Annotated in this window: 52 protein-coding genes (1 of these 52 running past the window's edge); 28 read left to right on the plus strand and 24 right to left on the minus strand. The window is 61.5% G+C overall.

The features are described 5' to 3' along the window. Nucleotides 1–298: 298 nt before the first annotated feature. The 4 genes from HK439_RS23185 to rpsF all read right to left on the minus strand — a co-directional run bounded on the left by HK439_RS23185 (nt 299) and on the right by rpsF (nt 3598). Nucleotides 299–1780: a replicative DNA helicase gene (locus HK439_RS23185; protein ID WP_190293872.1), complete on the minus strand. Its 1482-nt coding sequence runs from the start codon at nt 1778–1780 to the stop codon at nt 299–301. Between the two features lie 369 nt (nt 1781–2149). Continuing rightward, nucleotides 2150–2755: a 50S ribosomal protein L9 gene (gene rplI / locus HK439_RS23190; protein ID WP_190293873.1), complete on the minus strand. Its 606-nt coding sequence runs from the start codon at nt 2753–2755 to the stop codon at nt 2150–2152. 126 nt (nt 2756–2881) lie between these two features. After that, nucleotides 2882–3130, minus strand: a complete 249-nt coding sequence (gene rpsR / locus HK439_RS23195; RefSeq protein ID WP_145340733.1) for a 30S ribosomal protein S18 — start codon at nt 3128–3130, stop codon at nt 2882–2884. A 6-nt stretch (nt 3131–3136) separates the two neighbouring features. Beyond that, nucleotides 3137–3598, minus strand: a complete 462-nt coding sequence (gene rpsF / locus HK439_RS23200) for a 30S ribosomal protein S6 (protein WP_190293874.1) — start codon at nt 3596–3598, stop codon at nt 3137–3139. A gap of 473 nt (nt 3599–4071) precedes the next feature. Between rpsF and fabD the strand changes: the two genes are divergently transcribed. The 7 genes from fabD (at nt 4072) to gmk (ending at nt 10598) form a co-directional block, all read left to right on the plus strand. Further along, nucleotides 4072–5016, plus strand: a complete 945-nt coding sequence (gene fabD, locus HK439_RS23205) for an ACP S-malonyltransferase (protein WP_190293875.1) — start codon at nt 4072–4074, stop codon at nt 5014–5016. Nucleotides 5017–5071: 55 nt separating this feature from the next. After that, a complete protein-coding gene (fabG, locus tag HK439_RS23210) occupies nt 5072–5809 on the plus strand; it encodes a 3-oxoacyl-[acyl-carrier-protein] reductase (RefSeq protein WP_190293876.1) in 738 nt (245 codons plus the stop codon). 246 nt (nt 5810–6055) lie between these two features. Next, nucleotides 6056–6292, plus strand: coding sequence for an acyl carrier protein (locus HK439_RS23215; protein ID WP_013653143.1), 237 nt, complete (start codon nt 6056–6058; stop codon nt 6290–6292). Between the two features lie 75 nt (nt 6293–6367). Continuing rightward, a complete protein-coding gene (gene fabF / locus HK439_RS23220; RefSeq protein ID WP_190293877.1) occupies nt 6368–7633 on the plus strand; it encodes a beta-ketoacyl-ACP synthase II in 1266 nt (421 codons plus the stop codon). Between the two features lie 140 nt (nt 7634–7773). After that, nucleotides 7774–8934 carry an endolytic transglycosylase MltG gene (mltG, locus tag HK439_RS23225; protein ID WP_190293878.1) on the plus strand — a complete coding sequence of 387 codons (1161 nt, stop codon included), beginning with the start codon at nt 7774–7776 and terminating at the stop codon, nt 8932–8934. Nucleotides 8935–9004: 70 nt separating this feature from the next. Then, complete coding sequence (locus tag HK439_RS23230; RefSeq protein WP_190293879.1) at nt 9005–9898, plus strand: YicC/YloC family endoribonuclease; 894 nt, start codon at nt 9005–9007, stop codon at nt 9896–9898. A 4-nt stretch (nt 9899–9902) separates the two neighbouring features. Beyond that, nucleotides 9903–10598 carry a guanylate kinase gene (gene gmk, locus HK439_RS23235; protein WP_190293880.1) on the plus strand — a complete coding sequence of 232 codons (696 nt, stop codon included), beginning with the start codon at nt 9903–9905 and terminating at the stop codon, nt 10596–10598. Nucleotides 10599–10601: 3 nt separating this feature from the next. Here gmk and rsmA read toward each other — a convergent pair whose 3' ends face one another. The 6 genes from rsmA to lptF form a co-directional block, all read right to left on the minus strand. Beyond that, entirely contained in the window at nt 10602–11465 is an 864-nt protein-coding gene (gene rsmA / locus HK439_RS23240) for a 16S rRNA (adenine(1518)-N(6)/adenine(1519)-N(6))-dimethyltransferase RsmA (protein ID WP_190293881.1), read from the minus strand. After that, nucleotides 11465–12484, minus strand: a complete 1020-nt coding sequence (pdxA, locus tag HK439_RS23245) for a 4-hydroxythreonine-4-phosphate dehydrogenase PdxA (protein ID WP_190293882.1) — start codon at nt 12482–12484, stop codon at nt 11465–11467. Before pdxA ends, rsmA begins: the two co-directional genes overlap by 1 nt. A 7-nt stretch (nt 12485–12491) precedes the next feature. Further along, nucleotides 12492–13412, minus strand: a complete 921-nt coding sequence (locus HK439_RS23250; RefSeq protein ID WP_209012025.1) for a SurA N-terminal domain-containing protein — start codon at nt 13410–13412, stop codon at nt 12492–12494. A 212-nt stretch (nt 13413–13624) separates the two neighbouring features. Then, complete coding sequence (locus tag HK439_RS23255) at nt 13625–16009, minus strand: LPS-assembly protein LptD (RefSeq protein WP_209012026.1); 2385 nt, start codon at nt 16007–16009, stop codon at nt 13625–13627. A 7-nt stretch (nt 16010–16016) separates the two neighbouring features. Beyond that, nucleotides 16017–17111, minus strand: coding sequence for an LPS export ABC transporter permease LptG (lptG, locus tag HK439_RS23260; protein WP_190293883.1), 1095 nt, complete (start codon nt 17109–17111; stop codon nt 16017–16019). Between the two features lie 3 nt (nt 17112–17114). Continuing rightward, nucleotides 17115–18299: an LPS export ABC transporter permease LptF gene (gene lptF, locus HK439_RS23265; protein WP_190293884.1), complete on the minus strand. Its 1185-nt coding sequence runs from the start codon at nt 18297–18299 to the stop codon at nt 17115–17117. Between the two features lie 248 nt (nt 18300–18547). Between lptF and HK439_RS23270 the strand changes: the two genes are divergently transcribed. The 4 genes from HK439_RS23270 to HK439_RS23285 all read left to right on the plus strand — a co-directional run bounded on the left by HK439_RS23270 (nt 18548) and on the right by HK439_RS23285 (nt 22088). Continuing rightward, nucleotides 18548–20050: a leucyl aminopeptidase gene (locus HK439_RS23270; RefSeq protein WP_190293885.1), complete on the plus strand. Its 1503-nt coding sequence runs from the start codon at nt 18548–18550 to the stop codon at nt 20048–20050. Between the two features lie 443 nt (nt 20051–20493). Next, a complete protein-coding gene (locus HK439_RS23275; protein ID WP_190293886.1) occupies nt 20494–20946 on the plus strand; it encodes a DNA polymerase III subunit chi in 453 nt (150 codons plus the stop codon). Beyond that, nucleotides 20943–21653 (plus strand): class I SAM-dependent methyltransferase, encoded by a 711-nt coding sequence (locus tag HK439_RS23280; protein ID WP_209012027.1) that lies wholly within the window; start codon nt 20943–20945, stop codon nt 21651–21653. Before HK439_RS23275 ends, HK439_RS23280 begins: the two co-directional genes overlap by 4 nt. 42 nt (nt 21654–21695) lie before the next feature. Further along, nucleotides 21696–22088, plus strand: a complete 393-nt coding sequence (locus HK439_RS23285) for a rhodanese-like domain-containing protein (RefSeq protein WP_190293888.1) — start codon at nt 21696–21698, stop codon at nt 22086–22088. On the opposite strand, the gene HK439_RS23290 is transcribed toward HK439_RS23285, so the two are convergent. The 3 genes from HK439_RS23290 to HK439_RS23300 are packed head-to-tail and all read right to left on the minus strand — an operon-like array spanning nt 22085 to nt 25531. Then, entirely contained in the window at nt 22085–22909 is an 825-nt protein-coding gene (locus tag HK439_RS23290) for a crotonase/enoyl-CoA hydratase family protein (RefSeq protein WP_190293889.1), read from the minus strand. The genes HK439_RS23285 and HK439_RS23290 overlap by 4 nt on opposite strands. Before the next feature lie 24 nt (nt 22910–22933). After that, a complete protein-coding gene (locus HK439_RS23295) occupies nt 22934–23641 on the minus strand; it encodes an HAD family hydrolase (RefSeq protein WP_190293890.1) in 708 nt (235 codons plus the stop codon). 12 nt (nt 23642–23653) lie between these two features. Beyond that, the gene (locus tag HK439_RS23300) at nt 23654–25531 is read right to left on the minus strand and encodes an ABC-F family ATP-binding cassette domain-containing protein (RefSeq protein ID WP_190293891.1); all 1878 of its coding nucleotides are present in this window, start codon (nt 25529–25531) and stop codon (nt 23654–23656) included. A 201-nt stretch (nt 25532–25732) separates the two neighbouring features. On the opposite strand from HK439_RS23300, the gene HK439_RS23305 reads away from it, so the two are divergent. The 4 genes from HK439_RS23305 to HK439_RS23320 all read left to right on the plus strand — a co-directional run bounded on the left by HK439_RS23305 (nt 25733) and on the right by HK439_RS23320 (nt 28929). Then, the gene (locus HK439_RS23305; RefSeq protein WP_190293892.1) at nt 25733–26221 is read left to right on the plus strand and encodes a luciferase family protein; all 489 of its coding nucleotides are present in this window, start codon (nt 25733–25735) and stop codon (nt 26219–26221) included. 67 nt (nt 26222–26288) lie between these two features. Further along, entirely contained in the window at nt 26289–27224 is a 936-nt protein-coding gene (locus tag HK439_RS23310; protein ID WP_190293893.1) for a LysR family transcriptional regulator, read from the plus strand. A gap of 132 nt (nt 27225–27356) precedes the next feature. Further along, complete coding sequence (locus HK439_RS23315; protein WP_190293894.1) at nt 27357–28031, plus strand: glutathione S-transferase family protein; 675 nt, start codon at nt 27357–27359, stop codon at nt 28029–28031. A gap of 49 nt (nt 28032–28080) precedes the next feature. After that, nucleotides 28081–28929: a c-type cytochrome gene (locus tag HK439_RS23320; protein WP_190293895.1), complete on the plus strand. Its 849-nt coding sequence runs from the start codon at nt 28081–28083 to the stop codon at nt 28927–28929. 117 nt (nt 28930–29046) lie between these two features. On the opposite strand, the gene HK439_RS23325 is transcribed toward HK439_RS23320, so the two are convergent. Next, nucleotides 29047–29961 (minus strand): DUF4344 domain-containing metallopeptidase, encoded by a 915-nt coding sequence (locus tag HK439_RS23325; RefSeq protein ID WP_190293896.1) that lies wholly within the window; start codon nt 29959–29961, stop codon nt 29047–29049. 113 nt (nt 29962–30074) lie between these two features. Beyond that, entirely contained in the window at nt 30075–30587 is a 513-nt protein-coding gene (locus tag HK439_RS23330) for a DinB family protein (protein ID WP_190293897.1), read from the minus strand. 387 nt (nt 30588–30974) lie between these two features. Between HK439_RS23330 and ndk the strand changes: the two genes are divergently transcribed. The 3 genes from ndk to HK439_RS23345 all read left to right on the plus strand — a co-directional run bounded on the left by ndk (nt 30975) and on the right by HK439_RS23345 (nt 34827). After that, nucleotides 30975–31397, plus strand: a complete 423-nt coding sequence (gene ndk / locus HK439_RS23335) for a nucleoside-diphosphate kinase (RefSeq protein WP_190293898.1) — start codon at nt 30975–30977, stop codon at nt 31395–31397. Between the two features lie 157 nt (nt 31398–31554). Further along, on the plus strand, nt 31555–32604 hold the full coding sequence (locus tag HK439_RS23340) for a YHYH protein (RefSeq protein WP_190293899.1): 1050 nt from the start codon (nt 31555–31557) through the stop codon (nt 32602–32604). A 126-nt stretch (nt 32605–32730) separates the two neighbouring features. Next, nucleotides 32731–34827 carry a molybdopterin-containing oxidoreductase family protein gene (locus tag HK439_RS23345; RefSeq protein ID WP_190293900.1) on the plus strand — a complete coding sequence of 699 codons (2097 nt, stop codon included), beginning with the start codon at nt 32731–32733 and terminating at the stop codon, nt 34825–34827. 20 nt (nt 34828–34847) lie between these two features. On the opposite strand, the gene purN is transcribed toward HK439_RS23345, so the two are convergent. Both purN and purM read right to left on the minus strand, forming a co-directional pair. Next, nucleotides 34848–35504 (minus strand): phosphoribosylglycinamide formyltransferase, encoded by a 657-nt coding sequence (gene purN / locus HK439_RS23350; RefSeq protein WP_190293901.1) that lies wholly within the window; start codon nt 35502–35504, stop codon nt 34848–34850. Continuing rightward, a complete protein-coding gene (purM, locus tag HK439_RS23355) occupies nt 35501–36586 on the minus strand; it encodes a phosphoribosylformylglycinamidine cyclo-ligase (protein WP_190293902.1) in 1086 nt (361 codons plus the stop codon). The genes purN and purM overlap by 4 nt, the downstream gene beginning before the upstream one ends. 196 nt (nt 36587–36782) lie before the next feature. On the opposite strand from purM, the gene HK439_RS23360 reads away from it, so the two are divergent. From HK439_RS23360 to HK439_RS23375, 4 genes are all read left to right on the plus strand, one after another. Then, nucleotides 36783–37868 (plus strand): AI-2E family transporter, encoded by a 1086-nt coding sequence (locus HK439_RS23360; protein ID WP_190293903.1) that lies wholly within the window; start codon nt 36783–36785, stop codon nt 37866–37868. Nucleotides 37869–37879: 11 nt separating this feature from the next. Further along, the gene (locus tag HK439_RS23365) at nt 37880–38554 is read left to right on the plus strand and encodes an HdaA/DnaA family protein (RefSeq protein WP_190293904.1); all 675 of its coding nucleotides are present in this window, start codon (nt 37880–37882) and stop codon (nt 38552–38554) included. Nucleotides 38555–38692: 138 nt separating this feature from the next. After that, a complete protein-coding gene (locus HK439_RS23370; RefSeq protein ID WP_190293905.1) occupies nt 38693–40906 on the plus strand; it encodes an RNA degradosome polyphosphate kinase in 2214 nt (737 codons plus the stop codon). 1 nt (nt 40907) lies between these two features. Continuing rightward, complete coding sequence (locus HK439_RS23375) at nt 40908–42425, plus strand: Ppx/GppA phosphatase family protein (protein WP_190293906.1); 1518 nt, start codon at nt 40908–40910, stop codon at nt 42423–42425. Nucleotides 42426–42439: 14 nt separating this feature from the next. Here the strand turns inward: HK439_RS23375 and rnd are convergent, their stop codons facing one another. Beyond that, entirely contained in the window at nt 42440–43627 is a 1188-nt protein-coding gene (gene rnd / locus HK439_RS23380; RefSeq protein ID WP_328804228.1) for a ribonuclease D, read from the minus strand. Between the two features lie 167 nt (nt 43628–43794). Here rnd and HK439_RS23385 point away from each other — a divergent pair, with 167 nt between their 5' ends. The 3 genes from HK439_RS23385 (at nt 43795) to HK439_RS23395 (ending at nt 48271) form a co-directional block, all read left to right on the plus strand. After that, complete coding sequence (locus tag HK439_RS23385; protein ID WP_190293908.1) at nt 43795–44418, plus strand: AAA family ATPase; 624 nt, start codon at nt 43795–43797, stop codon at nt 44416–44418. Nucleotides 44419–44589: 171 nt separating this feature from the next. Then, nucleotides 44590–46371 (plus strand): aspartate--tRNA ligase, encoded by a 1782-nt coding sequence (gene aspS / locus HK439_RS23390; protein ID WP_190293909.1) that lies wholly within the window; start codon nt 44590–44592, stop codon nt 46369–46371. A 67-nt stretch (nt 46372–46438) separates the two neighbouring features. Then, nucleotides 46439–48271: an ABC transporter ATP-binding protein gene (locus HK439_RS23395; protein ID WP_190293910.1), complete on the plus strand. Its 1833-nt coding sequence runs from the start codon at nt 46439–46441 to the stop codon at nt 48269–48271. Nucleotides 48272–48346: 75 nt separating this feature from the next. Here the strand turns inward: HK439_RS23395 and HK439_RS23400 are convergent, their stop codons facing one another. From HK439_RS23400 to HK439_RS23410, 3 genes are all read right to left on the minus strand, one after another. Then, entirely contained in the window at nt 48347–50401 is a 2055-nt protein-coding gene (locus HK439_RS23400) for a hypothetical protein (RefSeq protein ID WP_190293911.1), read from the minus strand. A gap of 131 nt (nt 50402–50532) precedes the next feature. After that, a complete protein-coding gene (locus tag HK439_RS23405; protein ID WP_190293912.1) occupies nt 50533–51720 on the minus strand; it encodes a hypothetical protein in 1188 nt (395 codons plus the stop codon). Between the two features lie 88 nt (nt 51721–51808). Beyond that, on the minus strand, nt 51809–52732 hold the full coding sequence (locus HK439_RS23410; RefSeq protein WP_190293913.1) for a sugar kinase: 924 nt from the start codon (nt 52730–52732) through the stop codon (nt 51809–51811). Between the two features lie 211 nt (nt 52733–52943). Between HK439_RS23410 and HK439_RS23415 the strand changes: the two genes are divergently transcribed. Further along, the gene (locus HK439_RS23415) at nt 52944–54539 is read left to right on the plus strand and encodes an EAL domain-containing protein (RefSeq protein WP_190293914.1); all 1596 of its coding nucleotides are present in this window, start codon (nt 52944–52946) and stop codon (nt 54537–54539) included. Nucleotides 54540–54630: 91 nt separating this feature from the next. On the opposite strand, the gene HK439_RS23420 is transcribed toward HK439_RS23415, so the two are convergent. Beyond that, nucleotides 54631–55125: an ureidoglycolate lyase gene (locus tag HK439_RS23420; RefSeq protein ID WP_190293915.1), complete on the minus strand. Its 495-nt coding sequence runs from the start codon at nt 55123–55125 to the stop codon at nt 54631–54633. 7 nt (nt 55126–55132) lie between these two features. Continuing rightward, nucleotides 55133–55966, minus strand: coding sequence for a bifunctional allantoicase/(S)-ureidoglycine aminohydrolase (locus HK439_RS23425; RefSeq protein ID WP_190293916.1), 834 nt, complete (start codon nt 55964–55966; stop codon nt 55133–55135). Nucleotides 55967–56118: 152 nt separating this feature from the next. Here HK439_RS23425 and HK439_RS23430 point away from each other — a divergent pair, with 152 nt between their 5' ends. Together HK439_RS23430 and HK439_RS23435 are read left to right on the plus strand one after the other, a co-directional pair. Beyond that, nucleotides 56119–56439, plus strand: coding sequence for an antibiotic biosynthesis monooxygenase family protein (locus HK439_RS23430; RefSeq protein ID WP_190293917.1), 321 nt, complete (start codon nt 56119–56121; stop codon nt 56437–56439). Nucleotides 56440–56534: 95 nt separating this feature from the next. Further along, nucleotides 56535–57416, plus strand: a complete 882-nt coding sequence (locus tag HK439_RS23435; RefSeq protein ID WP_190293918.1) for an AraC family transcriptional regulator — start codon at nt 56535–56537, stop codon at nt 57414–57416. Nucleotides 57417–57436: 20 nt separating this feature from the next. Here the strand turns inward: HK439_RS23435 and HK439_RS23440 are convergent, their stop codons facing one another. Further along, nucleotides 57437–57671, minus strand: the final stretch of a protein-coding gene (locus HK439_RS23440; protein WP_190293919.1) for an AEC family transporter. Its footprint extends 722 nt past the window's final position; 235 of the gene's 957 nt are visible here — the last part of the coding sequence; the start codon falls outside the window, past its right edge; it ends in the stop codon at nt 57437–57439.

Consider the following 57671-nt stretch of genomic DNA (forward strand, 5'->3'; position numbering starts at 1 on the left):
GTGGGGAACTGGGAGGGGGATGTCCTGCTGCGGCAAGAAGACGACCTGGGTCTTTGTTCAAAAAGGGCGAATCGCACGCGTTGGCGTGCGATCCGGTCAATATAGTACACAAGCGCCGGAAAGCGTTCTAATAGTGTCTCGGTTCTGACATTTGCAACCCCTTTGCTGCAGGCGCTGGAGCAAATGTCAGAATCATAAGAGCCACTAAATAAATATATGATTCTAGTGGAGCTTTTGAATTTGACATTTGAAGCATGAGCTTGGCCGCAAGCAGGGTTCAAATGTCAAATTCGCGCCACTAGTGGCGTTCCGGCAGGTACTCGTCCTCGGCCAGATCCGAGAAGCGGGTGAACTCGCCCTGGAAGTGCAGGTTCGCGGTCCCGGTCGGACCATGGCGCTGCTTGGCGATGATGACTTCCGCCTTGCCCTTCACCCGCTCCAGCTTGTCCCGCCAGACCTCGTGTTCCGGCGAGCCTTCCTCCGGCTCGGTCTTCGACAGGTAGTATTCGTCGCGGTAAACGAACATGACCACGTCCGCGTCCTGCTCGATGGAGCCGGATTCGCGAAGGTCGGAGAGCTGCGGCCGCTTGTCGTCGCGCGATTCCACCTGACGGGAAAGCTGTGACAGGGCGATGATCGGCACGTTCAGCTCCTTGGCGAGCGCCTTAAGGCCCGTGGTGATCTCGGTGATTTCCTGAACGCGGTTGCCGGCGCTCTTCTGGGAACCGGTGAGCAGCTGGATATAGTCGACCACGATCATGTCGAGGCCGCGCTGCCGTTTCAGCCGGCGGGCGCGGGCGACGAGCGAGGCGATCGAAATGCCACCGGTCTGGTCGACATGAAGCGGGACCGTCTGCATGTGCTGGGCAGCGGCCGCGAGTTTCTCGAAATCGGCTTCGGAGATGTCGCCGCGCCGGATTTTCGAGGAGGAAATTTCCGTCTGCTCGGAAATGATACGGGTGGCGAGCTGTTCGGCCGACATTTCCAGCGAGAAAAAACCGACGACCCCGCCGTTGACCGTCTTCAGTGAGCCGTCGGGCTGTTCCTCCGCCTGATAGGCCTGTGCGATATTATAGGCGATGTTCGTGGCAAGCGACGTCTTACCCATGGCAGGCCGACCGGCCAGAACGATCAGGTCCGAGGGCTGCAATCCGCCCATCAGCCGGTCCAGATCGATCAGGCCGGTCGAAATGCCGGAAAGCGCGCCTTCCCGGTTATAGGCCGCGTGGGCCATTTCGATGGTTTCGGTCAGCGCGTCGGAAAAGCTGACGAAGCCGCCTTCATTGCGCCCGGTTTCCGCAAGTTCGAACAGGCGCCGTTCCGCATCGTCGATCTGCTGGGACGGGGGCACGTCGATCGGTGCGTCGAAGGCGATGTTGACCATGTCCTCGCCGATCCGGATCAGGTTCCGGCGCAGGGCCAGGTCGTAGATCGTGCGGCCGTAGTCTTCCGCATTGATGATGGAGGCCGCATCGGCGGCAAGGCGCAGCAGAAACTGGGTCGCCGACAGGTCCGCGATCTTGGCTTCGGCGGGAAAAAAGGTCTTGAGCGTGATCGGCGAGGCGGTCTTGCCCGCGCGGATCAACTGGCCGATCTTCTCATAGATGTCCTGATGCGGCGGGACGAAGAAGTGATACGGCTCCAGGAAATCCGAAACCCGGTAGTAGGTTTCGTTATTGACCAGGATGGCACCCAGCAATTGTCGCTCGGCCTCCGCATTATGCGGTGCCATGCGTTGTGCAGCGGCTTCCGTTTCGACCGATTGCAATGTGCCTTTCATGATGTCCCCCGATGACCTTGCACACTGGGTCTACAGGTAATTGCGGCACGGCTTCAAGGATTCAAAACGGGCATTTCCCATTATGTGATCAGGCTCAAAATCAACGGGGATATCCGCCCTTGGACCTTGACGGAACGGCTTAAAAAAGACTCTTGCAGCCGCGCAAAGTGAGCACTTTGTTTTTATTGTAAAAATTATCAGGTTAAACGAAAACCGCATGCGCATGAGTGCGTTCATACCGGTAATTCGCAACATGCTGCGCCGCAAATATCCTGTTGCAAGGCAACGGATCGGCCATTCGGCCAAAAAGAAAGCGGCGCTTTTTCAAGCGCCGCTTCCTCAATCTTCAAAGCTGTCGAAAAAGGCCGCTCAGGCTTCTTCTTCGGCCGCTGCTTCTTCGGTGGCTGCGGCTTCGCCGCCCTCGGCGATTTCGCCTTCGCCTTCACCTTCTTCTTCGTCTTCCTCGAATTCGAAGATGTCCTGTTCAGGCGCGGTCAGGTCTTCACCAGCGGCCTGGCGGACGGCTTCGTCCTCGGAGCGGGCAACGTTCACGGTGACGCCGACTTCGACTTCCGGGTGCAGCTGGATCAGGACGTTGTGCAGGCCGATCGTCTTGATCGGAGTGCGCAGTTCGACCTGGCCGCGGGCAACGGTGAAGCCTGCCGCGGTCAGACCGTCGGCAATGTCGCGGGTGGAAACGGAGCCGTAGAGCTGACCGGTTTCGCCGGCGGACCGGATCATGATCATGGATTCGCCGTCGAGCTTTGCGGCAACCGCTTCAGCTTCCTGGCGACGCTCCAGGTTACGGGCTTCGAGCTGGGCGCGTTCGTTTTCGAAGCGCTGCATGTTGGCCTTGTTGGCGCGCAGAGCCTTGCCCTGAGGCAGAAGGAAGTTACGGGCATAGCCGTCGCGCACGCGGACGGTGTCGCCCATCTGGCCGAGCTTGGCGATACGCTCAAGAAGAATGACTTGCATGGAATTGCTCCTGACTGTCCCGCCGGCGCGTTCCGGCTGGCGGTTAGAGGCCGATCACATTTGCGTCCCGCGGCCCCAGTTCGGGCGGCCCGGACGGATCCGGGCCGAAGAGCTCGTCAAGCGAGCTTAGCTGATCACAAACGGCAGCAGGCCGAGAAGGCGTGCGCGCTTGATGGCACGGGCCAGTTCACGCTGCTTCTTCGCAGAAACGGCGGTGATACGGCTCGGAACGATCTTGCCGCGTTCGGAAATGTACCGCTGCAGCAGACGGATGTCCTTGTAGTCGATCTTCGGAGCGTTGGCACCGGAGAACGGGCAGGTCTTCCGGCGACGGAAGAACGGACGGCGGCTCGGAAGCTGTGCAATATCAACCATGATCTCTTACTCCGCTTCACGGCGAGGAGCGCGTTCGCCCCGATCGCCACCACGATCACCACCACGTCCACCGCGATCGCCACCGCCGAAACGGTCGCCACGGCCACCGCGATCACCACGATCGCCGCCACGGCGGTCGTCACGGTCGCGCTTCTGCATCATTGCAGACGGCTCGTCGTCCAGCTCATCGACCTTGAAGGTCATGAAGCGCAGAACGTCTTCGTTCAGGCCCATCTGACGTTCCATTTCGGCAACCGCGGCATGCGGAGCGTCGATGTTCATCAGCGTGTAATGCGCCTTGCGGTTTTTCTTGATGCGGTATGCGAGGGAACGCAGGCCCCAGTTTTCGATCTTGCCGACGGAACCGCCGCCGGTTTCGATCAGACCCTTGAACTGCTCGACAAGTTGTTCGACCTGCTGGGCCGAAACGTCCTGGCGTGCCAGGAACACATGCTCATAAAGAGGCATTTGAAGTCGCCTTTCCAGTTTACACAGCGGGAACTGGCGCGAAGCCTCCTCGTGACCCCGGAAAGGTACGAGAATTCTAAAACGAGAGCGGAGACACGGGAAGACGGGTTGTTTTAAGAACCCTGGCGACATGCGCCCTTCCGTTCAGCCCCCGGCCAAGTTCCCGGATGAAGGGCGCTGTATAGCCGTTTTTTGTCCAAAAGCAAGCAGGAACTCTGCTTCCTTGCGAGAAATGTCCCGCGACGGCCTGTTATAATGCATAAATGACCTTCGTCCGGAGGAGGGGCCGTTTTAATCCGGCAGCGCATGGCAGGTTTGAACCGGATTCCGACCGGTTTCGCCTTCCAGGTCTTGACACCGGCGGCAAGTCCGTACCATAGGCTCCCGCCAACGCGCGCGGCTCGGGAGGGCCGATACCTGTATGGACGGCGTTGAGCAATAATCAGGAAGAAGACGGCAAAAGGCGTTCCGAAATGAGCATCGCATTCACTTTTCCAGGTCAGGGCAGCCAGGCAGTCGGTATGGGCAAGGAGCTTGCCGATACCTTTCCGGAAGCGCGGGCCGTATTCGAAGAGGTGGATGACGCGCTCGGGCAGAAGCTGTCCGCGATCATGTGGGAAGGCCCTGAAGACGAACTGACGCTGACCGCCAATGCCCAGCCCGCCCTGATGGCGGTGAGCCTTGCCACGATGAGGGTGCTTGAGGCCAAGGGACTTAATCTTCAAAAGAGCGTCAGCTATGTTGCCGGCCATTCGCTCGGCGAATATTCCGCCCTTGCCGCAGCAGGCAGCCTGGATATCGGAACGGCGGCACGGCTGCTGCGTGCGCGTGGAAATGCCATGCAGACCGCGGTTCCCGTTGGCGTTGGGGCCATGGCCGCTCTGCTCGGCCTCGATTTCGCCGTGGCTCACGAAGTGGCCGAAGAGGCTGCCCAGGGGCAGGTGTGCCAGGCTGCGAATGACAACGCGCCTGGCCAGGTCGTGGTTTCCGGCCACCTGGCCGCTGTTGAACGGGCGATCGAGATTGCCAAGACCAAGGGCGCCCGCCGCTCCGTCCTGCTGCCGGTCAGCGCACCGTTCCATTGCGCCTTGATGGCGCCGGCCGGCATCGCCATGGCTGCGGCGCTCGCGGATGCCGATGTCCGCACCCCGGCCGTTCCGCTGGTCGCCAATGTGCTGGCCAGCGCAATTTCCGATCCGGCCGAAATCCGCCAGCGTCTCGTCGAACAGGTGACGGGTACCGTACGTTGGCGCGAGTCCATCAGCTGGCTCGTGGAACAAGGCGCGGAAACTTTCGTCGAAGTCGGGACCGGCAAGGTGCTTACGGGTATGGTCAGGCGGATTGCACGCGACGCCAACGGCATCGCGGTGAACACGCCGGCGGACATCGATGCGCTGATCGAAACGCTCAACGGCTGACAGCCGGATCCGGCATTGGCCGCTGAATGAACAGAGACTGAGGAAGGAAGCCATCATGTTCACCCTTGAGGGGAAAACGGCTCTGGTTACCGGCGCGACCGGCGGGATTGGCGAGGCGATCGCCCGGGCGCTTCATTCCCAGGGAGCGACCGTGGCCCTGTCCGGCACCCGTGCGGAAAAGCTGGAAGCGCTTGCCGCGGACCTGGGCGAGCGGGCCCATGTCACGCCTGCGAACCTGTCCGACCGTGCCGCCGTGGCGGCCCTCCTGCCGGCAGCCGAAGAGGCCATGGGTTCCGTTGACATTCTCGTCAACAACGCAGGCATCACGCGCGACAACATCTTCATGCGCATGAAGGATGAGGAATGGGATCAAGTGCTGGAAGTGAACCTGACTTCCGGTTTCCACCTGTGCCGGGCCGCCATCAAGGGCATGATGAAGCGGCGCTACGGCCGTATCATCGGTATCACCTCCGTGGTCGGTGTAACCGGCAACCCGGGTCAGACCAACTATGCGGCCGCGAAAGCCGGCATGATCGGCATGTACAAATCGCTTGCGCGGGAAGTCGCCAGCCGCAATATCACGGTGAATGCGATTGCTCCGGGCTTCATTGAAACGGCCATGACGGATGTTCTCAATGACAAGCAGAAAGATTCGATTTTAACGAGTGTACCGGCCGGGCGTCTGGGCACTGCGGACGAAATCGCGGCCGCCGCCGTTTACCTTGCCAGCACCGAAGCCGCCTATGTCACGGGGCAGACCCTGCATGTGAATGGCGGCATGGCCATGATTTAAAAGGTGAATTCGCGAAAGCGGACAAAATGAAATGGGACCGCTTCCGGGCGGTCTCGACTGGCTGGTCAAGGTCAATAAAGTGTGTTACCTAGCCGCCGATTGTTCCCAAGCTTGAGAATTGGTGTATTCCGCCAGACCTTGGGCAGGACGTATTCAGCACCGCGATGTCGCGCCGGAAAGATCTTGAGTTTCAAGTTTTCGGCAGGCCGCGAAGAATAAACAGACTGAAAATCAAGGAAGTGAGAAATGAGCGATATCGCGGATCGGGTTAAAAAGATCGTTGTCGAACACCTCGGCGTTGACGCCGACAAGGTTGTGGAAGGCGCAAGCTTCATCGACGATCTGGGGGCCGATAGCCTCGACACCGTTGAACTCGTCATGGCTTTTGAAGAAGAGTTCGGTGTTGAAATTCCGGACGATGCAGCCGAAACGATCCTGACGGTCGGCGACGCAGTGAAGTTCCTGGAAAAGAACGCCGGCTAAGGCGCTCCGAACCTAAAGAAATGAACGGGCAGACATGGCCGCGGCCGATGTCTGCCCGAAAAAAGCGCGGGTTGCATGAGGCGAGTTGTCGTTACAGGTCTGGGCATGGTGTCTCCGCTTGGCGGAGGTGTCGATGTGTCCTGGAAAAAAATCATCGAGGGCAAAAGCGGTGCCAGGAAGGTGACCAATTTTGCGGTCGACGATCTGGCTTGCCAGATCGCTTGCCAGATCCCGCGTGATCCTTCGGAAGAAGGGGCGTTCAATCCGGACGACTGGATGGACGTCAAGGAACAGCGCAAGGTCGATGACTTCATCGTCTATGCGATGGCCGCGGCCGACCAGGCCATGGCCGACAGCGGCTGGAAGGCCGAAACCTACGAAGACCAGATTCGTGCCGGCGTCCTGATCGGATCCGGTATCGGCGGTCTGCAGGGGATCGAACAGGCAGCGCACACCCTTGCCGACAAGGGGCCGCGCCGGATCAGCCCGTTCTTCATTCCCGGCCGCCTGATCAATCTTGCCGGCGGGTACGTCTCCATCCGCCATGGCCTCAAAGGCCCGAATTCGGCAGTCGTGACGGCATGTTCCACAGGCGCACACGCCATTGGCGATGCGTCCCGCCTGATCGCCTTCGGCGATGCGGACGTCATGGTCGCCGGCGGCACGGAATCGCCGATCTGCCGGCTGGCGCTGGCCGGTTTCGCCGCCTGCCGCGCCCTTTCGACCGGCTTCAACGATGCCCCGGAAAAGGCTTCCCGTCCCTATGACCGCGACCGGGACGGTTTCGTCATGGGCGAAGGCGCCGGTGTGGTTGTCCTGGAAGAGTATGAACACGCGGTGCGCCGCGGTGCCCGGATCTACGCCGAGGTCATCGGTTACGGCATGTCCGGCGATGCCTATCACATCACCGCGCCGTCATCTGACGGCGACGGAGCCTACCGCTGCATGGATGCGGCCCTGCGCCGTGCGGGCATTTCGGCCTCCGACGTCGACTATGTGAATGCGCACGGGACGTCGACGCCCATGGGCGACGAGATCGAACTGGGGGCGATCACCCGGCTTGCGGGCAACGCAGCCAACCGCCTGACCATGTCCTCGACGAAGTCCTCTACTGGCCACCTGCTCGGTGCTGCGGGCGCGATCGAGGCGATCTTCTCCGTTCTGGCGATTCACGACGGCATTGCACCGCCGACCATCAATCTTGAAAATCCGTCGGTCGAAACCGAAATCGACCTTGTGGCGAACACCGCCAAGAAGATGGATATCAACGTTGCATTGTCCAACTCCTTCGGGTTCGGTGGCACCAATGCTTCGCTCGTCTTCCGGAAACTTGCTGCGTAAGCGGGCCGACTATTGCCTCATTGTCGCGGGACAATCGCCCCGCGGCAACGAGACTGCTCCGGCCGTTCCGTAAAATGTGCGTTGCCGGAGGCTGCTGCGGCTTGTAGCTGCGACTGCTTGTATCAGGAGGTTCGATCCATATGGGCATAAAACCGAGAAGCCCGCGCGAAGCAATCCAGCCGGAGCCGGCGCCGGCACCCCCGCCGCGCTCGCGCCATGTGCGCAATCCCATCGTAATTCTGATCAATATGATCATTTTCTTCGCCTTCATGGGCGTCGTGGCTTTCGGTGCAGCCCTGTATTTCGGCAAGCAGGCCTTTGAGGCAGCCGGTCCCTTGAAAACGGACGAGACGGTGATCATCGCCTCCGGAGCAGGCCTTTCCGGTATCATCGACCGCCTGGCTGCGAAGAACGTCATCAACGACGACTGGATCGATCAGCTCGTTTTCAATCTCGGTGTACGCTTTTACAAGAACGCGACCAATCTGAAGGCGGGCGAATATGCCTTTACCGCCGGCGTCAGCATGCATGACGTCATGACCGATCTGGTCGAAGGCAACGCGGTCACCCATGCCGTGACCATTCCCGAAGGCTGGTCGACGGCGCAGGTTCTCGAACGCCTGAAGGAAAACAAGGTTCTCACCGGCGAAATCACCGACGTGCCGGAAGAAGGCGCGCTGCTGCCGGAGACCTATACGTTTACCCGCGGCACGACCCGCCCGGAACTCCTGAACCAGATGAAGAAGGCGCAGACGAAGCTGCTTGCCGAAATCTGGGACCGCCGGGCCGACGGGCTGCCGGTCAAGACGCCGGAAGAACTGGTGATCCTGGCCTCCATCGTGGAAAAGGAAACCGCGAAGGCCGATGAACGGCCCCGGGTGGCCGGTGTGTTCGTCAACCGCCTGAACCGGAACATGCGGCTGGAATCCGACCCGACCATCCTTTACGGCCTTTATGGCGGTGAGGCCTGGCTGAAGGACCGTTCCGCCATCAAGCAGTCGGAGAAAACGGCCGACAACAAATACAACACCTATCAGATCGCCGGCTTGCCGCCGGGGCCGATCGGCAATCCGGGCCGCGCCTCCATGGAGGCCGTCGCCAATCCGTCCCGCACCAACGAACTCTTTTTCGTTGCCGACGGCAATGGCGGGCACGTGTTCTCCGAAACCTATGAGCAACATCAGGCGAATGTCGCCAAATGGCGCAAGGTGGAACGCGAGAAGCGGAAGCGGGAGCAGGAAGCCGCCGAGCAACCGGCTGCCGAGCAACCGGCAGCCGAACAGCCGACGCAGGCGAACTGACGGGAATTGAGTTGGGGGCAGGGCCGGTTTCCGATACTGGTCAGGCCGGTACAGGCGATCGGAGACCGCAATGACACTTGCCAGCATGACGGGCTTTGCCCGCATCCAGGGCGAATCCGGCAATGTCCGCTGGACATGGGAACTCAGGTCGGTCAACGGCAAGAACCTGGATGTCCGGATCCGCATGCCGGCCGGCCTGGAAATTCTGGAGCCGAAGGTCAGGGAGCGGTGCGGCAAGCTGCTTCGCCGCGGCAATGTCACTGCCGGCCTGTCCATGCAGCGCGATCAGGGCGAAGCGGTTCTCTCGATCAATCAGAATGCGCTCGATGCGGTTCTGGCGGCAATCGACCTTCTGAAGGCCCGTTTGCCCGATGTGCCGCCGCCGAGCCTGGACGGCATTCTGGGGCAGAAGGGCGTCTTCGAGCTCAAGGAGCCTGAGGACGACGAGGAAACCCGTGAAGCGCTTCACAGCAGCCTGCTGACCACTCTGGACGCCGCTCTCCTGGATCTTGTCGACATGCGTCATACGGAAGGCAAGGAGATCTGCCAGGTCGTGACCGGTCACATCGACAGGATCGCGGACCTGACCGGCCGGGCCGAGGCCCATCCTGCCCGTCAGCCCGAGGCGATCCGCCAGCGTCTTGAAGCGCAGGTGGCGGAACTGCTGGATGCCTCGAACGGACTGCTCGACCCGCAACGTCTTCACCAGGAGGCGGCAATCCTGGCGACCAAGGCGGACATCCGCGAGGAACTGGACCGTCTGCAGGCGCACGTGAAGGCCGTCCGGGAGCTGCTGGCAACGGGAGGCGCGATCGGCCGCCGCCTCGACTTCCTTGCACAGGAATTTAACCGAGAGACGAATACATTGTGCTCCAAGTCCAATGATGTCGAACTCACATCTATCGGGCTCGATCTGAAGTCGGTGATCGACCAGATGCGCGAGCAGATCCAGAATCTGGAGTAGGCGGATGTCTGAAACCAATCCCGGTACGATCGTGAGTGCCGACAAGGCGGACCAGGAGCGCCGCGGTCTGATGCTGGTGCTGTCGTCACCCTCCGGCGCCGGCAAGTCGACCATCGCCCGGCTGCTTCTGGAGCAGGAAGACAATCTGGAACTGTCGATCTCGGTGACCACGAGGCCGCGCCGCAGCAGCGAGGTCCATGGCGTTCATTACAATTTTCTCGAGCCGAAACAGTTCGAGAAGATGAAGGAGCACGACGAGTTGCTGGAATGGGCCGAGGTGCACGGCAACTATTATGCAACGCCGCGCGGTCCGGTCGAAGAGGCGATTCAAAACGGACGGGATATCCTGTTCGACATCGATATCCAGGGCACCTTCCAGCTTTACGAGAAGATGCGCGAGGACGTGGTGTCGGTGTTCATCCTGCCGCCATCCATCGCCGAAATGAAATCCCGCCTGCACCGCCGGGCCGAGGATACCGAAGACGTCATCCTGAAGCGGCTGGAAACGGCCGTGGGCGAGATGAAGCACTGGTCGGAATACGATTACGTCGTCGTCAATGACGATCTGGAGCGGGCCTTGGGCAACGTTCGGGCGATCCTGCGGGCGGAACGGCTGAAACAGAAACGCTCGCCGGCGATCGGTCCGCTGATCGACGGAATGGTGCAGGACCTCGAAGACGCACTGAAGGGCGGCGCCTGAGGGCTACTTTGAAGCGCCGCGCTTCAGCTGTGCCTCAAACACATTCGCAAGGCGGACGAAGCCCGAAACGTCGATTTCCTCGGCCCGGGCCGTCGGCTTGAGCCCGGCCGCCTCGATCAGTGCATCGGCCGGCGAGGCGAGGGACTTCAGGCTGGCGCGCAGCATTTTCCGGCGCTGGCCGAAGGCGGCCGCCGTGACTTTCTCCAGCATGCCTAAGGAACACGGCTCGGGAGCCTCGCGCGGCACCAGCTGAACGACCGCCGAAGTCACCTTGGGCGGCGGCGTGAAGGCTTTCGGACTGATGTCGAACAGCATCCGCGCGGAGGTGCGCCATCCAGCAAGCACGCCCAGCCGTCCATAGGCTTTCGAACCCGGTTCGGCGACGATACGCGCGCCGACTTCCTTCTGGAACATCAAGGTCAGCGACGTCCAGAACGGCGGCCAGTCGGGCGTCGTGATCCAGTTGAGCAGAAGCTGGGTGCCGACGTTATAGGGAAGGTTGGCGACGATCTTGACCGGCCCGCCGCCGGTGATCTCAACCGGGTCGAGCGCAAGCGCATCGCCTTCGATGACCTGAAGACGGCCGGGATAGTGGTCGGAGATTTCCGCAAGGGCCGGCAGGCAGCGCCGGTCCTTCTCGACGGCGACAACCCGTTTTGCGCCGCTGGCGAGCAGGGCGCGGGTCAGCCCGCCCGGGCCCGGGCCGATTTCAAGCACGGTGACATCGTCCAGCGGCGCGGCCGCACGGGCAATGCGGGACGTGAGATTGAGGTCCAGGAGAAAGTTCTGGCCGAGCGACTTGCGGGCATCGAGCCCGTGCGTGGAGATGACCTCACGCAAGGGGGGCAGGTCGTCGATCTGACCCATCAGACGCTTCCGGGATTGGCCAGCACCGCAGCCATTCTGACGGCGGCCGCTAAACTGTCGGCACGCGCCGTTCCCGTGCCGGCGAGGGGATAGGCGGTCCCGTGGTCGGGTGACGTCCTGACAAACGGCAGGCCGAGCGTCACGTTGACGGAGTCGTCGAAGCCGATGGTCTTGGCGGGAACGAGAACCTGGTCGTGATACATGCCAAGCACGCAGTCGTAGGCCTTGCGGGCCTCCGGGTGAAACAGCGTATCGGCGGGATGCGGACCGGTTGCGTCGATACCCTCGGCCCGGAGCGCGGCAATGGCAGGCTCGATGACGGTCTGTTCCTCGGTGCCCATGGCGCCGCCTTCGCCCGCATGCGGATTGAGCCCGCAAAGGGCAAGCCGGGGCTTTTCGAAACCGAACCGCCCGACCAGGTCCCTGGCCGTGATCCGGGCCGTCTCGACGATGAGCTCTTCCGTCAATGCGGCGGGAACTTCTTTCAGGGCGATGTGGATGGTCACCGGCACCACCATGAGTTCCGGCCCGGCGATCATCATCACCGGCTTGCAGGGGCCTTCAGACCACATCTCTTCTGCCAGGTGGCCGAGATATTCGGTATGTCCGGGAAAACGGAAACCGGCACCGTAGAGGGCGGACTTGTTGATGGGATTGGTGACAATGCCTGCAGCCCGGCCGTTTTTGATATCCGCGACGCTCTCGCGGATGGAGGCGATCACGTTTTCCGCCGTTTCCCGCTTTTCCATGCCCGGGCAATCGTCGAGCGCCTGTCCGGTCGGCACGACGGGCAGGCACTTGCCGAAATAGCCGGAAGCCTCTTCCGGCTCGACCGCCTGAACCGGGACATCCAGACCGAGCCTTTTGGCGCGGCGGGCCAGGAAGCCCGGATCGGCCCGGACATAGAAGGCCGGCAGACCGAGCTCCTTGCGGGCGCACCAGGCCAGGAGGGTGATGTCGGGACCGATACCGGCGGGCTCGCCGCAAGTGACCGCCAGAGGCGCCTTATGCGAAACCATGCCCTGTTTACCGCTGGACGATCGTTGCGCGAAGTTTCAGTTCCTGCAGATACCTGCGCATGAGCTGTGCGCCTTCTTTCTCGCGCAGCTGGTTTTCCACTTCGGTCCGCGCTGCAAGGTCGGAATTCATCTCGCGCTTGCCGCAAACCGCGACCATCTCAAAGCCGCGGTCGGTCTGTTTCGGCTTCGTGAGGCGCCCGACTTCCGTGCTGGTGATGTCGTCTTTCAGGTCTGCCGGCAATTCGGTTTCAAGGCGGCGCCCGACAGGCTTCAGAACGACTTCATTGAACTGGCCGAGGAGAGTGCCTGCCGTATCGCACCCGGTGAACTCCTTTCGGATCTGCGCGCTTTCCCGCTGCCGCTTTGCCTTGAGCGAAGACGAAGCCTTTTTCGGTACGACCACGATGATCTGTTTCAGGTCGTATTCGACCGAGGTGTTCTTGTCCTTGATGTCCGATTTCTTCAAGGCGGCGACCACTTCGGATTCATCGATCTTTATCTGACTGCGAAACCGGGAGCCGACCACTTTCTGCCAGGCGATCTGCGCCTTGAGCCTGTCCTTGAGCGTGTCCGGATTGACGCCGTTCTTGCGCAGTGCTGCGGACAGTTGCGCCCCGGACATCTTCATGTTCCCGGCGATGGAGGAGTAGGCGCCGTCGACTTCCCTGCTGCTCGGAACGATACCGACACGTTTTGCCTCACCCAGTTTGAGGACATCTTCGATCAGTTCCTGTTCCGCCATGCTGCGGGCGACCGAAACGGGCTTGCGCTGCGTGAGCTGGACCAGCCGTGCGCGTTGATTGATGTCATACGTGGTGATGGGCTGGTCGTTCACGATGACCTTGATCTCGTTCTGAGCCATCGCAGGCCCCTGACCCATGATCAGGCCGATCATCAGCAAGCAGAGTGAGAAAGCGGGAATGCGCATTGAAATCCTGTCCAGGCCGAGGGCTTTGTCTTGTTTATCCGTTTGCGAGCTGCCGAGAGGCCATTCTCCCTTGCGCCCAGAGTTTGCATAAACCGCCCGGTTTTTAAAGGTGTTTGCTAAGTAAACCCGTTAGTTGTGGCCTTAAAGTGGCCCGTGATGATCTCACGCACCATATAAAGCGCCGTTATCGGCAGGTTTTATAGGGCCATCACCTAGTCAGCCAGACCGCTCGAGATCTGGGTGTTGCCGATCGTTCTCAGGCCGATGCGCATATAGAACGTCCGGTTCACCTTGTCGCCATCGTTGCGGCTGCGGTCTTCCGCATAGGAAAGCGACAGGGAGAAACCTTCGTCATCGTAGCCGGCCCCGACGCCATCCTGGACGACATCGGAATTTTCAAGATCGTAGCGCAACAGGCCGAACACCCGCCAGTTGTCCTCCAGGCGAAGGCTTGCCGAACTCAGGACTTCTTCGCGCGGATCCGGAATGCCGAGGTTCGGCTGTGCGGTGAGATAGGCATAGGCCAGCGAGGACGAAAGCGGGCCGTAGCGCGCCGTCGCCTGGGCCTGGAGGCGGCGGAACGCGAAATTGTTTTCGTCCAGGCGCGCCTGCGCACCGACACGCACACCGTGGTTGGTATGCAGATACAGGCTGCTGACGTAGTCCGACTGGCTGGAGGCCAGGCCGGAATCGAGCGTGGCGCCCAGAATATCCGGCATCGCATAGGAGTTCTTGCCGCCGAGCTGGTAGGAGCGGCCGAACAAGGCGCTCATGTAGTAGCCGCTGTCCAGCTGCAGCTTGTAGTTCAGGCCAAGATTCAGGCGCGAGCCACCCTCGGTGCGGTCAAATCCGGAAAACTTGTCCCACTCGAACAGGGTCGTGGCGTCGAACACGATGCTCTGCGCATCCTCGTTCGGCAGCTCGCCGATGCGCTGTTCGTCCGGGCGCACGATCACCTGAGCCACCGGCTCGAGGATCTGGTTGCCGCCCTGGAACGTGGCGATGAACGGATAGCGGTATTCCAGACCGGCCGCGGGCATGGCCCGGCCGACCACGGCATCGCCGGTGAGCGCGTTCACGTTCGGGTCGGCGGAAGCGTTGAAGAACAGGTCGCCCCGCACATAGGCGAATGGCGTGAACGACTGGCCGATCGGATCGATGAAGGTCCTGCGCCAGTTGGTCTGCATGCTCATCCGCGAGAACGTTCCGTCAACGCCGCGGAACCGGTCGACGCCGCTTGCCCGGAACGCATCCGTCTTGGCCCGGGTCAGGGACGTGAAGTTGCTGTTGAAGGACAGTTCGCCGCCGCCGATCGGATCGTCGAAGACATAGTTGTAGTCGACGACCGGAGCCACGAACGGCTGTTTGTCCTGCAGCGATTGCCCGACCGGAGAGAAGCCGGGCGCATCATAGGTCGGGTTGGTATAGTCTTCCTGATAGATCGAGAACGCGTATCCCTTGACGCTGAACCCGTTCCTGAGCGTGTTGCCGCTCAGATAGACCTCGGACGTTTCATCGTCGTCATTGAAGCTGACGAAGGAATAGTCTTTCAGGAAGGCGCGGTCGCTCTTGTAGATCAGGTCCCAGCCGGCCTTCCAGTTTTCGCTCAGGTTGAAATGTCCGGTGGTGTTGATCGCGCCGCGCCAGCGCCGGTCGCCGCTGGAGCCGGAAAACTCGCCCGGCCGGCCCTGGAACAGACCGGCTGCCGAAAACGTATAGGCGCCGTTGGCCAGCTGGTGGCGGAATTTGACGTCACTCACGACCCCCTGCTTGGTCAGCGGCGTCAATGTCGTTGTCAGGTCGTAGTGCGGATTGAGGGCCCAGTAGTAGGGGACCGAGGCGCCGAAGCCGATACGGTCGTTCGCCACCCCCGTGGGGATCAGGAAACCGCTTTTGCGCTTGACCGTCGGATCGGGCATCGACAGGTAGGGCATATACGCCACCGGCGCGCCGAAGAATTCCAGCGAGGCGTTTTCATAGTAGATGACGCGCTCTTTCTGGTCGTGGATGATCTTCGCGGCCCGGATCCGCCAAAGCGGCGGTTTGTTGGGCGGATTGGTCGGCCGGGTATAGACCGTATAGAGACCGTTTTCGAACGTCGTGACATTGCCGTCCGATCGCGTGGCCTTGTCCGCGATGAACCGCGTCCGTTGCGGCGTGTCGAGCTGCAGGGCGTTCGCGAAGCCGTTGGCGAAGTCTTCCGACAGGGTGAGTTCGTTCGTTCTCACCACATTTCCGGTCGGTTCGGTCATGACGACGTCGCCGCGGGCTTTCAGCTGGGAATTGCGCCGGTCGAAAATGATCTGGTGGGCTTCGACGGTGTAGCCGTCGTAAAAGATCTGGACGCCACCGGAGGCGACAATCACGTCGCGGTCGAAGTCGTAGGTGATCTGGTCCGATTCCAGGAGCATTTCCGCATTGGGATTGACCTGCGACTGCAGCGCCGATTCCAGGCTTTGCTGCGCGAGGGCCGGCAGGGTCAGGCTGGCGCAAGATACAGCTGCAAAAACAGTGAACAGCACGCCGCGCGCAGCGGAATTCATTCCGCGCACGATGCCCCGCTCGTCTGTTTTCAGGAAGGATGAAGAACCGGTCACGCGCGCTTCATCCGTCTTCCTGATGCAACAGGATCGTCAGTCCCATGAGTACTCCAAATATACCGGGTGCCCACGCAGCAACGATCGGCGGCACGATTCCCGCTCCGCCGAAGTCCTTCGAAAGCTCCGATAGAACGTAAAGCACGAAGCCGGCAATGATTCCACCCAGAATCAGCCCGCCCAGTCCGCCAAATCGCGAAACACGTAAAGAAACCGCCGCAGCAATGAGAATCATGGCCGCCAAAAGTAGGGGACGGGCGAGAAGAGTTTGATATTGCAGGGCATATCGATAGGCAGGCAAACCGGCGTTTCGCGCCAGGTCGATGAACTGAGGCAGGTGCCAGAAGGAGATCGATTCGGGAGAGCCGATGCTCTCGCGCACCTGGGTGGCGCTCAGGAAGGTGCTGATCTGGAAGGTGGCATATTGCTGGGGGTCGCGCTCGGTTGTGTAGACGGTCGCGTTCTTCAGGTGCCAGATCTGCTTGCCGAGGTCCGCTTCATCGGCTTCGATGCGTTCCTGGAAGGTTCCCTGATGGTCGAAGGCGAAGATGGTCACCCCCAACAGCCGGGTGCCGCCATTGAGAAGCTGTTTGGCCAGAATCACGGATTCGCCGTCCAGTCCGTCCTGCCGGATCCAGACCTGATTGGTGGTCTGCATCAGGAAATTCTGCTCCGTGCCGAACAGGCCGGTCGCAACCTCATCCGATTTCTGCTGCAGCCACACGGCCGCCGGGTTGTAGACGGTGATGGAAAACACACCGATGCCGATGCCGACGACGAGTGCCGGCATGGAAAACTGCCAGACGGATATGCCCGATGCCCGGGTCACGACCAGTTCGAGCGCCCGGCTCAGGCTGACAAAGGCGGCGATCGAACCGAACAGGACCGCAAAGGGGATGACCTGTTCCAGGAGCAGGGGCACGCGCAACAGGGAAATCAGGCTCACCCGCAGGACGGAAAACCCTTCCCGGTCGGCGCCCCGGCGGACCAGTTCCAGAACGTCGAACAGGAAGATGAGCACCGCCGCCAGCAGGAACAGGCCGAGAATGGCTTTCAGGAAGCGCCCGGAAAAATAAAGGGCGAGTGTGCGGCCGAGAAGCATGGGTCAGGAAACTCCCCCCATGCGGCCGCTGAGCCGTTCCGCGACGCGCTCGATGAAGGCTGACAGCTGTTCCGTGCGTTGCGCCAGCCATTTCGGTGCAGGCCCGGCCTGTTCCCTGAAAATCGACCAGAGCGAAATGGCGATCCCTCCCAAGGGGACAATGAAAAGCAGGAGCAGAATACTTGCGTTGCCTTCGGCGGCAGAGGTCACGCCGAACCCGGCCGTTCGCAGGCCGACGCAGGCGCAAATCGCGCCGAGGACGGAAACGCTGCGGCTCTGCCGGGTCGTCCGAGCCTTGCCGAGGAAGGCGAACACGATCACGCCGAAGGCCAGGCTGTAGAGAGGCTGGCTGAACCGGTCATAGAGTTCCGTGCGCAGCTTTTCCGGGTTCTGCAGCGCATAGGCATCGTTGCGCGCCGGCGACAGCAGGTTCGCGGTGGAGCGTTCGCTTGCCTTGTAGACCGGCTGAGACGCCTCCGGAATGAGATTGGACAGATCGAACGCGTAGGATTCGAAGCGCACGATCGAAATGTCGCCCTTGTTCTTCGGACGGCGCTGGATCGTGCCGTTGCGCATGACGAGCAGCGTCCGGTCGGCGGCTTCGATGATCTCGCCCGTGTCGGCCTGATAGGTAAAGGCCGTATCCGGATCGCGCGTGTCATGTAACAGCAATCCGTCAAGGGTGCCGTTGCCCGACCGGTTCCGGATATGGAAGGTAAGACCGTCTTCCACGGTGATGAAGCGCCCGGGCTTGACGATATTGGCAACGAGGTCGGCGCGCACCCGGGTGATTTCGCTGCGCAGCTTCGCAAGCCCCATCGGGGACAGGTAGAGCGAGTTGAACGCGACCAGTGCCATGATGGCCGCGGCGAAAATCAGCACGGGCTTCAGCACGAGAAAACGCGAACCGCCGGTGGCGTCAATGACGATCAGTTCGCTGTCACCAGAAAGGGCGTTCAGAACCATGATCAGCGCAATCATCAGGGCGAACGGCGCCACGATCACGATCAGGAACGGCATCGCCAGCATCGTGATCGAAATGAACTGGACGATGGTCTGCCCCTTCGACGTCACCAGGTCCAGCTGTCTGAGGGCCTGGGTGGCCCAGACGACGCCGGTCATGGCGATAAGGGTCATGGCAAAGGCATAGAAGGCACGCCGTATGATATATTTTTCAAGAATTTTCATACGCTTACGGTGTGTGTCCTTCCATGTGACGGCAGGCGCGGCGGAGGAGGCGCGACCTTAACCATCATCGACCTATCGAATAACACGATTTTTGGTGAACAGCCCACAAACAAGAATGGTTAACGAAGAATAATTTTTCACACCGCTTGTCGAGCGGGAAGCCGCGCGCCATCATTCGCGCAATTCGTGCGGACCGGGGAAATTTGCTCCGGACAAGCGGAACTCAGGATCCTGACCGGAATAGGCATATGACCAAACAAACAAAAATATCCTTTATCAAACCGGCCGCGCCCAAGAGCGGTGTCGCTGTTGCTTTCGCCGCCGAGGGTCTCGGCCTGGGAGCGATGACGGCAGAATTCCTCAAAAATATGACCGGCGGATTGGAGCGCGCGGCCGCCGTCGCCAAATTCACCGGCAAGAAATCCTCCACGCTCGACCTGATCGCCCCTGCTGGCCTCGCTGTAGACCGTCTGATTGTGGTCGGTCTCGGCAAGCCGGAAGAGCTCGGCGAGCAGGACTGGCTGAAACTCGGCGGAACGGTCATGGGCGCCCTGGACAGTGCGAAGGCGGCCGACGCCACGGTTCTGGCGGAGATCGCCGGCGAGGGGGATCTCTCCGCCGAGGCGCTTGCTGCCTTCGCCATGGGGGCGAAGCTGCGCGCCTACAAGTTCGACACCTACAAGACCAAGAAGGCGGACGACGACAGCGGACCGTCTTCGCTGAAGCTGCAGATCGCCGTTCCCGACCCCCGGCCGGTGAAAAAGGCATGGGCGGCCGCCGACGGCATTGCCGACGGGGTCTATCTTGCCCGCGACCTCGTCAATGAACCGCCGAACGCGCTTGGACCGGTGGAGTTCGCCGACAAGGCTGCAGCGCTGAAGAAGCTCGGCGTCGAGATCGAGATCCTCGGCGAGAAGGAAATGAAGAAGCTGAAGATGGCCGCCCTCCTGGGCGTGTCCCAGGGAGCGACCCGGCCGCCGCGCCTGGTCATCATGCGCTGGAACGGCGGCAAGAAGAATGACGCGCCGCTTGCCTTCGTCGGCAAGGGCGTCGTTTTCGATACCGGCGGCATTTCCATCAAGCCTGCGGCCGGCATGGAAGAGATGAAGGGCGACATGGGCGGCGCGGCTGCCGTCACCGGCCTGATGCATGCGCTGGCCGCCAGGAAGGCCAAGGCGAACGTGGTCGGCGTGATCGGTCTGGTGGAAAACATGCCGGACGGCAATGCGCAGCGCCCGGGCGACATCGTCAAGGCCATGTCGGGAACCACCATCGAGATCCTCAACACCGACGCGGAAGGCCGGCTCGTTCTGGCCGATGCCATGTGGTACACGCAGGACCGGTTCAAACCGGCTTTCATGATCGATCTGGCGACGCTCACCGGAGCCGTCATCGTCGCGCTCGGCAACCACAACGCCGGCCTTTATTCCAACAATGATGACCTTGCGGACAAGCTGAAGTCGGCGGCGGGAGAGACCGGGGAAGCGGTCTGGCGCATGCCCCTGAGCCCCGACTACGACAAGCTGATCGATACGCCCAACGCGGATGTGAAAAACACCGGCGGCCGGTGGGCCGGATCGATCACGGCGGCCCAGTTCCTGCAGCGTTTTGCCAATGACAAGCCCTGGGCCCACCTGGACATCGCCGGCACGGCTTTCGGTTCACCGAAAAACGAGATCAACCAGGGCTGGGCGTCCGGCTACGGCGTGCGCCTGCTTGATCGGCTGGTGTCGTCCTTCTACGAGAAATAAGCGACCTGGAAACGCAAAAACCCGCCGGATCGGCGGGTTTTTGTTCCATCGCCCTCGCGGGCCGAATGTCGAAACCGTCCGTTTCAGCAGGTCTTGTAGGCCTGACAGGCGGTTGCTTGTTCAGTCACGATAAGTCCCATACCGGCCGTCGCGCCGGCAATGGCGAAAACGAGCGCGAAAAATACAACGACGCGTCCTAGCATCAAATCCCCCGTTGCGTCAGATCCGGCCCCCGTGCCGGTCTGTCCCTACCCCAAATCATGTGGAGCCAAGGCTTCCCGGCAACATTTGTAGCCAATCGACATTTTCGAAGCGTTAATGATACGAGTCGAAACGGAAGTCCATGACCGTTTCGGGATGCCCCCACACTTAAGGCGAGGTGTTGCCGGGGTGCATCATCCCGTACAGGCAAGAGGCGCTAAAGCGGTGCGAGTGCTGTTCAAATGAGTGTTGAAGTTCTTTTCTATCATCTGACCGAGCAGCCACTCGAGGCGGCCCTGCCGAAGCTTTTGCAGAAATGCCTGGACAGGGACTGGAAGGTGGTGGTGCAGACAGGGTCCCTGGAGCGCTGCCGTGCGCTCGATGCGCACTTGTGGACATTCGCCGACGACAGCTTTCTGCCCCATGGCACCGCCGATGACGGCTATGCGGAACATCAGCCGATCTTCCTGACGCCCGCACAGGACAACCCGAACGAGGCGGATGTCCGCTTTCTGGTTGACCGCGCCGATCCGCCGTCCCTTGGAGGCTACAAGCGCGCGGTCTATATGTTCGACGGACGGGACCAGGATGCCGTTGCCGAGGTGCGCCTGCGCTGGAAGGAGGCCAAGGCGGAAGGGTTTGAGGTAACATACTGGCAGCAGACCGCATCAGGCGGATGGGAGCGCAAGGCATGAGCAATATCGGCGATCCGAAGTCTGCGGAGTTTCTCGCACGGCGCGATGCGGCGCGGGAGCGGATCGACCGTCTGACCGGCGCCGACGGTGGCGATGCGGAAGATCGACAAACCTGGTTCCGGGCGGTCTACCGGGAAGCCGGAGGCGATCCGGCGGCCGTTCCCTGGGCGGATCTTGCGCCCAAGAAGGCGCTTGTCGACTGGCTCGCCCGCAATCCGGGCAACGGGGCAAGTGCGCTGGATGTCGCCTGCGGTCTGGGCGACAATGCGGAAGCGCTGGCGAGTGCCGGATACCGGACAACGGCTTTCGATCTGGCTCCGGAGGCGATCGACTGGGCGAAAAAGCGCTTTCCCGAAAGCACGGTCGACTATCAGGCCGCCGATCTCTTTGCCCTTCCGGAAAACTGGACGGACAAATTCGATCTGGTTCATGAATGCTACACGCTGCAGGCCTTGAAGGACCCCATGCGCCACGATGCCATCGGCGTTCTGGCCGGCCTCGTCGCCCCCGGCGGACGCCTTTTGATGATCACGAGAAGCCGGGGCGAGGGGAGTGACGCCAAGGGGCCGCCCTGGCCGATGATGCCTTCCGAATGGCTCCGCTTTACCGAACACGGGCTGACGCTGATCGACGAGGACTATTACAACGTGGAGCGTCCGGACCGGACGATCCCGCATGTGATGGCGCTGTTCCGGAAGCCGGAATAGACAAGCAGAAATGATTGCAGTCAGGGAGGGAATGAAACGGACATGGCGAAACTGAAAATCTCGTCGGCGGAACTTGTCGAACGGGCACGGGCGCAGGTCGAGGAAATCGAAACGGCCGACGCCATTCAGATGGTCGGTAATCCGGACGTGGTGATGGTCGACCTGCGGGACGTGCGCGAGCGCCAGCGCACCGGCTTCGTTCCCGGCAGCTTTCACTGCCCGCGCGGTATGGCCGAATTCTGGGTCGACCCGGAAAGCCCTTATTACAAGGAGATTTTCGGCGAGGACAAAACCTTCGTGCTCTATTGCGGCTCCGGCTGGCGCTCCGCGCTGACGGCCGTTGCGCTGAAGGAAATGGGCTTCGACTGCGCCCACCTCAAGGAAGGCTTTTCCACCTGGGAGGAAAAGGGCGGACCGGTCGAGCGAAAGGACTAATCGGTTTCTTCGAACTTGCCGCCCCGGCCGGCGCCTCCCGAAAACCGACCGGCCCCTGCCAGACCTTCCTTCTCGAAGATTTCCCGGTTGCGCCATTCGCGGATCAGCGCCTCGTTGAACGGCAGATCGAAGCCCTCCAGCGCGGACGCCCGGTCCGCGCGCAGGCAGCCTTGCGGGAAACGGGCGATTTCGGCGGCCAGATTCTCTGCGGCTTGCCGTGCGGTGCCGTCCGCGACGACCCGCTCGCACAGGCCGATGCGCAGGGCCTCGTCCGCCGTAACCTTGCGACCGGTCAGGATCAGGTCCATCGCCCGCCCCATGCCGACAAGCCGCGGCAGGCGAATGGTGCCGCCATCAATCAGCGGCACGCCCCAGCGGCGGCAGAAGACGCCCATATAGGCGCTTTCCTCCATGATGCGCATGTCGCACCAGAGCGCCAGTTCCATACCGCCGGCAACCGCAGGTCCGGCGATGGCGGCAATCACGGGCTTGGAAAGCGTCAGCCGGCTCGGCCCCATCGGCCCCTTGGCAATGTCGTCTCCCCGGCCACCGGGCCAGTCGCTTGGAATGTCCAACTCTTCGAGCGGCTTTTCCTGTGTCTGCGCGCTGGCCGCCTTCAGGTCATAGCCTGCGCAAAAAGCCCCGTCTTCGCCGTAAAAGACCGCGGCAGCGGCGTCGCTGTCGTCTTCGAAGGCCAGAAACGCCTCGTAGAGACGGTTTGCCGTGTCATCGTCCACCGCGTTGCGAGCATGGGGCCGCGACAGGATGACGGTCGTCACCGGGCCGTTTTTTTCGATACGAACCGAGGTCTCACCGGACATGTTTCCTCCCAAGGGTTTTACCGTTCAGCCGAGCCTTTCCAGCAACTGGAGCAGCTTGCCGATATGATCGATCCGGTGAAACCGGTCGTGGCCCGCAGGCTCTTCCGCGTATTCCAGGCCCCAGGTCAGCTGATAGGGCACATGCACGCCGATGCTGCCGGCCTCAAGGGCCGGCAGGATATCCGATTTCAGGGAATTGCCGATCATCAGGGCGTTTTCGGCGCCTGAGCCGTGACGCGCGAACAGCGCCTGATAGGTGTCGGCCGTCTTCTCGCTGACCACTTCGATGGCATCGAAATAGTCCGCAAGGCCGGAAGCGGCTATCTTGCGCTCCTGGTCGAACAGGTCGCCCTTGGTGATCAGCACCAGGCGGTAGTCGCCCGCGACCGCGTCGAGCGTTTCCCGGACATGGGGCAGGGGCTCTACCGGGTGGGACAGCATGTCCTTGCCGGCTTCGAGAATTTCCGAGATGACGGACGCCGGCGCCTTCTGGTCGGTGACTTCAAGCGCCGTTTCGATCATGGACAGCATGAACCCCTTGATGCCATAGCCGTACTGCGCGACGTTGCGCCGTTCCGCGGCGAGCAGGCGCTCCTCCAGGTGCTTCTTGTCGGCGTAATCGGCAAGAAGCCCGGCAAAGCGGTCCTCGGTCAGCTTGAAGACGGTTTCGTTGTGCCAGAGCGTGTCGTCGGCATCGAACCCGATCGTGTCCAGTGTCGTGCCACCGCTCATAAAGACCTCCGTTCAACTCGCTTCTTCGTATTCGGCGGAAAGCTCCAGCCATTCCTCTTCCGTTTTGACGAGCTTCTTTTCGCAATAGGCCCGTTCCTTGGCGAATTTGGTGGCCCGGTCCGGTTCGCGGGTAAAGAATTCAGGATCGGCCAGAGCTTCATCCAGTTTGACGATCTTGTCCTGGAGACGTGACATCTCCTTTTCCGCCGCCTCGATTTTTTGGCGAAGCGGCTTGAGCAGGTGACGCTTTTCCGCCGCCTCGCGGCGGCGCTCCTGGGCTGAGCCCTTGTCGTCTTCCTCTTCCTTGCGCGCCTTTTTCTCCGCATCCGGTCCTTGCAGGATCAGGCGGCGGTAGTCTTCCATGTCCCCGTCATAGGGCGCCACGCCTCCGTCGGCGACGAGCCAGAGCCGGTCGGCGCAGGCTTCCACCAGATGACGGTCGTGGGAAATCAGCACGACGGCGCCCTGGAAGTCGTTCAGCGCGAGGATCAGCGCTTCGCGGCTGTCGATGTCGAGGTGGTTGGTCGGTTCGTCGAGGATGAGCAGGTTCGGTCCGTCGAAGGTGGCAAGGCCAAGCAGGAGCCGCGCCTTCTCCCCGCCCGACAGGTCTTTCGCCGGCGTGTCCATGCGGTCGGTCGGCAGGCCGAAGCGGGCGACCCGGGCGCGCACCTGCGCTTCCGGTGCCTGGGGCATCAGGCGGCGGACGTGTTCGACGGCGTTTTCCGCCGGGCGCAACTCGTCGAGCTGGTGCTGGGCGAAAAAGGCGATCTTGAGTTTCGTCGCCTTGGTGATCTCGCCGCTCATGGCATCCAGGCGTCCGGAAATCAGCTTGGCGAAGGTCGACTTGCCGTTGCCGTTGGCGCCGAGCAGGGCAATCCGGTCGTCGGTGTCGATGTTGACCGTGAGCCGCTTCAGGATCTCCTTGCCGTCATAGCCGGTGGAGACGTTTTCAAGTTTCAGGATCGGCGGCGCGAGCCGGCCTTCCGGATCGGGGAAGTGGATCGGACGGCTGCTTTCTTCGGTGAGCGCGGCAATCGGCTCCATCTTCTCCAGCATCTTGAGGCGCGACTGTGCCTGACGCGCCTTGGTGGCCTTGGCGCGGAAACGGTCAACGAAGGCCTGCAGATGCTTGCGCTGCTCGTCCTGCTTTTCCTTCGCCTTCTGCTGCAGGACCATTTTTTCCCGCCGCTGGCGGTCGAAGCTGTCGTAGCCACCGCGATAGAAGGTCAGCTTGCCCCGGTCGAGGTGGGCGATGCTGTCGACCGCCTTGTTCAGGAGATCGCGGTCGTGGGAGATCAGCACGACCTGGTGCGGATAGCGGGCGACGTAGTTCTCAAGCCAGAGCGTGCCTTCAAGATCAAGATAGTTGGTGGGCTCGTCGAGAAGCAAAAGGTCGGGTTCGGAAAAGAGCACGGCGGCCAGGGCAACGCGCATGCGCCAGCCGCCGGAAAAGGCCGAGCAGGGGCGTTTTTGCGCCTCCGCATCGAAGCCGAGGCCGGAAAGGATGGCGCCTGCGCGTGCTTCCGCGGTATGGCTGCCGATGTCGGCAAGCCGGGTATGGATATCAGCGATGCGGGCCGGGTCGGTTTCTGTTTCGGCTTCCATAAGCAGGCGCGTGCGTTCCGTATCGGCGGCAAGCACCACGTCGAGCAGGCTGTCCTCGGTGCCGGGCGCTTCCTGTGCGACCTGGCCGATGCGGGCGGACTTCGGGATCTGGATCGATCCGGATTCGGAGGACAAATCGCCGGTGATCAGCTTGAACAGCGTCGACTTGCCCGCACCGTTCCGCCCCACAAGTCCGGTCTTGGACCGGGCGGGGAGGGTAACGCTGGCGTGGTCGATGAGAAGCCGGCCGCCGATCCGGTAGGTAAGGTCGGTAATCTGCAACATGGGTGCGATGTTTGGATGAGGCCGCGTCGGGATGCAAGGGAGAACCCGGGCCGGAGGATATTTCTTCGAATTTTTGCAGTCCGGCTTCCACGGTCGTCGGTTTTATCGAACAGCATGTTTGCCGGAGCTTGCTAGCCGAAAATCCAGCATGTGCTGAAATGGTTGCCCGACAGAATTCTTGCAAAAGGGATGAACGAGACCATGCAGAATCCGCCAGGTCTGCCAAAACGATCCGGCCCGAAGCCGAATACCTCCGACTGCCTGCCACATAGCCAGCTGAACCAGAATGCGCCGGTCGACATGCAGGAAACACTGTGGGACCGCATGAGCCGGATGGCTTCGGTGGAGACCGGCCAAAGCGACGTGTCCGTGCCGGGGGCGAGGGCTGTCTTCGTGCTTGATTCAAAACGTTTCGGGCCGAGCTGTGCCTGCATGACCGGCAATGAATTTGCTCATATACATCCCCACAATGACGGCAGTCTGCATCTGACCCTTCCCGAGGCGGTCCGTTGCGATGCCATAGAAAAGGGATGGGCGGAGCCGCATCCCCTGGCCGGGCGTGACAAGCGGGCACCGGAAACGGTGGTCATGGTCTTTGGTCCCCGGGACAGGGACGAACTGGAAACGGTCTGGTGTCTGGTCAAAACCAGCCATGCCTTCGCTACCGGTGAGATCGGGTGGACCAGCTAGCGCGGCGATGCTTAAGTTGGCCCCGGGAAATGTGAGTGGAGCCGGCGCGTGACAAGGTCGAGGGGCAATGCTTCGAAGTGAATTGATCCTGACCTATGTCGCCATCGTCGATGCCGGCAGCCTGAACGCGGCGGCCGGCAAGCTGGGCGTTTCCCGTTCCGTCATCAGCGACCGGCTGAAGGCGCTTGAGAGCGATCTCGGTGTCCAGCTGGTCACCCGCTCCACTCATGGTTTGAGCCTGACCCAGTCCGGAAAACTCTTTCTCGGGCACGCCCGGGATTTGCTGGAGGCGATGGAAAAGGCGCGTGATGTGGTCGCGGATGAGGACGGGGCCTTGAGCGGAAGCCTCCGGGTGGCCGTGCCGGTTTCGTTGGGTGTGGACTGGCTCACGCCGATTTTCACGCGATTTCTGGAAGCCCATCCCCGGATGAATCTGGAAATTTCCGCCTCGGATCAGACCGTCGACATCATCCAGGAAGGGTTTGACGTGGCCATACGCGGGGCGCGGCATAGTGATTCCGATCTTTTGGCCCGGCGGCTGACGACCGGTCGTCGTCTGGTCGTCTGCAGCCCGGCCTATGCGGACCGTCATGGCGTGCCGGGCTCGTTCGAGGACCTGCGGGACCATAGCGCAATAATCTACCGCAACCGGCGGATCAGTCAGGACTGGACCTTCTTGACGGAAGACGGGCGTCGTGCGCCGCGCCTGTCGGGACGTTTCGAAACCGACAGCGGAATAATGATGCGTGTCGCCGCGGTTGAGGGATTTGGACTTGCGCTGTTACCGACCTTCATGATCAGCGCGGACCTACTGGCCGGACGGCTGCAGGTTGTCGATCTGGGTCTGAAACCGGAGACGGATTCGATTTCCGCGGTCTACCCGCGCGCGCATCGTACCAATCCGCGCCTGAGCGCTTTCGTGGATCATCTTCGGGTGATGCTCGGAGATCCGCCGCCTTGGGATATTCCGCTGATCGAGGCCGGTTTCATCCAGCCGGATTGATGTTCGGAAAATCCGAACAAGCTGTTCGCAGGCCTTTGGCTTCCTCAGTTCCTGGCAATCCTGCACGGTCATTCCCGTCAAGTTGAAGCGCTCCCCGCGCAGAGGATCTCAATGGATTGAAGGATAGACCCCATGAAACTTTACATGCATCCGGCTTCGGCTCCTTCGCGAGCGGTCATGCTGTTCGCCGCGCAGGAAAATATCCCGCTGCAAACGCATGTGGTCGACCTCATGACCGGAGCGCAGCATGCGCCGGAATATGGCAAGCTCAATCCGAACCGGCTGGTGCCTGTCCTGGACGACGATGGCTTTGTCCTGACGGAAAGCACCGCGATCCTGCGTTATCTCGCAGGCAAATCCGGGTCGGACATGTATCCGGCCGGTTTGATGGAACGCGCGAGGGTCGACGAGGCCCTGGCCTGGTTCAACGGGAACTTCTACCGTGATTACGGCTATAACCTCGTTTACGCACAGTTGTTCCCGCACCATGCGCGGCGAAGCGATGAAGGGACCAAGGCAACGGTCTCCTGGGGCCGGCAACGCTCCCGCCACTGGCTTTCCCTGCTCGACGAGCACCTCATCGGTCCGCAAAAGGATTTCCTTTGCCTCGACCGGCTGACAATCGCCGATTGCTTCGGCGCATCCCTGGTCACGCTGGGTGAGGCAATCCAGAATGACCTTTCAGCTTATCCGAACATCTCCCGCTGGATTGCCAACATGAAGGCGCTTCCCGGCTGGGAACCGGTGAATGCCGGTTTCAATGGAATGGTGGAGAGCCTCAAGGAACAAAGTTTCATCGCTGCCTGAGAACGGAATATCGTTCAGGGAACATTTTTCGGAGACACAGGAGGGGAACATGAAACGAGCAATTGGCATCGCGGCCGTTGTGCTGGCGGGAACGATAACCGGTGCGTCCGCGGAAGAACTGCTGGCGCGCGGCGAGTATCTGGTGAACAACGTTGCGGCTTGTGGCAATTGCCATACGCCGCAAACGCCGAACGGGCCGGATACCTCCCTGACGATGGCAGGAAGCTTCGTCGGCGGAGAAGAGGGCGTCTTCAAGGCGTTCGCTCCGAACATTACGCCGGACAAGAAAACCGGGATCGGCAACTGGACAGATGCCGAAATCAGCCTGGCCATTCGTGAAGGCAAGCGTCCGGACGGCACCATCATCGGTCCGCCGATGCCGATTTCGCTCTATCGTGGTTTATCCGATACGGATCTCAAGGCGATGGTCGTCTATTTGCGGACAGTGACGCCGGTCGAGAACGAGGTGCCCAAGTCCACGTATTACATTCCGCTGCCGCCGGCTTATGGACCTCCGGTGGGTGAAGTGGCGGACATGCCGCGTGACGACAAGGTCGCCTACGGGGCCTACCTGGCCGGTCCGGTGGCCCATTGCATGGAGTGCCATACGACCTTCGTGAAAGGCCGTCCGGACATGGAAAACCGGCTCGGGGCAGGCGGCAATAGTTTCAAGGGACCCTGGGGCGTGTCCGTTTCGGCAAACATTACCCCGCATGAGGATGGCATCGCCAAGTATTCCGACAAGGAGCTCGCCATGATCATCCGGCACGGCGTCAGGCCGGACGGCACCCATCTCATGCCGCCTATGGGGTTCTTCTATTACGCCGGCATGAGCGACGGGGACGTCGGAGCGATCATTGCGTATTTGAGACAGCTCAAGCCGCTCGCCTCAAAATAACCGATGACGTCAAAGGCCATTCCCCGGAATGGCCTTTGTTTGTGGCCGATTGACCGGCTCGCTGAAACGCTACTGGCCTTGGCGGAGCGTGTCGGTGCCTTCAGAGCACCGCCGGTACTATTTGTCGGCGGCCACCTGATCCAGATAGATCCGGGCAAATCCCGCCATCAACTCGTAGCAGAGGGTCAGCTCGCGCTTGTCCGGATCCCAATAGGCATTTTCCTCGCCGCAGGGCCGGGCGGTGAAGGTCACCTTGTCGGGAAGGGTGTAAAGCGTGTCGAAGTCCTCGGCGATCAGTTCCAGGAGCCCGCTTTCCTTCAGGAATATTTCCATCGATGCCAGGTCCTGAGGGACCATCCGGTAATAGATCGAAATCTTCCCCGCCGGCTTGTCGCTGTTGCGCAAGCGGCTTCCGATTGCCGTCTGCCACGATTGCCAGGCCTGTTGGGAAACGTCGGCGCAATGCGCCCTGCGCTCTGCCGGCAGTCCCAGGTCGGTTGCAAGCTGGCCGAAGGAGCCTTCGTCTGTTCCGGCCATCAGACACAGCATCCGGTAGGCCCGCTGCAGGTCGAGATTGTGTTCGGTGTAGAAGGGTATGTCGCCGACCTTCCCGTCGGCAATCAGGAACCAGCCGATCATGGCATTGGAAAGCCACAGGTCCATGTCGGCGTCCTTTACCGAAAGCATGGTGACGGTGGCCAGATTGTCGACCGCGTCTTCTTCCTGGTCCGGGACCGGCAGGCCGAGTTCGGACACCAGCATATGTCCGCCTTCGTGGTAGAGCGCGAACAGGACATTGCCGGTGACGAAGGCAAAGAGATCCTCCAGATCCTCTGTCTGCAGCCGTTCCAGCCGAAGGTCCAGATTGCTTGACGCGCGCGCCGGAACAACAGCGGCAAGGCAGGAAAGCACTAAGGTGGCGAATATACCAACAGTGAGCGGGATAGTCCGCATCATGCGGGCGAAAGCAGTCATTCCTCCTTCGATCGACGACGCAAACAGGCAGGTATTGCGGTAGTTCCGGCCCACCATGGCTCATTCTCCGAGTGGCTGCCTTGCAGACCTGGAGTGGCTGCAGGTCGGCGCAAATTAGCCTTCTGGAGAGCCGATATCCATCAAAAGCATATGATAGGACATGCGATTTTTCAGCCCATTAGTCCAAGACCGGTCTGCCGCTGAAAAAACATCAGATTCAGGATCTGGGGTTCGTAACCCTGCATGCTGAGTTGGGCCTGTGCCTGCGCCCGGTAGTGGCTTTGATGGTGAAACAGCAGGATGATGGCGCCGCCGACCGGCTGTTCTATCGTCGCAGGATCGAGGACGGTTCTGAATTGAACCATTCTGGTCAGCCCGACTTCGGTGCTTTCCTGGCAGAAGCGGCTCAATTCCTCGTCCGTTGTCTGCCGCCGGGCCTTGAGCTCTTTGAAAGTGTCGGTGATCGTCTCGTCAAACGAAGGATATTTGTCGCCCCTGCCTGCGAAACGCTCCAGCCATAAAAGATCGACCAGCAGGATGTGGTCGAGCGTCTTGTGGATCGAACCGTATTCGGTCTCCATATCGCGATGGTAAATCTCTTCAGGCACTCGTTCGCAATCCGCAAAAAGGCGTTCGTTCGCCCAGCGATTGTATTCCATCATCATGTTCAATACGGCTTTCACGAACACACTCCCTTATGCATCACGAAATGTATGCATTGTTCGCAATGGTGTGATTTATGAGGATTCAACCGTATTTTGCAAGTGCGGTTATCGCATAATCTACTAATAGTTGAATTTCGACGGGTAAAAGTCGCAATACCGGTAAAAATGGGTATACCGGGTCATATAAAAAGCCGGGGTCCTTCGCAGTTGCGGAAGTGAGAGGGCCTATGAGCGGAGTCGGCTCGCGATCGCGGTGACATGAAAATGTCATCACCTGTCCCCCTTGCATGGACAACGGGGCAAAGCTATTAGAGGCGCGATTTTCGCAACCGGTATTCGGCGCCATCGGACGCCGGCCGGAAACAAGCTGTCAGTTGCAGCAGACAAACCAGAAAGACCGAACCCATGGCGATTGAACGCACCTTTTCGATGATCAAGCCGGATGCCACCAAGCGCAACCTGACGGGCGCCATCACTGCCAAGCTGGAAGAAGCCGGCCTGCGCGTCGTTGCTTCCCGCCGCGTATGGATGTCCCTGCGTCAGGCTGAAGCCTTTTACGCGGTCCACAAGGAACGCCCGTTCTTCGGTGAACTGACAGAGTTCATGTCCTCCGGCCCGACGGTCGTTCAGGTTCTGGAAGGCGAAAATGCCATCGCCAAGAACCGTGAAGTGATGGGCGCAACCAACCCGGCCGACGCCGCTGAAGGCACCATCCGCAAGGAATACGCACTGTCCATCGGCGAGAACTCGGTCCATGGGTCCGACGCTCCGGAAACCGCGGCGGAAGAAATCGCCTTCTGGTTCGCCGGCTGCGACATCGTCGGCTAAGCAATCACCAGACGTTACCGATTTCGCAGGGCCGGTCCGCAAGGACCGGCCCTGTTACGTTCTGATACACTTTCGGACAGTTTTTCGATAGGATTACAAGACGTTAGCAGGCAGGGTCATAGGCGTCGCGGGCTCGACAAACCATTGGGAGAACTCCATGCGCATGACACTTGCCGTCCTGGGAACGGTCCTGGCCACCACGGCCCAGGCCCATGAAGACGGTCATGTCCTTGCCGGCGAACAGGCTGTTGAGAAACAATCTCTGTCAGATGCCGTCTGGGACCTCATACTGCCGCCGGCCGAAGCGGCAGCGACAATGACGGTTGACGGCGCTTATCGCTATATTCACGCCAACGGCTATCCGCTCAAGGCGCCGGGACACTTTCCCAACTCCGGCAATCCGGACCGGATTTCCAAGAAGAACTACCAGCTCAGAGTGCCGGTAAATCCGCAAAAGTCAGGCCGGGCCACGCCGACGCGGCACGCTGCCTTCGGTATCGCGGTCAACGGCGTTCTGATGGACCCGGCAACGGCCGAATTCTGGCAGAACGACCGGCGCTCCGGCTGGAATTACGAGGCTATGGGCGGCGCCTGCCGGCTCGGCCTCGATAAATACAACGCCCATGTTCAGCCGGACGGAACCTATCACTATCATGGTATTCCAACCGGGGTTCTGGCGTCGGAAGGCGGCAGAAACATTCCGGCGCTCCTCGGCTATGCCGCTGACGGCTTTCCGATCTACGGCCCCTACGGCTATAGCGATCCGAAGCATCCTTCCGCCGTGAAAAAGCTGAAAAGCAGTTACGTGATCAAGAGCGGGATCCGTCCGAGCGGTCCGGGAGGGCGCTACGACGGCAAGTTCACCCAGGACTGGACCTATGCCAAAGGCCGCGGCGATCTCGACCAGTGCAACGGCCGCTTCGCCGTGACCCCGGAATATCCGAAGGGCACGTACCAATATGTCCTGACCGATACTTTTCCTTTCATTCCGCGTTGCTGGATGGGCACGCCGGACGGGTCCTTCATGAAGCTCAAGGGCCAAGGTGGTCCGGGCGGCCCGCGCGGTCCTCAGGCCGGTATGCCGCCGCCGCGCGGTGTCGCCATGTTCGGCCAAAGACCCGGTCCGGGACAGGGGCCCGGCTTCGGCCCCGGCCGCGGCCCGCGTCCTGGCGGACCGGGTGGGCATAGTCCCTGCAGCGGGAGCTGATGACCTGAACCGTTACCGGAACCGTTGCCGGAACTGTTGAACGACGGGGGGCGCTTGACAGCGCCCCTTTGTTGATCAGACTCGCTGGTCCGGTTTGCGAACCGGTGATTGCGAGAAAGACCCGATATGACCAAACACGAACCGGCTGGTACATTTTCCGCCTGTCCGCACGATTGCCCTTCGACTTGCGCGCTCGATGTCGAGGTTCTGAACGACGGCAGGATCGGCCGCCTGCGCGGCGCTTCCGGAAATGCCTATACGGCCGGTGTGATCTGCGCCAAGGTCGCCCGTTATGCCGAGCGTCTCTACCATCCGGATCGGCTGTTGAAGCCGCTGCGCCGGGTCGGCCCGAAAGGCGAGGGCCGGTTTGAGGAAATCTCCTGGGACGAAGCGCTCGACCTGGTCGCGGAAAAATTCCTGGCGGCGGAGGCCGAGCATGGGGCCCAAACCGTCTGGCCTTATCACTACGCCGGCACCATGGGTCAGGTGCAGCGCGATTCCATCCATCGTTTTCGCCACGCCAAGGGCTACTCGCTCCAGTTCGATACCATCTGCACCAACAATGCCTGGACCGGCATTGTCGCGGGCACCGGCAAACTTGCCGGCCCGGATCCGCGGGAAATGGCCGTCTCCGATCAGGTGGTGATCTGGGGCACCAATCCGGTCGCGACCCAGGTCAATGTCATGACCCATGCGATCACGGCGCGGAAGAAACGCGGCGCGCGGATCATCGTCATCGATGTCTACAACACCGAGACCATGAAGCAGGCCGATATCGGGCTTGTTCTCAAACCCGGTACCGACGCGGCCCTGGCTTGCGCGATCATGCATGTGCTGTTCCGCGACGGGCTTGCCGATCGTGCCTATCTGGAAAAATACACCGACTGTCCGGCCGAGCTCGAGGCGCATCTTGCCCAAAAGACGCCGGAATGGGCGGCGGACATCACCGGGCTCCAGGTAGCACAGATCGAAGAGGTGGCCCGGCTGATCGGCGATGTGAAACGCACCTATCTCCGGCTCGGCTATGGTTTCACCCGCACGCGCAACGGCGCGGTTTCCATGCACGCAGCCGCATCGATCGGAGCGGTGACCGGCTGCTGGCAATATGAAGGCGGCGGCGTCTTTCACAACAACGGCGCGATCTACGAACTCAACAAGTCCATGATCGAGGCGCCGGAACTGCGCCGTCCGGAAACCCGGTTCCTGGACCAGTCCCTGATCGGCCGGGTGCTGACCGGCGATGAAGACGCCTTGCAGGATGGGCCGCCGGTCACCGCCATGCTGATCCAGAACACCAATCCGGTTTCCGTCGCGCCGGAGCAGGAACTGGTCAAGAAAGGCTTTGCCCGCGAGGATCTGTTTGTCTGCGTCCACGAGCAGTTCATGACCGAGACGGCGAAGATGGCCGACGTGGTCCTGCCGGCGACCCAGTTCCTGGAACATGACGACATCTACAAGGGCGGCGGACACCAGTATCTGATGCTCGGTCCCAAAGTCACCGAAGCACCGGACGGCCCGCGCGAAAACCTGTTCGTCCTGAACGAACTGGCGAAACGGCTCGGCGCCGACCAGCATCCGGGCTTCCATATGACCGCACGCGAACATATCGACTGGATGCTGCAGAACTCCGGCTACGGTACGCTTGAAGAGCTGGAGGAAAACCGCTGGATCGACCTGCAGCCGGATTTCGATAGCGCGCACTATCTGGGCGGCTTCGCCCATGCGGACGGCAAGTTCCATTTCCGCCCCGACTGGGGACGGTCCGCATCGCCGAACAAGTCGCCGATCGGTCCGCTCGGTCCCTGGACGACCATGCCCGAACTGCCCGATCACTGGGAATACCTGGAACATGCCAGCGAACGTCATCCGTTCCGGCTGGTGACCGCGCCCGCGCGGTCCTTCCTGAACTCCACCTTCAACGAGACGGACAGTTCTCTCAAGAAGGAAAAGCGGCCCGAGGTCTGGATGCTTCAGGCGGATGCTGAAGACCACGGCATCAATGACGGCGATCTGGTGGAGATGGGCAACAACCGGGGCACCGTCACCCTCCATGCGCGTTACGTGGAGGGGCTGACGCCGGGAACGGTGATTTCCGAAGGCATCTGGCCGAATGAGGCGTTTCCGAACGGCAAGGGCATCAACACGCTCACCGGCGCCGACCCGTCAGCCCCTTATGGCGGGGCCGCGTTCCACGACACGGCCGTCTGGGTGCAGAAGGTTTAGCTGCGGTATTCGGCCGTAGCTTACGGCCAGATCAGAACAGTGTCTGCCAGCTCGGGGTCTTCCCCGGAAACCGCGACCCGCTGGTCCTTGACCTTTGCCCGGCCGGAGGCGACCAGTTCCAGTGCCTTGGGGTAGATCCGGTGTTCCACCGCGAGCACGCGTTCGGCCAGGGTGTCGGGCGTATCGCCGTCGAGGACCGGCACCGCGCCCTGGATGATGATCGGTCCGTCGTCCATTTCGGCGGAAACGAAGTGGACGGTCGCCCCGTGCAGCTTGACGCCTTCCTCCAGCGCCCGCTCGTGGGTGTGAAGCCCCTTGAAGCTGGGTAAGAGGGCTGGATGGATATTGATCATTCGCTCGCGCCACTGAGTGACGAACCACGGCGACAGCAGGCGCATGAAGCCGGCGAGCGCGACGAATTCGATGCCGTGTTCCTTCAGCTTCTCGTCGAGCGCCTTCTCAAAGGCCTCCCGGTCGCGCGGAAAGTCCTTGTGGTCGATAGTGGCCGTCTCGATGCCGAATTCGGCGGCCCGCTCCAGACCGGGAGCGCCGGGTTTGTTCGAGATTACCAGCGTGATCTCGGCCGGGTAGTTGGGATCCATGCTCGCGGAAATCAGCGAGGCCATGTTGCTGCCCCGGCCGGAAATCAGAACGGCGATCTTCCTTCGCTCGGTCATTTTCCGAGCCCCAGGGCGTTGTCGAACAGGACCGGCTTATCGCCGGCCGCCTCGATCGCCCCGATTCTGAAGACGGTTTCACCTTCCTGTGCGAGGACGGCTGCAACTGCATCGGCTTCGTCTGCGGAAACCACCACGACCATGCCGACGCCGCAGTTGAAGGTCCGGAGCATTTCCTTTTCCGCAACGCCGCCGGCGGTTGCGAGCCAGTTGAAGACCGGCGGTACCGAAATCGCGGACAGGTCGATGCGAGCGGAGGTTTCCGCCGGCAGAACCCGCGGCAGGTTTTCCGGCAGGCCGCCGCCGGTGATATGGGCGAGCGCCTTGATGCCGCGCGACGCCGTGAGAGCGGCCAGAAGCGGCTTCACATAGATTTTCGTCGGCGTCATCAGCGCTTCGCCCAGCGTCTGCGCCGCGTCGAAGGGGGCCTTGTCGGACCAGGCGAGGCCGGACAGCTCGACGATCTTGCGGACCATGGAATACCCGTTGGAGTGGACCCCGGAAGAAGCCAGGCCCAGAAGCACGTCGCCTTCGCCGACATCCCGGCGCGGCAGGATCGCGCCGCGTTCCACCGCACCTACGGAAAAGCCGGCGAGATCGTAATCGCCTTCCGAATACATGCCCGGCATTTCCGCGGTTTCGCCGCCGATCAGCGCCGCTCCCGCCATCTTGCAGCCATCGGCGATGCCGGCGACCACATCGGCCGCCTGATCCACATCCAGCGCCCCGCAGGCAAAGTAGTCGAGGAAGAACAGCGGCTCGGCGCCCTGGACGACGAGGTCGTTGACGCACATGGCGACGAGATCGATGCCGACCGTGCGGTGCTGAGCCGTTTCGATGGCAATTTTCAGCTTGGTGCCGACGCCGTCATTGGCGGCAACCAGGATCGGATCGCTGAAGCCGGCGCCTTTCAGGTCGAACAGGCCGCCGAAGCCGCCGATATCGCTGTCGGCGCCCGGTCTGGAGGTTGCCTTGACCAGCGGCTTGATCCGGCGGACCAGCTCGTTACCGGCATCGATGTCGACCCCCGCCTGGGCATAGGTCAAACCATTGGTCGCTTGGGGCTGATTTTCCTGGCTCATGACGGCACTCCGGTGCTGCGGCGCTTGAAACTCGTTGTGCCGCGCATACAGGCTGGCGCGGGCGAAAACAAGAGCTAGCCGATTGTGCACGCCGTTCATGGCATGGTCATGCCCTTGTTTTGCCGATTTAACTGAGGCTAAGTGCTGTCATGCATATGAACCTTGGCTGCATTTCGTCCGGAACCGGGGGACCAAGATGACCTTACGCCGACAATTGGGGTTCTGGATTGTCTCCCTGATCGCTTTTATCGCCTTTCTGGCGGTTTTCTCGCAGATTCTGTTGCCTTTCGTTGCCGGTATGGCGGTCGCCTATCTGCTCGATCCGGTCTGTGACCGGCTGGAGGCGCTGGGCTTCGGCCGGCTCTGGGCCACATTGACCATCCTGTTTGCCTTCGTCTTCTTTCTCGTCCTGTTCTTCATCCTGCTGGTGCCGGTGCTTGGAAACCAGCTTGCCGGCTTTCTGGAGAAGGCGCCGGATCTGGTGCGCGCTTTGCACCAGCTCGTCTCCCGGAACTTCGGCGAGCGGCTCGCCGAACTGACCGGGATCAAGCCGTCGGATCTGCAGTCGTCCTTTGCCAATTTGATGGGGCAGGGCGCGTCCTGGCTCGGCGGATTCGCCAAGCAACTCTGGAGCGGCGGGCAGGCGCTTCTGTCGATCCTGTCCCTGTTCGTGATCACGCCGGTGGTTGCCTTTTACCTGTTGCTCGACTGGGACCACATGGTCGCGCGTATCGACGGCTGGCTGCCCAGGGACCATCTTGAGGAAATCCGTCAATTGGCGCGGGAGATGGATGACGCCGTCGCCGGTTTCGTCCGCGGCCAGGTGTCCGTCTGCGTGATTCTGGGGACGTTCTATGCGATCGGCCTTGCACTTACGGGGCTCAATTTCGGCCTGCTGATCGGAATGGGAGCAGGGCTTGTCAGTTTCATTCCCTTTGTCGGCGCCAGCCTCGGCCTTATCGTGTCGCTCGGCGTCGCCCTGGTCCAGTTCTGGCCGGACTGGACCATGATCCTGATGGTCGCGGCGGTCTTCGCGGTCGGGCAGTTCCTGGAAGGCAACATCCTTCAGCCAAATCTCGTCGGCGACAAGACGGGCCTTCACCCGGTGACCCTGATGTTTGCCTTGTTTGCCTTTGGATATCTGTTTGGATTCGTGGGGATGTTGATCGCGGTTCCGGCTGCGGCCATGATCGGCGTACTTGCACGGTTCGCCCTGAAGCAGTACCTAGCAAGCCCGATTTACAAGGGTGTCGGCGGCCCGGAGCCAGCCGACCCAGAATAGGCGCGTACTCCATGGCGGAAACTCCTCGCCAGTTGCCTTTGGTCCTGCCGCACGAAGCAGCGCTTGGCCGCGACGACTACCTGGTGGGAAAATCCAACCGGGCTGCATTCGAGCTGCTCGGCTCCTGGCCGGACTGGCCGGCACCTGTCGTCATCCTTGCCGGTCCGGTGGGGTCCGGAAAGACCCATCTGGTCGAGGCGTTCCATGCCGAAACCGGGGCTGCCGTCGTCAAGGCGAGTGAACTGACGGGCGAAGCTGTCGCCGATCTCGTCACGAAAGAGGCGGTGGTCGTCGAGGATGCCCATCGCGGCATCGACGAAACGGCCCTGTTTCATCTGTTGAACGCCGCACGCCAGGCAGGTGTACCGGTGCTGATCACGAGCCGGACCTGGCCGACCGCCTGGGGGATCACCTTGCCGGACCTGATGTCGCGCTTGCGCGCGGCAGCCCCCATCGAGATCGAAGAGCCGGACGATGATCTGCTGCGCCGGGTTCTGGTCAAGCTGTTCGCCGACCGTCAGATCGCGATCGACCTCGGCGTCGTCGATTATCTGGTGGTGCGCATGGAACGATCCCTGGGCGTTGCCCTGAAGGTTGTCGATGCCATTGACCGGGAATCGCTTGCAGACCGTGCAAAAATCACCAAGCCTTTGGCCGGGCGCGTCCTGGAAAACGTGCATAAGTGAGTCTGAATCTGCTTGTGAGGCGGCAAACAACTGTCGGGCACGGTAGAACGGTCATAATGACATGGTAGGCGCTGCGCGGAACCGCCGCGTATCCGATGCGCGGCCGGGATGTTAGGAACGGCAGGACGAGGAAGCGAGATGAACGAGACCGTCGATCTTTCCCAGACCGAACAGGCGCCGGCTGACAGTGTCGAACCGGGCAGCGAAGGGAATGGCATTGGCGAACTGGCAAGCTCGCCGGCCCGTTTCATGAACCGGGAATTGTCCTGGCTGCAGTTCAATCGGCGTGTTCTGGAAGAATCCATGAACCCCAACCACCCGCTTCTGGAGCGGGTCCGGTTCCTGTCCATTTCCGCAAACAACCTGGACGAATTCTTCATGGTTCGCGTCGCCGGTCTGCGCGGCCAGCAGCGCGCCGACGTGACCAACACCTCCGACGACGGCCTGACCCCGACCGAGCAGCTTCAGAAGATTTCCGAAGCGGTCCGCGACCTGCAGGATTCCCAGCAGGCGATCTGGCGCGAGCTGCGCGGCGTGATTGCCGAAAACGGGATCGAGATCCTGAGCATCGACAGTCTGACGGCGCAGGAGAAGGGCTGGCTCGAAGATCATTTCCTGTCCTACATCTTTCCGGTCCTGACGCCGCTTGCGATCGACCCGGCGCACCCTTTCCCGTTCATTCCGAACCTCGGCTTTTCGATCGTGTTCGAACTGGTGCCGGTGTCCGGCGGACGCGGCATGATCGCGCTTCTGCGCATCCCCGGTCAGGTGGAACGCTTTGTCCGCCTCGAAGATGGTGAGAATGGAGTGGCGCGGTTCATTGCCATCGAACGGGTCGTCGGCCTTTTCATCGGCCGGCTGTTTCCCGGATACGAGATCCGCGGCAAGGGCGCCTTCCGGGTCATTCGCGATTCCGACCTGGAAATCGAGGAAGAAGCCGAAGACCTCGTCCGGCTTTTCGAAAGCGCGCTGAAACGCCGCCGGCGCGGATCGGTGATCCGTCTGGAAATCCAGGACACCACGCCGCCGGCCCTGCGCGAATTCGTGGCCGACGCGCTGGACGTTTCGGACTCGGAAATCTTTCTGGCCGACGGTCTGCTTGCGCTCAACAACCTGTCCCAGATCGTCGACCTGGAACGCAAGGACCTGAAATTCGAACCCTATACGGCCCGGTTCCCGGAGCGGATCCGCGAGCATGGCGGCGATTGCCTGGCGGCGATCCACCAGAAGGACATCATCGTCCATCACCCCTACGAGTCGTTCGATGTGGTGGTGCAGTATCTGCGGCAGGCGGCCCAGGACCCGGATGTCGTGGCGATCAAGCAGACGCTCTACCGCACATCCAATGACAGTCCCATCGTCAAGGCGCTGGCCGAAGCGGCTGAAGCCGGCAAGTCGGTGACCGCGCTTGTGGAACTGAAGGCCCGGTTCGATGAGGAAGCGAACATTCGCTGGGCGCGCGACCTGGAGCGGGCCGGCGTACAGGTCGTCTTCGGCTTCATCGAGCTGAAGACCCACTCCAAGCTTTCCATGGTGGTCCGGCGCGAACACGGGCAGCTGAAGACCTACTGCCACATCGGCACCGGCAACTACCACCCGATCACGGCGCGGATCTACGAGGATCTGTCGTTCTTTACCGACGATCCGGGGATCGCTCAGGATGCGGCGCGCGTCTTCAACTACATCACCGGCTATGCCCAGCCGGCGGAGCTCGATTACCTGGCGGTTTCTCCGGTGAACCTCAGAAAACGCATCCTGGACCTGACCGAGGCCGAGATCGACCATGCCAACGCGGGCCGGCCGGCCCAGATCTGGATGAAGATGAACTCGCTGGTCGATGCGCAAATCATCGACGCGCTTTACCGGGCAAGCCAGGCCGGTGTGCAGGTCGATCTGGTCATACGCGGCATCTGCTGCCTGCGGCCCGGGATCGACGGCCTGTCGGAAAACATCCGGGTGAAATCGATCGTCGGCCGTTTCCTGGAGCATTCGCGCATCTACTGCTTCGGCAACGGCCATGGACTGCCGTCACCGCAGGCGCATGTCTATATCGGGTCCGCCGATCTGATGCCGCGCAACATCGACCGGCGGGTGGAGGTTCTGGTTCCTCTGCTGACGCCGACGGTCCATGAACAGGTTCTCGACCAGATCATGGTGGCGAACCTGAAAGACAACCAACAGAGCTGGCGGATTCTGCCTGATGGCGGCCATGAGCGTATCGTACCCGCGCCCAATGAACAGCCGTTCAACGCGCATCGGTATTTCATGACCAATCCGTCTCTGTCCGGGCGTGGAAAGTCGCTGAAAAGCGACCGGCCGCGTCCCTTCCTGGAACGCCCGCAGCGGGGGTGATATGGCTGGCACCAAATCCGTCAGGGGACGGCTGAACGGCACGGGACCGCTTGCGGTTATCGATATCGGCTCCAATTCCGTCCGCCTCGTGGTCTACGAACGCAAGGCCCGTACGCCGACGATGCTGTTCAACGAAAAGATCCTGGCCGGTCTCGGCCGCGGCGTCGCGGCAACAGGCAGGCTAGCCGACGAGTCCGTCGATCTGGCTCTCAAGGAACTCTCGAGGTTGCGGGCCCTGTGCGACCATATCGGTGTGCAGGAAACCCACATCGTGGCCACGGCAGCCGTCCGAGATGCGGAAAACGGCTCCCGGTTCGTTGCGAAGGTCGAGGAAATCCTCGGCGCCAAGGTGCGCATCCTGAACGGCAACGAGGAGGCCTATTATTCCGCCCTTGGCGTGGTAGCCGGCTTCTGGCGTCCCAGAGGCATTGTCGGGGACCTTGGCGGCGGCAGTCTGGAACTTGTCGAGGTATCCGGCGCCAAACCCGGAGTGGGAAGCACTTTTCCCTTGGGCGGCTTGCGTCTCCAGGAAATGTCGGAAGGCGATATTTCAAAGGCGCGCAAGATCACCGACGAGAGCCTCAATGGGTATGCCTGGCCGCGGATGGAGCCCGGGGAGCGGACTTTCTATGCGGTCGGCGGGACCTGGCGCTCGCTGGCGCGTCTCCATCTGGTCCAGAACGACTATCCTTTGCATGTGATGCACAATTACGAGATCCCGGCCGAAGAGGCGATTGCCTTCTGCCGCTCCATCTCGAAGCGCAATCTGGAGGATGTCCCGCGCGCGGAGGTGGTGTCCAAACAGCGCCGCCCGCTGGTGCCGTTCGGCGCGGTTGTCATGGAGCGCGCCCTGCAGGCCATGAATGCGGAAAAGGTGGTCATGTCCGCGACCGGGGTTCGCGAAGGACTGCTGCATGAAGCGCTTTCGCCCGACTTGCAGGAGCAGGATCCGCTGATCGAGGCCGCCCGCGAACTGGCCATCCTCCGTGCGCGGTCGCCGGAATTCGCCGAGGAACTGATTGGCTGGACCGACGGGATCTTCGCCGAACTCGGGATCGACGAAAACGAATACGAACGCCGGCTGCGCCATGCGGCCTGCCTTCTGTCCGACATCGGCTGGCGGGCGCATCCCGACTATCGCGGCGAGCAGAGCCTGAACATCATCTCCAACGCGGCCTTCGTCGGGCTCGATCACGCGGGCAGGGCGTACCTGGCCGCCTCCGTCTTCTACAGGCATCAGGGCCTGGGAGAAGGGGCGCTCTCGCCGGTCATTCGCAAGCTTTTCACCGACCGCCTGCGCGACCGGGCGCGGATCCTGGGCGCGGCCATGCGGGTGGCGTCTCTGCTGACGGCCTCCATGGACGGGGTATTGCCGCACGTGACCATCACCAGGGCGTCCGATGACATGGTGATGAAGCTGCCGCCGAAACTCGCCGCCCTCGACGGGGAACGCCTGATGAAGCGGTTCCGGCAGTTTGCCCGGCTTTTCAAGAGCGGCTGTTCAATCGCGGTCGGTTGACCGCTGCGGCAGACTTATTCCGCGGCCTGCGTCGTGGACGACGCTTTTTGTTCAGAGCCGGTCTGTTCCAGGGCGACGATCTGCCGGTTCTGGAAGGCCAGGGCAACTTCGCCGCGCTTCAGCTTCAGGGCCAGATCGCCGAACAGTTCCTTGCGCCAGCCCTTGAGCGCGGCCACGTCGGCATTGTCGTCGGCGGCGATCTTTTCCAGGTCATCGACCGTTGCAATCACCTTCGCAGCAACGCCGTGGGCCTCGCTGACAAGCTTGAGCAGGACCTTGAGCAGGTCGACGGCGGCGGCCGAACCGTCGGGCGCCGGGCGGCCCTTGGGCAGCCTGGGCAACTGGTCGCGCGGAATGGCCATGGCGGCGCGAACCGCCTTCAGGATGTCGTCGGCCGCCTTGGAGCGTTCAAACCCCCGCGGGATGGTCCTGAGCCTGCCGAGCGCTTCGGAGGACTGCGGCTGCTGGGCGGCGATCTCGTAGATCGCGTCGTCCTTCAGGACCCGGCTGCGCGGCACGTTGCGCGTCTGGGCTTCGGTTTCGCGCCAGGCGGCGACTTCCTTCATCACCGCGAGTTCAACGGGCTTGCGCACCCGCATCTTGAGCCGTTGCCAGGCATTGGCCGGCTCAGTCCGGTAAGTGCCTTCCGAGGTCAGGATCTTCATCTCGTCCTGGACCCAGTGGCTGCGGTCCTGTTCGGCGAGATTGGCCTTCAGGAACTGATAGGCGTCACGCAGATGCGTCACGTCCGCCAGCGCATAGTCGAGCTGCTTCTTGGTCAGCGGGCGCCGGGCCCAGTCGGTGAACCGCGACGACTTGTCGATATGCGCGCCGGTCACCTTGTAGATCAGCTGATCGTAGGAAATAGAATCGCCGAAACCGCAGACCATGGCGGCCACCTGGCTGTCGAACAGCGGCGCGGGAATCAGCCCGCCCAGATGGTAGACGATCTCGATGTCCTGGCGGGCCGCATGGAAAACCTTGGTGACGTTTTCGTTGCGCATCAGGTCGAAAAACGGCGCGAGGTCCAGGCCTTCCGCGAGCGCATCGACGATGAAGGCCATGCCGGGTCCTGCCATCTGAATGACACACAGTTTGGGCCAAAACGTCGTTTCCCGAAGGAATTCGGTGTCGACGGTCACATAGTCATGAGACGAAAGGCGCTGGCAGGCAGCGGCGAGGTCTTTTGTCGTTGTAATCACATCTTCCATGGTGACGACGACGTATACCTCAGTCCTGCCGCTTTGTCGCCACGAAATGGTTCGTTTGCAAAAGCTTGCTCTTGAACAAGCGCAATAAGTGCACCTATGTAGGGTGGCTATCAAGACAAATGGCACGGCGGCAGGCGGGCCGCGCAAGGGAGGCAGGGATGCGGAAGATTCTGGTTGTGAATTCGAAAGGCGGATGCGGCAAGACAACCGTGGCCACGAATCTCGCCGCCGCTCTTGCCGCCCGCGGCGATGATGTGGCGCTCGCCGATGCCGACAAACAGAAGTCGAGCCTGGCCTGGACGAAGCGGCGTCCGAAAGACATGGCCGCCATCGAAGGTCTGAACTGGACCAAGGCGGACGCCATCGGCGGCAAGCTCAAGGACATGGATGCGGTCGTGATCGACGGTCCCGGCGGAATGCGCAGCGAACTCGCCAAAACCCTGATCTCCGAAGCCTCGGATATTGTCGTGCCGGTTCTGCCTTCGGTCTTCGACTGGGATGCGACCATCAGCTTCCTGAACGGGATTTCCGAAATCAAGCGGGTGCGCAAGGGCAAGGCGGACATCCACCTTGTCGCCAACCGGGTCACCCGCCGCTCGACCCAGGTTGCGGAACTGGAGCGGAAGCTGGCGGAAGCGGGCTATCCGGTGCTCTGCCGCATATCGGATCGGGTGCTCTATGCCAAACACGCCGCGGCCGGGGCAGGGGTGTTCGACTACCACGATGCCAAGTCCCACGAAATCCGCGGTCAGTGGCATCCCTTGTTGCAGGCGGTGGATTGATCCGAGTACGGGCCGCCGGGGCTTTTCGCTAACGCTCCGCTTCGAAACCGGGGCACTGTGGCGGGCCGTCCCTTGACTTTATGCCGCTGACGTGGCTTTTCCAGCCGGCGTGGCCCTCTCAGTGGAGGGCGCGAACGAATTCTGTTTGTTTTCGAACCAGTCGAGGAATACATGCACCCCTACCGTAGTCACACCTGCGGCGATCTGCGCGCAACCCATGTTGGCGAGACGACGCGCCTGTCCGGATGGGTTCACCGTGTCCGCGATCACGGGGGCCTGCTGTTCATCGATCTGCGCGATCACTACGGCATTACCCAGTGCGTGGTCGATCCGGATTCCTCCGCCTTCAACCTGGCCGAAACCGTGCGCTCCGAATGGTGCATCCGCATCGACGGCGACGTGAAGAAGCGCACCGAGGAAACCATCAATCCGGAACTGCCGACCGGCGAGGTCGAAATCTTCATCCGCGACATGGAGATCCTCGGTGCGGCCAAGGAACTGCCGCTGCCGGTCTTCGGCGAGCTGGAGTACCCGGAAGAGGTGCGCCTGAAGCACCGCTACCTGGACCTGCGCCGGGAAAAGCTTCACAACAACATGATCCTGCGTTCCCAAGTGGTTGCCGATCTGCGTCAGCGTATGTGGGACATAGGCTTCAACGAATTCCAGACGCCGATCATCACCGCCTCCTCGCCGGAAGGCGCGCGCGACTTCCTGGTGCCGTCGCGCCTGCATCCGGGCAAGTTCTACGCCCTGCCGCAGGCTCCGCAGCAGTTCAAGCAGCTGATCATGGTGTCCGGCTTCGACAAGTATTTCCAGATCGCGCCCTGCTTCCGCGATGAAGACCCGCGCGCCGACCGCTCGCCGACGGACTTCTACCAGCTCGACGTGGAAATGTCCTTCGTCACCCAGCAGGACGTGTTCGACACCATGGAACCGGTTCTGGCCGGCTGTTTTGAAAAATTCGGCGGCGGGCGCCCGGTCAACCGCGGCTGGCCGCAGATCGCCTACAAGGATTCCATGCTCTGGTACGGCTCCGACAAGCCGGACCTGCGCAACCCGATCAAGATGCAGATCGTGTCGGAGCATTTTGCCGGCTCGGGCTTTGCCATCTTCGCCAAGCTCCTGGAACAGCCGGGCACGGAAATCCGCGCGATTCCTGCGCCGAAGGGCGGCAGCCGCAAGTTCTGCGACCGCATGAACAAGTTCGCCCAGGAAGAAGGCCTCCCGGGCATGGGCTACATCTTCTGGCGCAAGGCCGAGGACGGCTCCATGGAAGCCGCCGGCCCGCTGGCCAAGAACATCGGTCCGGAGCGCACCGAGGCGATCCGCGTCCAGCTCGGCCTGGAGGTCGGCGATGCCGCCTTCTTCCTCGGCGGCAAGCCGAAGAGCTTCCAGCGCGTAGCCGCCAAGGCACGCGACATCATCGGCGAGGAACTCGGCCTGTCCGATCTCGACCGGTTCGAATTCGCATGGATCGTGGACTTCCCGATCTTCGAGCGCGACGAGGACACCGGCGAGATCGACTTCGAGCACAACCCGTTCTCCATGCCCCAGGGCGGGCTGGAAGCCCTTCAGGGCGATCCGCTTGACGTGCGCGGTTATCAGTATGATCTGACCTGTAACGGCCACGAACTTCTGTCGGGCGCGATCAGAAACCATCGCCTCGAGATCATGTACAAGGCGTTCGAAATCGCCGGTTACAGCAAGGACGAGGTCGACAGGCGCTTCGGCGGCATGGCCACGGCGTTCCAGTACGGCGCACCGCCGCACGGCGGCTGTGCCGCGGGGATCGACCGTATCGTCATGCTGCTCGCGAACGAGATCAATATCCGCGAGGTCATCATGTTCCCGATGAACCAGCGTGCCGAGGACCTGATGATGAATGCTCCCTCCGAACCGGAGATGCAGCACTTGCGTGAACTGAACATTCGGCTCAATTTGCCGGAGGCCTGAGTCTTCGGACGAAGCGTCAGGATGAGGGCCGGCGAAAGACCGGCCCTTTTGGCACGAAAGGCAAGATATGCGGGTTAATCCTGCAAACTGGCAGGTCTTCAAGGATCCGGAGGGCTCGGTGCAGCTCATCCGGCGTCTGGTTCTGGAAAACGCCTCCCAATACGCGTCGCGCTATTTTCTGGCCTTCATTTGCATGGCGCTGGTTGCCGGCTCCACGGCGGCAAGCGCCTGGATCATGAAGGATGTCATCAACCAGGTCTTCGTCAACCGCGACGCCTTCATGATCTATGTGACCGCCGGCGTGGTGATGATGATCTTCACGGTCAAGGGAGCGTCCACCTTCGGCCAGATGGTCATCCTGAGCCGGATCGGCAACGCGATCATCGCCGACTGCCAGCGCCGGCTTTTCCAGCGCATTACCGAGCAGGATCTGTCCTATTTCGACCGCACTGCGCTCGGCGATCTGTCCACCCGTGTCCAGCACAACACGACCGCTGCGCGCAACGTCCTTGAAATGCTGGTCATTACCCTTGGACGGGACATTCTGACGATTATCGGGCTTGTCGGCGTCATGATCGTCCAGAACCCGGCCATGAGCGCCTTTGCCATTCTGATCATGCCTCCGGCGATCATCGGGGTGTCCGTTCTGGTGCGCCGGGTCCGCAAGCATGCAAAGTCGCAGTTCGTGTCGACGACACACATTCTGAGCACCCTGCAGGAGACCGCGATCGGCATCCGGATCGTCAAGGCCTTCGGCATGGAAGATCACATGCGCGCGCGCATGAACACGGCGGTTGCCGATGTCGAGCACCGGTCCAACAAGATCGCATCCCTGACGGCGCGCACGTCGCCGCTGATGGAAACGCTGGGTGGCTTTGCCATCGCCCTGGTGATCCTTTACGGCGGCTACAGTGTCGTCAATCTCGATCAGGATCCCGGCGCGTTCTTTGCCTTCATTACCGCGCTGCTGCTTGCCTATGAACCGGCCAAGCGGCTCGCGCGCCTCCATGTGAACCTGAACAATAACCTCGTCGGCGTCCGGCTGATGTACGAACTGATCGACGACGTGCCGGAATTGACCGACAAGCCGGATGCCGCCGAGCTTGTGGTCAGGGGCGGCGAGATCCGTTTCGACAATGTCCGCTTTTCCTATGGCGAGAGCGCGGCACTCAACGGCCTGACCATGGTGGCCGAACCCGGTAAGACCACGGCCCTGGTCGGTGCGTCAGGCGCGGGAAAATCAACGGTCTTCAGCCTGATCGAACGGTTTTACGAGCCCGACAGCGGCGATATTTCCATCGATGGCCAGAACACGGGCGATGTTTCCGTCGCGTCCCTGCGCGCCCATATCGCCGTGGTCACCCAGGATACGTTCCTGTTCGACATGAGCATTCGCGACAACATTGCCCTTGGCCGGTCCGGTGCGAGCGACGCCGAGATCGAACAGGCGGCCCGGGATGCCAACGCCCACGACTTCATCATGGATCTTCCCGGCGGCTATGATGCGCCGGCGGGCGAGGGCGGCGGCCGGCTCTCCGGCGGCCAACGCCAGCGGGTTGCCATCGCGCGCGCCATGCTGCGCGACGCCCCGATCCTGCTCCTCGACGAGGCGACCTCGGCGCTGGATGCGGAATCCGAAACCAAGGTCCAGGCGGCCCTGACACGGCTGATGGAAGGCCGGACCACCCTGGTGATCGCCCATCGGCTGGCGACCGTCCGCCATGCGGATGCAATCCATGTTCTGGATCGCGGCCGGCTCGTGGAAAGCGGGACCCACGACAGCCTTTATGCCCAGGACGGCATCTATCGCCGCCTGTGCGAGCTGCAGTTCCAGGACGGCAACAGCAAGCCGGATGAGACGGAACGGCAGTCCCCGGTCAGCAAGCCCGCCGCCGAATAGTTTCCCGATCTCAGCTTACGAAAAAAGCCGCCCGCGTTGCCGTGGACGGCTTCTGTCTGTCGGCCGGCGCAGGATTTACTGCGCGCTGGTGGCGACGGCTTTTGCGCCCAGGCGCTCCGGAAGGGCCTGCGGGCTCGTCATCACCAGGCCGAGGATCTCGGCCATCGGGACGGGGGCTGCCGGTTCGAAGGAGACCGCCAGTTCATCCGGATTGTTGAGGAATGTGCGCAGCGCGGACAGGAATTCCTCGCTGAACGCGGTGCCTGCAAACGGGCCGAGTTCGCCCCGCAGGGTTTCGACAAGGCCTTCTGCGAGCATTTCCTTCGACATCTGGTTCTTCGACGATTCCTCATTCAGGAAAGCCGTGACGAGTTCAGCACCCTTCACACGCAAATTCGCCTTCTTGAAGGTTGCCGAAGCCAGGGCGACCTGGGCCGTTTCCGGATTTGTGAACAGCGTTTCGGGAACATTGCCGAGCGTCAGCGACAAGGTTGCCGTTCCGCCGTCGACCATCTCGATGGTCAGGTCGCGGATGCTGAGGTCCCTGGTGTTCGCATCCCAGGCAACCGCCAGGGACTCGTTGAGCGAAAGCTCCTCGATGTTCAGGCTCTGGAGCAGGCTCTTGACGCTTTCATCCGTTATCTGGTCGGTCGGAACGACGAGGCCATCGACAATGAGAGACGTCCGCGTCGGGATCTTGGCCACATGACCGCCCTGGGTCAGTTCGAACAGATCCAGTCCGAGACTGACGTTTTCGGCCGGGATGGTCACGCCGAGAGAGCTCACCAGAACGCTCCGCAGGATCGGGAGCGCGGCCTGGATCTGCTGCGGGGTCGGATTGTCGACGCCTTCAAGGGCGGTCAGTGCGGCGATCGGCGGAAACTCGATGCCGGAAATGCCGGCATGATCGAATTCGATCTGACCTTCGTCCTGGACGGAGATCGAGAAATCGTCGAGCGCAAATTCTCCCAATCCCAGACCGCTCAGATCCCGGACAAGGAAACGGCGCAGGCTGGCCTTGCCCTGGTCCGCGGATACGTCGAGGTCGTTGACTTCAAGCCGGCCGAGCGAAAAGGCCCCGAACGCTTCCAGGGCGGCAATGCCGAGTTCGTCCTCGGAGACCGGCTCTCCCTTGCCTTGCTTCTCGAGCAGGGAAAACAGCCGCAAGGGCTCCTGCTTCGGCACCGTGATATTTTCCAGCATCATGCCGCCGATTTCACCCTTGGCGCCGTCTCCCGAAAACTCCAGGTTCAGGATTTCCTCCCGGTCCAGAAGCACAGTCCGGCCGGTTTCCGCCGGTGCGCCGAACAGCGGTGCGAGCGGTACCAGATCCACGCCGCGGGCAATGATGGGGCCGGCCTTGACCTCGATTTTCTGCGCGCCACCGTCGGGGCCGGTACCGATCGGCGTTTCCGTGGACCTGATTTCGTCGAGATATTCTTCCGCGATACGTCCGTCGGCCATGCCGATCAGGGACATGTTTTCGTAGGTGGCCGAACTTGAGCCGACATCCGGCGTGGTGCTGGTCGCGGTCGCCGAAGTGATAAACGCCCGTTTGATCGCCACCTTGCGCGTGGTGTCGAAAATCGCGCGGGCGAAGGCCATTGGATCGGTCTTGGCCAGATCCAGTCCGGGCAGGGCACGGGGCGCTGCCAGTCCCTCGATCAGGATATCCTGGTAGCTGGCATGGAACTGCCCGCCGACAGCGGTCACGCTGTCAGGGGTTTCCTGCATCGCGGATGCGCTGTCGTCGGGTTTCGGTTCGGAGGCGGCAGACCCCGCTTCGTTTTTGGTCTTGAACGTCATGTCGACATCGAAGGATCCGGGAACCGCGATCCGGTCCGCCATGATTTCGTCCCCGGTCTGGGTCAGGCCGGTGAAGTCGATCGCGTCGAAGCTGAACCGGAGCGTCACATCTCCTGCCTTGAAAGCCTGGTCGGCGGGCAGTTCTATGGTGATGACTCCGTCCTTAACCGTCGCGTTGCGCAGGCTGTCGCCCGGTTCTATGGACCCGTAGCTCGTGCTGACCATGTCGTAACTGTTCAGCTTGTCGAACCATTTGCCGATAATGCCGGTTGCCCCGGATCCCGCGTCCTGGGCCTGGGCCGAACCCGCGACTACAAACGACAAGGCTATTCCCAGCACGACGCATCTTGCCCGTGACCGGAATTTTTCTGCAAAAACCAGTGCCACTTCGGATCCTCCCTGGCTGCGTATTATCGGGACCAGTGCCGGCGTGGGGCCGGCACCGGTCCATCCACCTAGTTTGCGCTGTTGGCGACCACATCGACCCCCAGGACCTCAGGCAGAGTCTGAGGCGCCATCATCGCCTGGCCCATGATCTGGGCGAAGGGAACCGGATTGGCGGGGGCAACGGTCACTTCCAGCGAAACCGGATCGTTCAGGAAAGTGGTTGCCGCCGTCACGACCTTCTCCTGGAACGCCGGATTTTGCAGGATCGACACCATCATCGGCAGGCCGGCGGTCAGTTGCTGGACGAGGGTCGTCCGGTCCATCCCGGCTTCTCGGGCCTGCATGTCGAGCACCCGTTCGACCAGCGAGCTGTTGTCGAGCCGGACAGAGACATTCTGGACGCTCACACCCTGGACAAGGCCCATGGCGCTCTCCGGATCGCCTTCCGCCGCGCCGAGTTTGGTGATCACTTCCCGGGTGACACCGCCGAGGCTGAGATTGAGGGCGAAGGTTCCCGCATCCGCACCGGACAGCTTGAGGTTCTTCACTTCAAGCGTTTCCTTTTCCGGATCCCAGCGACCCTGGCCCTCGGCGCTGATCGTCAGGGTTTCATAGCCGAGGTCTGTCAGGGACTTTTGTGCCTCGTCATCGAGGTTGGCGGCTTTGATTTTCAGGTCGTCGATCGCGAAACGAAAGGCCGTCGGAAGGTCGCCGTCCATCTCATCGATCGCCGTGAAGAGCCGGCCAATGCCGAATTTGTTGCCACTACCGTCGGAAATTGCTGCATCCAGCACTTCCAGCGTTTCATAGGATGGCCCGATCACGGATTTGCCGTCGCTGCCGTTCAGTTCCTCGGGCGTCGGCAGAACGAGATTGGTCGCCGTGAAGCTTCCGATGGCAAGACCGCCGTCTTCGGCTGTGACCGAGAGGTCGGACATCGACAGGGTACCAAGCTTCAGGCGTCCGTTGGATTGCACCATGCCGTCGCGGAGCGTGGTGGTGGCGATCGTCGCGGATTTCTTGTCATCGTCCTTCCGCTTCAGAAGCAGGTCCTTGATGACGACCGTTTCTCCGCCTTCGCTGACGGACCCGTAGCTGTCGACCATTCCATCATCGGTTTCCAGAACGGCCATGAAGGCATCGGCCACATCGTTCCCGGTCGGTGTGAAGGCCATTGCCGGGAGCGGCGCAAACGGCGCACTGGCGCAAAGCACGAGCACGAGCCGGCATGCGGTGGAACGGAAAAATTCTCTCATCGAGGGCTCCTTGAATTCAATTGAGCTGCTGTCGCTCCTGCCCGAAGCAACACTGGGATAAGTGGCAGGTTCACGCAAGGGAATAAGTTCAGGTGAGATCGGCCGGACCGGGCATGCCGCCCTGCTTTTCCGGAAATGTCCGGATCGCCTCGGTAATGTCTTCCAGGGAAGGCAGGCTGGCCTCGTTGCCCAGGCATTGGATCGCGTGGGCCGATGCGCCGCGGGCGAAATGCAGGTGTTCTTCCCAGCTTCGGTAGGGGGCATGAAGATACGAGGCGATATAGGCGCCGTGGAACACGTCGCCGGCGCCATTGGTGTCGATGACTTTATTTTTCGGCACGTCGAGCGCGGGCAGGAACCGGTCGGGACCGCCCGCCTCGTACCAGACGGTGCCGTGCTCACCGAGGGTGACCGCGCCGAGAGGGCAACCTTTCTTGCGCAGGTATTCCAGCGTCTCGCCCGGTGTCTGGTCCATCTGTTCGCAGAACCTGAGAGACATGACCGCCGCATCGATATGGTCGAGCACTTCGTCGGTATTTTCTCGCACCGCGCCGCCGTCGAGCGATGTCAGGATCTTCCGTTCCCGGCAGGCCCTGGCGTAATGGAGGGCGGCATCCGGCATATGGCCGTCGAGGTGCAGCGCCTTCATCCCGTCCAGGTTCAGCGGCGGAAACGGATGCATGAAATCATTGTCGCGGCAACGGACGATGGCGCGTTTCCCGTCATTCGGCATGATGAAGGAGAGGGACGATTGCCGGACCTTGCGGCCGTGGACGTAAATACCGTATTTCGCAGCCATATCCAGGAACATGCGGGCAAGCCAGTCGTCGGCAAGAGAACACAGGAGTTCCGGCTTGCCGCCGAGTTTTGCGCAGCAAAAGGCAGCCGTTACCGCGTTTCCGCCGAAGCTGACCGCATAGTCTTTGGCGAGCGTTTTCTCGTCTCCCGTCGGCAATCTGTCGGTCAAAAACGTTATGTCGATATAGGCTTGGCCAATGAACAATGCCTGCATGAAAAACTCCGTGATTACCCAAGCGGCTTAAAAACCAGTGTTCACCTGCACCTGTATCGCCGTAAAGCCTTGAATTCTGATGAATTCTGAATTCCATTCAGTGGATGTTTACGAGTCTCTTACAGGATTCTTGTGACTTGTTGAGGAGCAGGCATAGTCCTTGTCGCATCGCTATATAAATTTCCTAAGAACGGTTGTCATAGCGCTGGTGATGGCGACAGCGCCGCTTTTTGCTGCGAACATGATCCTCAATCAGTACGCCGAAAGCCAGGCGCGTTCCGAAATGGAGGCGATGGGAACACGGTATCTTCAGCGGGCCGAGATTTCCATCAGTTCCACAGTGACCGCGCTCCAGCGTCTGGACCGGGATGATATCCAGACCTGCGATGCGGCCGACCGCCTGCTTTACCAGAAGGTGGTTTCCACCGAAGGCGTGATCGATTCGATCGGCCTGGTCGATGCGTCCGGCAAGCGGATGTGCGTCGTTCCCGACATGGAACTGACCGGAGAAGCGATCCTGCCGATCCTGCGCCAGGACGGTCCGCTCGTCGGCATCGGCATGCTGGACCGGAGTTTCCAGGGCGCGCGCGCAGCTGTCATCAGCTGGGACCTGCAGAATTCCTACCGTCTGTTCGCCGAAGTGACCCCGGCCGCCATCGCGATCGACCCGGGACCGGAATTCCTGCGCGCCTACCGCCGCGCGGAAATCCGTCTCGGCAACGATCTGCTGTGGTTTTCCGTCGGCGGCTACAATTCGGAAGGGTCCGATCCCAACGACACGCTGGTCGTCAATGTGGCGTCGAAGCAGTATCCATTGCACGCGACGATCGTCGCGCCGATCTCGGCCGCCATTCAGGCCGTCCAGCCGCTCAAGGTCGTGGCCGCTGCGGCCTGTGCGGGGCTTGCGCTGCTTCTGGTGGCGATCGGCGTCTGGATTTCCTGGCGTCCGGAAAGCGAAGCCAACGACGAATTCGTCGCGGCAATCCGCAATGGCGAATTCATTCCGTACTATCAGCCGGTCATGGATATCGAGACCGGCAAGCTCCGCGGCTGCGAAGTGCTGATGCGCTGGCGGCGGCCGAACGGCATGATCGTGTCGCCGGGTCAATTCATGGCCTATGCCGAAAGCACCGGCCACATCTTCGATATGACCCGCCACATCATGGTCCAGACTACCGAAGAAGTGGGTGAGCTTTATGGCGAGAACCCTGATCTGAAACTGTCAATCAACCTGTTCGCTGGTCACTTCCTGGACCGTCAGATCGTTTCCGATATCCAGCAGATCTACGAAAAATCCGACATTGCCTACCAGCAACTCGTGGTCGAGGTGACGGAGCGCCATCCGCTGGACGACATGGACCGGGCGCGCAAGATCATTGCCGAGCTGCAGGCGCTCGGCGTTCGCGTCGCGCTCGACGACGTGGGAACCGGCCACGGCGGCATGGCCTATCTGCAGAAACTCGGCGTGGATATCATCAAAATCGACAAGATGTTCATCGACACCATCGGCCTGGACGATAATTCCACGACCATCGTCGATTCCATGGTGGAACTGGCGGACAATCTCGGCATGGGCATCATCGCCGAGGGCGTGGAGACGGAAGAGCAGATCGAAAGGCTGCTGGAACTCGGTGTGACCGCCGCGCAAGGGTATTATTACGCAGCTCCCATGCCGGCCTCGGAATACATTGCCTTTGCCGAGCGTGTGGAAGAGGAAGAGCGCGAGCGGGCCCGCTTGGCTGCGGAAGCCGATGCGGCGGAAAAATCCGCCGAGGCAGGGGCCCTGGGCAGGGACGCTGCCGCCTGATCCCGGTCCAATCCGAAAACCGTATCTGTCTTTCTATTCAACAACTTGATTGATTTGTCGGAATCTGAATCAGAACTTTAGGGTACGGACCCTAAGCCTGCTCTATCCGATAGGGTGCTTCGAACCAGAATTCCTCCAGATTGTCGCCGCCGCCGATCCGGTCGATCACGCAGAAAAGGCCGGGGTCCGACAGCGGCGTCAGCACGCCGTGCCATGTGTTTCTGAAGAAATTGATGCCCTGGCCGGGACGGGTGGCGAACGCCTGCGGGCGACCCGGCCGTCCGCCGTCGTCGGGACAGACGACGACGAGAAACGGCTCCTGCGTCATGGGCAGGAAAGCCTGGCTGCCGAGCGGATGCCGCTCCACCATGTCCAGCGCATAGGGCAGGGTGCGCTTCTGCGACAGGAACAGGCTGACACCGGCGCGGGCATCCTCGCCGGTGAAATCCAGCGTCGCCAGATCATGGTAGCGGCCGCACAGGCCCTGGTTGATAAGCTTGTCCGGTTCTCCGGCCGCTTCGAGGATTTCTCCGAACGGCGCGAACGCATCCGCCGTCAGCGGTTCGATCTTGATGGTCTCGGTCATGGGAGCCTCAACGCAGCTTCATGTGCCGGTTGACGTCCTTGTAGAGCAGGTAGCGGAACTTGCCCGGTCCGCCCGCGTAACAGGCCTGCGGGCAGAAGGCGCGCAGCCACATGTAGTCCCCGGCCTCCACTTCCACCCAGTCCTGGTTCAGCCGGTAGACGGCCTTGCCTTCGAGCACGTAGAGCCCGTGTTCCATCACGTGTGTTTCAGCGAAGGGAATGACGGCGCCCGGCTCGAAGGTGACGATGGTCACGTGCATGTCGTGGCGCATGTCGTCGGGATCGACGAAACGGGAGGTCGCCCATTTGCCGTCGGTCCCCGGCATCGGGTTCGGCGTGACGTCGTTTTCGTTGGTCACGAAGGCCGCGGGCGTATCGATCCCTTCCACCTTGTCATAGGCTTTCCGGATCCAGTGGAACCGGGCTGCGTCCCGGCCGGTGTTGGTGACCTGCCAGTCCGCCCCGGGCGGTATGTAGGCATAGCCGCCGGGCTCCATCGGGAACACCTTGCCGAACAGCGTCAGCGTCAGCAGACCTTCGACCACGAACAGAACCGCTTCGGCTTCAGGGTCGGTTTCCGGGCGGGTGCTGCCGCCGCCGGGCTGCACTTCCATGATGTATTGCGAGAAAGTCTCCGCGAAGCCGGACAGCGGCCGCGAGATCACCCAGGCCCGGGTCTTGTCCCAGAACGGCAGGTTGCTGGTGACGATATCGCGCATGGTGCCCTTGGGGATCACCGCGTAGGCTTCTGTAAAGACGGCGCGGTCGGTCAGAAGCTGGGTCTGAGGCGGATGTCCTCCGGTCGGCGCATAATAGGGGCCTGACTGATTTGAACTGTCCATCTGCATTATCCTTGGGTGCGCCTGGCTCGGGAAATTCTCCTCGCTTTTGTAGGTATCTGCACCCGGTGGTCAAGCACTTCCGGATGTGATCTCCTGAATACAGAATTTTATGGGTCCGTACCCCAGAGGCAAAGCCACCAACGGAGGAAGCCATGCCGGAAATTTCCGCCAAGTCAGATTGCCAGACCGTGCTCACGACCTTCGAGATGACGCCGGGCACCTGCTACGACCTCATGGAAGAACTGAAGGACGCCTACGAGACCTTCATCCGGCACCAGCCGGGGTTCATCGGCGCGGGTCTTCATGTCAACGACGCTCAGACGCGCATCGCCAACTACTCCCAGTGGAAGCGGCGGGAGGATTTCCTGGCCATGCTCCGGTCCGAAGAGATGCGTGAGCGCAATCGCCGGCTCAGCGCCTTGTGCAAGAGCTTCGAGCCGGTGATGTACGACGTCGTCGCAAGCTTCGATTAGCCCCGGACGCCAGAACGTGCTGCCGGAACCGCAAGATCGGTCGAGCGCGGCGCGTCCGCGTGCGCTCAACTCGTGCCGCCACGGAGGACGGAACGATGACGGCAGCGCTTCAAACCTACCATGCCCGGATGCAGCGGGTGCTGGACCACATAGACCGGCATCTGGACGGCGATCTGGACCTGGACGGACTGAGCGCCGTCGCCGCCTTTTCGAAATTTCATTTCCATCGGCAGTTCACGGCGACCTTCGGGCTGTCCGTGCATCGCTACATCCAGTTGGCCCGCATGAAGCGGGCGTCCTATCGGCTGGCCTACCGCGACGACGAACCCGTCACGGAAATCGCGATGGATGCCGGTTACGAGGCTCCGGATGCGTCTGCCCGCGCTTTCAGGCATCGGTTCGGGCAATCGCCGTCATCGTTCCGGAAATCTCCCGACTGGGAACCGTGGCTTGCGGCCTTCGGGCCACTCGACAACGCGAGGAGCAAGCGCATGCAGAAGACCTTTACTCCCGACGACGTGGAGATCCGCGACGTCCCGACCACGCGGGTGGCGATCCTTGAACATCGGGGCGACCCGGCGACGCTCGGTGCCACGATCCAGCGGTTCATCGCCTGGCGCAAGGCCGCCGGCCTGCATCCGGATAAAAGCCCGACCTTCAACGTCTGGCGTTCGGAGCGGCGCCCTGCGTCACCTGCCGATTACAGCGTGGACCTGTGCGTCGGAACCGACCGGCCGATTGAAGCGAATGGCGAGGCGATCAGGGCAGGCGAGATCCCCGGCGGGCGCTGCGCGGTGCTGCGCGTGGTCGGCAACACCGACAATCTGGAGCCCGCCGCGCTTTACCTCTATCGCGACTGGCTTCCCGATAGCGGCGAGGAGGCGCGCGACTTCCCGATCTACTGCCAGCGGGTGAGCTTCTTTCCGGAAGTGCCGGAACACGAAGCGATTGCCGACCTGTTCCTGCCGCTGAAATAGGTCCGTCCGTCGGTTCCGGCCTAGCCGGCCCCGATCTGCAGGAACCACATCAGGGCGCTGATCGTGAAGAAGGACAGGATCGTCATGGCGAACATGGCAAGGGCTGCCGTGTTTTCCTGCCCGTAGCTTTGCGCCAGGATCGGGTAGGTCGCCATGGCGGGCGTCGCGACCATCAGAAGGCCGGCGGTCTCCAGGACGGGATCGCCGGTCCCAAGGCCGAAGGCCGTCAGGATCGCAAGGCATGTTGCAAGCATG

Origin of the sequence: Roseibium aggregatum (genome assembly GCF_014692675.1) — a bacterium.
Classification (GTDB): Bacteria; Pseudomonadota; Alphaproteobacteria; order Rhizobiales; family Stappiaceae; genus Roseibium; species Roseibium aggregatum_C.

Bases quoted from the DNA above. Each gene is read 5' to 3' on its own strand.
- HK439_RS23395 (WP_190293910.1), top strand. From the start codon at position 46,439: ATGCGGGTTAATCCTGCAAACTGGCAGGTCTTCAAGGATCCGGAGGGC.
- HK439_RS23385 (WP_190293908.1), top strand. From the start codon at position 43,795: ATGCGGAAGATTCTGGTTGTGAATTCGAAAGGCGGATGCGGCAAGACA.
- gmk (WP_190293880.1), top strand. From the start codon at position 9,903: ATGTCTGAAACCAATCCCGGTACGATCGTGAGTGCCGACAAGGCGGAC.
- mltG (WP_190293878.1), top strand. From the start codon at position 7,774: ATGGGCATAAAACCGAGAAGCCCGCGCGAAGCAATCCAGCCGGAGCCG.
- lptF (WP_190293884.1), bottom strand. From the start codon at position 18,299: ATGAAAATTCTTGAAAAATATATCATACGGCGTGCCTTCTATGCCTTT.
- HK439_RS23415 (WP_190293914.1), top strand. From the start codon at position 52,944: ATGGCGACAGCGCCGCTTTTTGCTGCGAACATGATCCTCAATCAGTAC.
- fabG (WP_190293876.1), top strand. From the start codon at position 5,072: ATGTTCACCCTTGAGGGGAAAACGGCTCTGGTTACCGGCGCGACCGGC.
- purM (WP_190293902.1), bottom strand. From the start codon at position 36,586: ATGAGCCAGGAAAATCAGCCCCAAGCGACCAATGGTTTGACCTATGCC.
- HK439_RS23375 (WP_190293906.1), top strand. From the start codon at position 40,908: ATGGCTGGCACCAAATCCGTCAGGGGACGGCTGAACGGCACGGGACCG.
- rplI (WP_190293873.1), bottom strand. From the start codon at position 2,755: ATGCAAGTCATTCTTCTTGAGCGTATCGCCAAGCTCGGCCAGATGGGC.
- HK439_RS23280 (WP_209012027.1), top strand. From the start codon at position 20,943: ATGAGCAATATCGGCGATCCGAAGTCTGCGGAGTTTCTCGCACGGCGC.
- HK439_RS23285 (WP_190293888.1), top strand. From the start codon at position 21,696: ATGGCGAAACTGAAAATCTCGTCGGCGGAACTTGTCGAACGGGCACGG.
- rsmA (WP_190293881.1), bottom strand. From the start codon at position 11,465: ATGGGTCAGATCGACGACCTGCCCCCCTTGCGTGAGGTCATCTCCACG.
- ndk (WP_190293898.1), top strand. From the start codon at position 30,975: ATGGCGATTGAACGCACCTTTTCGATGATCAAGCCGGATGCCACCAAG.
- HK439_RS23275 (WP_190293886.1), top strand. From the start codon at position 20,494: ATGAGTGTTGAAGTTCTTTTCTATCATCTGACCGAGCAGCCACTCGAG.
- HK439_RS23305 (WP_190293892.1), top strand. From the start codon at position 25,733: ATGCAGAATCCGCCAGGTCTGCCAAAACGATCCGGCCCGAAGCCGAAT.
- HK439_RS23300 (WP_190293891.1), bottom strand. From the start codon at position 25,531: ATGTTGCAGATTACCGACCTTACCTACCGGATCGGCGGCCGGCTTCTC.
- HK439_RS23420 (WP_190293915.1), bottom strand. From the start codon at position 55,125: ATGACCGAGACCATCAAGATCGAACCGCTGACGGCGGATGCGTTCGCG.
- lptG (WP_190293883.1), bottom strand. From the start codon at position 17,111: ATGCTTCTCGGCCGCACACTCGCCCTTTATTTTTCCGGGCGCTTCCTG.
- fabD (WP_190293875.1), top strand. From the start codon at position 4,072: ATGAGCATCGCATTCACTTTTCCAGGTCAGGGCAGCCAGGCAGTCGGT.
- HK439_RS23230 (WP_190293879.1), top strand. From the start codon at position 9,005: ATGACACTTGCCAGCATGACGGGCTTTGCCCGCATCCAGGGCGAATCC.
- HK439_RS23365 (WP_190293904.1), top strand. From the start codon at position 37,880: ATGGCGGAAACTCCTCGCCAGTTGCCTTTGGTCCTGCCGCACGAAGCA.
- HK439_RS23270 (WP_190293885.1), top strand. From the start codon at position 18,548: ATGACCAAACAAACAAAAATATCCTTTATCAAACCGGCCGCGCCCAAG.
- HK439_RS23315 (WP_190293894.1), top strand. From the start codon at position 27,357: ATGAAACTTTACATGCATCCGGCTTCGGCTCCTTCGCGAGCGGTCATG.
- HK439_RS23250 (WP_209012025.1), bottom strand. From the start codon at position 13,412: ATGCGCATTCCCGCTTTCTCACTCTGCTTGCTGATGATCGGCCTGATC.
- HK439_RS23340 (WP_190293899.1), top strand. From the start codon at position 31,555: ATGCGCATGACACTTGCCGTCCTGGGAACGGTCCTGGCCACCACGGCC.
- pdxA (WP_190293882.1), bottom strand. From the start codon at position 12,484: ATGGTTTCGCATAAGGCGCCTCTGGCGGTCACTTGCGGCGAGCCCGCC.
- HK439_RS23295 (WP_190293890.1), bottom strand. From the start codon at position 23,641: ATGAGCGGTGGCACGACACTGGACACGATCGGGTTCGATGCCGACGAC.
- HK439_RS23320 (WP_190293895.1), top strand. From the start codon at position 28,081: ATGAAACGAGCAATTGGCATCGCGGCCGTTGTGCTGGCGGGAACGATA.
- HK439_RS23405 (WP_190293912.1), bottom strand. From the start codon at position 51,720: ATGAGAGAATTTTTCCGTTCCACCGCATGCCGGCTCGTGCTCGTGCTT.
- HK439_RS23425 (WP_190293916.1), bottom strand. From the start codon at position 55,966: ATGGACAGTTCAAATCAGTCAGGCCCCTATTATGCGCCGACCGGAGGA.
- rpsR (WP_145340733.1), bottom strand. From the start codon at position 3,130: ATGGTTGATATTGCACAGCTTCCGAGCCGCCGTCCGTTCTTCCGTCGC.
- HK439_RS23360 (WP_190293903.1), top strand. From the start codon at position 36,783: ATGACCTTACGCCGACAATTGGGGTTCTGGATTGTCTCCCTGATCGCT.
- aspS (WP_190293909.1), top strand. From the start codon at position 44,590: ATGCACCCCTACCGTAGTCACACCTGCGGCGATCTGCGCGCAACCCAT.
- HK439_RS23345 (WP_190293900.1), top strand. From the start codon at position 32,731: ATGACCAAACACGAACCGGCTGGTACATTTTCCGCCTGTCCGCACGAT.
- HK439_RS23185 (WP_190293872.1), bottom strand. From the start codon at position 1,780: ATGAAAGGCACATTGCAATCGGTCGAAACGGAAGCCGCTGCACAACGC.
- HK439_RS23410 (WP_190293913.1), bottom strand. From the start codon at position 52,732: ATGCAGGCATTGTTCATTGGCCAAGCCTATATCGACATAACGTTTTTG.
- HK439_RS23370 (WP_190293905.1), top strand. From the start codon at position 38,693: ATGAACGAGACCGTCGATCTTTCCCAGACCGAACAGGCGCCGGCTGAC.
- fabF (WP_190293877.1), top strand. From the start codon at position 6,368: ATGAGGCGAGTTGTCGTTACAGGTCTGGGCATGGTGTCTCCGCTTGGC.
- HK439_RS23215 (WP_013653143.1), top strand. From the start codon at position 6,056: ATGAGCGATATCGCGGATCGGGTTAAAAAGATCGTTGTCGAACACCTC.
- HK439_RS23290 (WP_190293889.1), bottom strand. From the start codon at position 22,909: ATGTCCGGTGAGACCTCGGTTCGTATCGAAAAAAACGGCCCGGTGACG.
- HK439_RS23310 (WP_190293893.1), top strand. From the start codon at position 26,289: ATGCTTCGAAGTGAATTGATCCTGACCTATGTCGCCATCGTCGATGCC.
- rpsF (WP_190293874.1), bottom strand. From the start codon at position 3,598: ATGCCTCTTTATGAGCATGTGTTCCTGGCACGCCAGGACGTTTCGGCC.
- HK439_RS23430 (WP_190293917.1), top strand. From the start codon at position 56,119: ATGCCGGAAATTTCCGCCAAGTCAGATTGCCAGACCGTGCTCACGACC.
- HK439_RS23325 (WP_190293896.1), bottom strand. From the start codon at position 29,961: ATGGTGGGCCGGAACTACCGCAATACCTGCCTGTTTGCGTCGTCGATC.
- HK439_RS23435 (WP_190293918.1), top strand. From the start codon at position 56,535: ATGACGGCAGCGCTTCAAACCTACCATGCCCGGATGCAGCGGGTGCTG.
- purN (WP_190293901.1), bottom strand. From the start codon at position 35,504: ATGACCGAGCGAAGGAAGATCGCCGTTCTGATTTCCGGCCGGGGCAGC.